Origin of the sequence: Mycobacterium sp., assembly GCF_052143115.1 — a bacterium.
GTDB lineage: Bacteria > Actinomycetota > Actinomycetes > Mycobacteriales > Mycobacteriaceae > Mycobacterium.
Window position 1 is genome coordinate 1 of sequence record NZ_JBKQTQ010000108.1, and the last position, 56,948, is coordinate 56,948.

The following is a 56,948-nucleotide window of genomic DNA, read 5'->3' on the forward strand; positions in this document are numbered from 1 at the left end:
CGACACGCGTCGATACGACACGCTCGACATCCCAACGGACTCATCTGGTCACGAAGCGGCGGCCACAGCGACGGTTGCGGCCGCCGCTTCACCCTGCCCACTTGACAGAATGCTCCCCATATCAGAACGACGCTGGATCGGGCAGTACGGCGCCGGGCGCGTACGGCACCGCAGGAGTCTGCCCGGGCAACACTGTGTTCGGGTAGCCGGGAGACAGGGGGTATGTACTGGAACCGCTGCCGGGAAACAAGGCATTCAACAGAGGACCGAGCTTGCCGAAGATCGTGTTGGCGATATTCACAGCCGTGGTCGGGTTAGGCCCGGCAGGGGCGGGAACGGGCACGGGATCGTCGACAAGCAAAGGTTGCTGCGGAGCCGCCTCAGCGATCCCGCTGCCAAACCCAATTGCGCCAATTGCGGCCAGCGCGAGCGCCATACCCAGCGTCGCTCGGGTCAGTGGCCCGCGAGCATTCGAAATCGCAAACATGTTCCGGAACAAGGGGATAGCTCCTCAAACTCCGCTGAAGCACCAAGTGCTTCAGACACTCAAGTCACTCCGGTAACAATGCTGGTCAAGAATCACAATTGAAACACGACACGATCACAGATCGAACTCTATAGATTTGCTTACTAACCTTGGAATTTGCTTACTCTATGGGATGCCCGCTCCGCTGAGCTGCTGAACGAAGCCGGGATCGGCGGGATCGGCGTAACTGGTGGGTGCAGCAGCGACGGCCAGGATTGCGAGCATCAGTGCAGTGAGTTTGCCCCTCATGGGAACGGGAGCTTGCTGACAAGGGAGCGCGCATCACCCCGTTTTCACGAGGCTATGAAGCTGGCCGGCGGCGAGCGCCGGGCCGAGGGGCGCCGACCCTGCCGCCGCGCCTAGCTAAATGTATTTCATCGCGTTACGTAATGGCCCCAGGAGCGACGAACGCGGGCGGGCCGATGTGATGGGATGGGCCCGCGTTGCTGGGCGTTCTCAGGCGGCCAGCGGGCCGAGGGGCGGGGAGCACACGTCAAGGCCCGCTGATTCGGGGAGCACACGTAGAGCACACGCCCGCCCGCAGCGCCGCCTAGAAAATGGCCCCTGACGTGCGCGGGCCGTTGGTGCGCAGTACTGGGATTGAATCAGTCACGGCTTGCCAAACGGCGAGGACGCTTTCGCCTAATCTGCTATCTCCGAACCTTTGTGGTCGCCTGGACGCAGGCAGACGTCGCCGCCGGGCATCAGCCTGGATCGTGGTTGGAGCGATACCGGTTAAGCGGCCCGCGCCCAGCGGCCAGGCCATCATTCGGTCGTCGCTCTTTTGGAGAGTTCAACAAGGGTGTAGGACTCGAACGTTCTTCGGTACTGGCGTTGCACCGCGATAGAGAACAGTCACTGCAAGATATTTGGCATCCGTCATTTCGTTACATCGCCGCTGGCGGGTAGTCGCCGTAGGTGCCGCGGTCATCGCCGGCGAGCACCCGTGCGTGCTGCTGGTCGGCCCGGGCGGCGACGGCTGCCAGCGCGGCCGCGCGGGCGGCTCGCGTCGCATCGCGCGTTGTCAGCCGGCGATCCAGCCATCCCGCGAACCACAGCAGCCACAGCAGCGCGACGGCGGCCACGACAGCCAGAATCAGCCACGCATAGCGGATGACACCGCCGACGATGGCTACGCTGCCCGACGCGACCGCGACGAGCGCCAAGACGCGGATCAGAGAAACCATCATTTACCTCCCCTGTCTCATTGAGGGTGTCACGACGTTGTCACAACTCGTGCGAAACTCACCGCGCGGACATCCTCGGATTGCAAAATACTCGCATGGACTGACACGCACGAATCTGCTTGCAGCACCTTCGATTTCAAACTCTCGGAGCCGACCCCCGCATACGCCGACAGGCGCCAGCAATCGGGTCGAATCTGCCTCTTAATCAGCGGGTCCGGGGTTCGAAACCCTGACGGCGCACTTCAAAGTCTATTTCCGGGGACGTACCGGCATCGAGGAGTACAGGACGACGGCCGTCATGGCATTGCCTCGGCCCAGGCGATATGCCCCTCGAAGCCAAGCGTTCTCGCCATGTCGCGGTAGCGATCCCGGAAGTGCGCGTAAGCCGCGGCATCGCCGTGAGCCCGCGCCAGGAGAGCCCGCAGCCGCAACAGCCAGATCTCGCGCACAGGTGAACCGTCGTCGGTCGGCGCCGCTAACCGCTCGATCGCGGCCTCCGCTAGCCGCTCGATCGCGGCCTCGGCTTCGACCAAGTCACTCTCGGCCCCCCGATCGAGCAGTGTCTCTACCAGAACACCCGTCGCAGGAATGCCCCACCCCAGCAGCAGCCCCTCGCGGAACAGATGCTCGACAGCGGCGCGCATGAGCGGTATGGCGCCATCGCGATCTCCGCACTGAGCCTTCTCACGAGCCAAGCAGACCTCGACGATAGGTAAATCGGCCAGGAAGAACCCCCGGCGCAGGAACACTTCACTGACCTCCGCCAGGACCTGCTGTCCCCGGTCGCGCTCCGTGTTCGTCCGGCGGTGCACCAGCGCAATGCCCAGCGTCATCCGGGCGAGGGCGAACGCGACATCATCACCGGATTGTTCGGCAATTCGCAGGGCATCCTCGATCTCGCGCATCGCGCGATCGTCGGGCGTCAGCACGCCAGGCGGTATTCCCCCGGTGTAAGCGTAGGCGACAACGGTGGCGTAGGACATGGGGTCGGTGCTGCGGGCCATGGCCAGGCCGTGCCGCAGGTCGTCGCGCCATCCGGGACGTCCCAGGTAATAACGGGCCGTAGCCCGCGTCGTAAAGGCGAGCGCTAACGGAGACCCGATGATGAAGTTGCCTTTTGAGGGATCACCGTCGGCGAGGTCGATAACCATCTCTGACCACCGCAGCGGGTCAGACCACTCGGCGCACTCACCTCTGGCGTAGATCGGTGCGAGGGACAGGCCCACCGTCAAGGTCGGATCGCCGAGCGACTCGATGAGGGCCATCGCTTCCGATGCCAGCTGCGACGCCTCGCGCAGCCGGGCCTTATGCAAGTGATCCATCACCAGCCCCACCATTGCGATGGCCAGTGACGCTTTGTCCCCTGCGACGGCGCACAACTCCCGCAATTCCTCGAAGCGGGTGCCTGCCGCATGTTCATGGACTCGCCAGGCGATCCCGCACAACATGGTGCGCGGAGCAATGCGCATGGATGCTCGGTCGGGGTCATCGGCGGGTAGGGCGTCGGCGATCGTCCGGGCACGCTCCCAACTCCGCCATGCCGCGGCGATGTCGCGGTTGGTCGCCCAGGCTGCGGCCCGCATTTGCCAGCCGTAAGCGGCGTGCCCATCGCCGGCCGCGTCCAGATGCTCGGCGATCAAGGCGGCATTTTCATCGCCCGCTAGCGGGTCACGTGATTCGATGGCGGCCGCGACGCGCCGATGCAGCTCGGCACGATCCGATTCGTGCTGGAGTTCGTAGGCGACCGTGCGGATCGACGGATGGTGAAACACGTACTCCGGTTGCCGGGTGAAGCGGACCTGGTCGATGAGCTGAGCGGCCACCAGATCATCAACGACCGCTTCAACTCCCAGCGCGGCCAGCAGGTCCATGTCAAACCGCGCGCCGAGCACTGCCGCTGCGCTCAGCGTGCGCTTTGCCATTGGGTCGAGTCGGTCGATGCGAGCGGCGATGGTTGCCTGCAGCGTGAGCGGCACGCTCACGTCGCCAACCCCTTCCGCCGAGAGGTACGCGCCCGGCTCGCCGCGCAGCACGCGGCGCTCGGCCAGTTCGCGCACGACCTCCTCGGCGAAGAACGGATTGCCGGCGGCCCTCTTGGCGATCCTGCGGCCCAGCGCGTCATTCGAGGGATCCGGCCCGAGCAACTCCGAGACCAGTCCCGTGGTTTCTGAATCACTCAGCGGCGCAAGGGCAAGAGTTTGGGCACCTGCCACTCGGGTCAACGCGCCCCGATATTCGGGTCGGTAGGTGACCAGCACCAGCGAGGGCGTCTGCGTCATGACCGTGAAGAAATCGGCCAACAGCGATTCGCTGACCTCGTCGATCCAATGGGCGTCCTCGATGACAAAGACCGCCGGGGCCTGGCGGGCCAGCGAGGCCGCATTGACCAGCATGGTCAACCGCCGCCGACGAGCATCCGGATCGATCTTCGGCAGCTCCACATCGGGATCGGCGATGCCCAGCAGGTCGTCAAAGAGCAACAAGTCCTCAGGCGCCGCGTCGGGAGCCTGAGCCCGGATCTGCGCCCGCGCGGCAGGTGGGTCAAGACTCTCGACGCCGGTGGCTGCGCGCAACAGGCGCGCCACGGCATGGAAAGGGACCTGGCTGGTGTGCGATTCGCAGAAGGCAGTGAACACGTCGACATCACGGGCATCTGCCATCGCCGAAACTTCACGCACAAGACGGCTTTTTCCTAGGCCAGGCGAGCCGACCACGCCGACCACCGTGCCGTGGCCATTAATTGCACGCTTCAGCAAGCCCGCAACGGCGGACATTTCCCACTGTCGACCGACCAGATCCGGCTGCGGCGATGGCGGCCGAACTGCTATCGGGTCATCTTCATCGGTAATGTCGTCGAGGTCGAGCAGCGACAGCAGGGCGGGCATGTTGGAAAGCTCGGCTACCGCATCCCGACACGCCCGGCACTCTCCCAGGTGCGCATCGAATTCGCGCCTGTCCATCTCGGACAATGACCCCAGCACGTAGGCCGCGTCCCACTGTGCATACTTGTGGCCGTCTTGTCCGCGCGGTCCAGGGACGGGTGCACCGTGCCCCGGAAAGGCGGTCATTGTGCCACTCCCATCTCCTGCAGCGTCTGTTGCAGGGCTCGCAGCGCGTAATGCAGCCGCGATTTCACGGTGCCTTCGGCGATTCCCAGGTCGGCGCCGATTTGTGCGGTTGTCCAGCCGTGATAGTACGCGCGTCGAACAAGCGCGCGATGTTCGGCAGACAGCCGCGCAAACGCGTCAGCGACCAGTGTCCGGTTGGTTTCCGGAATGTCCATCACCAACCTTCCAGTAGTAGCACGAGTGCGGCGCCGTTTTGGTTCAAGACCGGCGCTAGCCGATGGTCATCATGCGGGGCCGGTAGCCGTGCAATCAGGGAACCGCAGAATCGCAAAACCGTGCGCCCTCGCGCGGCTCAGTGCCACATGTGCGGCACGCAGTCGCTACGGTCATCCGACCCTCCGCCGCTTCCGGTCCCCCGAGTTTCCAGGGTTCTCCCAAGAATAGGGCGCGCCAGACGCCAGATTAGGCCGTTTCTCCGGTCGAGTCAGGGCACGCGCCGCTAGGCATCGAGTCTCCAGCTCGCTCGGACCAACATGTTCGGTCGGACTGGACTGCAGCAAATTCGCCAGCGCGGATAATGGCAGGTGTCGCTTATGCGGCGCAAATGACACGCAATCCACCGGAATCGGCCGCCTGCCAACAGGAAGCAATCAGGTATGCGAAGCACTGCCGCCCAACGGAACACGGCCCACATCCGGACACAGCGGGAAGCAACCAAAACCGCCTGCGCTTAATCAGCGGGTCCGGGGTTCGAAACCCTGACGGCGCACTTCAAAGCTTATTTTCGGGGGCCGCTACCTCATTTCTGATAACCATCATCGGAGGGGCCGTCGCGGGCTTACATTCGACACGTCGGTGAGCGGCGCCGAGGAGGCCCGATGGCGAACGCACTGAGCGGATTCCGGCAGAAGGTGAGTCGCGTCGCCGAGTTGGCGAACGCGGTGAAGCGATTACATGACACCGGCATCATCGACCTCGCGAACCTCAGCGTGACGCTGCAGACCGTGAAGAATTCGCGCGTCTACGGTCCGCAGGCGACGATGGCGATCCAGGGCGGTCGCAAATACCCGTCACTCCCTGCCGTCGTCGACGAGCGCGGGACCTTGACCTACCGGCAGGTAGACGACATGTCCACCGCTTTAGCGCGCGGGCTCAAGAGGCTCGGCGTCGACGAAGGCTCGGTCGTGGGCCTTCTCTGCCGTGATCATCGCGGCCTCATCATCGCGATGGCGTCGTGCGGCAAGCTCGGTGCCCGGCTGGTGCTGATGAACACGGGCTTCGCTAAACCACAGTTCGCGCAGGTCTGCGAGCGGGAGTGCGTGAAGGTGGTGCTTCACGACAGCGAGTTCTCGGGCCTGCTTGATGCGCTGCCCGCCGACCTGCCGCGCGTGCTTACCTGGGTGGACGACGACATGGACGTGCCCGCCGGTGTGCAGACGATCGACGACATCATCGCGGCGAACCCTTCTGAGCCGCTACCCCCGCCGACCAAGCCCGGCGGGGTCGTCATCCTCACCAGCGGCACGACCGGGTTACCGAAGGGCGCGCCGCGGGACAAGGTGTCGCCGTATGCGACAGCGCAGGCGATCGACCGAGTCCCGTACCCTCGCAAGGGGACCATGGTCATCGTCTCGCCGATCTTCCACACCACCGGCCTGGGCACCTACCTCGTCGGAGCGGCCTTAGGCAATAAGGTGATCACCACCCGGCGGTTCAAGCCAGAGCGCACCCTCCAGCTGATCGCAGAAAACAAGGCCGACATGCTCGTCGCGGTCCCGACGATGCTGCACCGCTTGGTCGAACTCGCCCCCGACGTCATCGCCAAGTACGACACGTCGTCGCTGAAGGTGATCGCGATCTCCGGGTCGGCGCTGACCCCCGAGCTATCCACCCGCGTGCAGGACACTTTCGGCGATGTCCTCTACAACATGTATGGCTCCACCGAGTGCGCCGTAGCGACCATCGCCACCCCGGACGAGCTGCGAAGCGCTCCCGGAACGGCGGGCCGCTCGCCGGTGACTTGCGAAGTGGTGTTGTTCGACGAGCACGACCAGCGCATCGACGGCGCCAACAAGCGGGGCCGGATCTTCATCCGCAGCGGAGCCCCGTTCCAGGGATACAGCGACGGCCGACACAAGCAGATCATTGACGGCTATATGTCCAGCGGCGACATGGGCCATTTCGACGAGAACGGACTTCTGTTCGTCGACGGCCGCGACGACGACATGATCGTCTCGGGCGGTGAGAACGTTTTCCCGCAGGAGGTCGAGAACCTGCTTATCGAGCGTGAGGATGTCTCCGACGCGGCGGTGGTCGGTGTCGACGACTCTGAGTTCGGAAAGCGGTTGCGTGCCTTCATTGTTTCTCAGCCCGGCGCACCGCAGGACACTGAGGAGATCAAGCTTTACGTCAAGAACAACTTGGCGCGCCACAAGGTCCCTCGAGATGTGGTGTTCATCGACGAGCTGCCACGCAATGCCACGGGCAAGCTGCTGCGGCGGGTCTTGACCGAGATGGACGTAGACAGGTGAGGTGGGCCCCTACGAGCGTCATTTCAGCCGTGTCTAAGCCGATGTCATGCGGTCCCCCGAGCGGCGGACGCCGAGTCCGTCGCAACGTCGTCGATGCTGTCGAAGTTGTTGCTGGAATTGATATTCAGCTCGAGGTTGGTCAAGGTAGTGACGATCGACAGCTATGAGGTCGTCCAAAAGTATTGTGTATGAGTGCGATTGGATTGGTCGCTGATCAGGAGGGATGAGAGTTAAGCAGCCCACCGGCGCCTCAACGGGATCTCAAGTCTGACAGCGCGTCTGATTATCGCTGGCAATTTTCCGGCAGAAATACACTGACGACACCGCAGTGAGGTGCCGCAGCTCTACCATCCGGGCGAGTGCCGCTTACTATCCGACCGCACAGCGTTCAGCAGCACACAATTTGTGACAAGTGCGCACTCGGCGGACAATTGGGAATCACTCATCTAGAGAACAAGGCGTTTAGGTCGAGTTCGTCGAGGTCCTCAGCCAGTCCGCCAGTGACCAGGGCGGCGAACCCGCCTGCCATCGCTCCCATGTCTGAGGCCATCACCGTCACCGCGTACATGCGCTGCGTCGCCGAGCTGTTTTCGACCTGGTGCACTGATCCTGCGGGCAGCACTAGCACGTCGCCGGGTACTAAGTCGGTGGTGGTGTCGTCGCAGTGTGCTCGCCCCTGTCCGCTGAGGACGACGAACGTCTCGGCCGAGCACGGGTGGCTGTTGGGGGGCTGAGATGCGCCGGGCTCCCACACTTCAAAGAAGACGCTTGCGCTGCACCCGTAGTCGGGGCCCGCGAGGTAGATCTGCTTGACGTTGTCTTGGGCAGTGATCGCGTATTTCTTGAGATCGCCGAGGTGGCGCAATACCGGCGAGGTGCTCATTGAGTTTTCCTGTCTGTCGGGGGCAGTGGGCTCACAGAGGCAAGGGATGTCAGGATCGCTGAGATATCGCAGGTGAAGCCGAAGCACTGGCGCACGTTGTAGACGGTGGCCTCGGCGCAGTAGTCGGGGGAGGTCGTTGCGCTGGCATCGGTGATCAGCAAGCAGTCGTAGCCCGCGCAAGCCGCGTCGATCAACGTCGCATAGACGCACTGATCGACGTTGACCCCGCACAAGAAGAGGTGCCGCACACCGAGGTTGCGCAGCACCGAATCAAGCGCGGTGTCCCAGAAACCACTCATTCGGTGCTTGTCGAGATGGATGTCACGATCGGCCACATCCAACCCATCGATGATGGCTGCGCCCCGGCTGCCGGCGGTCAGCACCGCGTCGCTGAGGTCCGATACCGGCTCACCGATACCACCGCCAGCGCCATCGCTGTCGTAGACGTGAAGGACGTTGGGCGGCAGGTTCATTCGGTCGCGACGAGTGCCCCAGTTCAGCCAAATGACGGGGACGCCTGCTTGCCGCAGCCCCTCGAGCAACGGATTGATCCGGGTGACCAAGGCTGCGCCACCGCTGACGTCGACGTCCTTGCCGGCCAACCAACCTTGCTCATGACAGAAGTCGTTTTGCATGTCGACAACCACAATTGCCGCTGCGGCTAGATCCAGCGTGACGTGCTGTGGCTGCGCGGCGAGTCGGACGCGGCGCGGCGCGATGCGCGCTGACGCATCGAGATCGACGTGCTCGGCGGTACACGCCCAGCGGTTCGGCGCTGAGGACGGTTTACTCATCGCACGGTCACCGCATCACCGCCGCCGTGTTATGCCCGCTACCGGAGCGAATATCCTCGTCGGGTTCCACCAGCATGACTTCAGTCTGCACCCCGAACACCGCGACTTAGCTTAAGGTTCAAGCCGCTATGGGAGGCGTTCGATTGCCCTTAGTCTGATCCGGTGCTTAGCGAGGACGTCCGTCGCGGCCTGAACACCGCGTTGAATGAAAGTCGACTTCTGTCCGTCCAGGTCGATCGCGTCGCTCACACCGCCACGGTGTGGTCGATGCGTTGACTTTGCCCAAGGAGGGCCCCGCGAGCGCCAACACCGTCATCGCCCTTGCCCTTGGTAGCGTGACACGGCTCGCGGTGTCCTTGCGTGAGGGGCGTTGGGACGATCAACATGCCGCGGTCACGCCGGTCACGCTCGACCGCCTCGACGCGGTCGTTCGGGCGTTCGGCGGACAACCGATCTACGGCGGGGAATTCATCGATCCGACCGAAGAATTGTGGGAACACTGGCGCGAGCGGTTGAGCCTTGACGATGTGTTGTCCCCAGAGCCATCCCACCACGTGGTGCAGCTGTTCAGGAGGGCTCTGACGCTGACCGAATCCTGGATTTGCGATTGTGGTTCACCGAGTCGGGCGTCGTGGATCGCGATGGCCGGCACATTGAGCTCGAGCAGTTCGTGGCCGGCGGGAGGCGGTGGTGGGACGCGCTTTCCGCAGGCGATCCGCGCACCGCTGGCCACGGCATCTTGACTCGCTCATTGACCACTGACAGAGGATTCGCCGCAGCGACTTTCGATAATCCGCCCCTAGGCGGGTTGGCGGCGAGGTGGCAGGCGAGCTGTCATGGGCGGCATTGCAGAATTCGTCTGATCTGTTTTCGTGGTTCCGCCTCAACCCAGCACCTCTGCGGAAAGACGATGCAGAGCTGAGATGGGTGAGCGTTCAACCCGCCAGGTTTCGTGAATTCGTCGATCTGAGATTCGGCGTCGATGCGCGGGAGAACGCCGCCTGGGTCAACGCCATGATGGGCGCCTCGCACATGGCGGCCGGTGACGTGCTACAGAAGATGGTCGACGACTCCGCATCAGTGTCGCGCCCAGACGAAATGATCGCCAACGCGACACACTAAGCAGTTATCACTGCCGCCGAGCGGCGGCTGATCACCTATTCCGGATTTTGCGGACCGCCAGGGCAGCGGCCAGCGCCGCGATACCTGCCAGGGAAATCGCAACCGCGGGCTTCTTTACAAACCCGATGGCTCGGGCTTTGGCGTCGTCGGCGAGTCGGCGGGGATTAGCCCGCTCCGCCAGTGAATCGACGGTCGACGCGAGCTGGTCGCGAGCCTGGTCGATCTCCTGCTTGATGGTGTCAGGATCCCGCTCAGCCACTCTCGTCCTCCCTGTCGTCGGCGCACCAAGGCCGGACTCGGTCCAGGTTGGTGCCTGCCGACCTACCCTAGATCAGCCGGCGGCGATCCCAACGTGCCGGTGAACAGAAAGGGACCTTCCTTGACCGACACCGCACGCCTGGCGCCCGGCGACAAAGCGCCCACCTTCACCCTGCCCGACGCCGACGGGAAGAAGGTGTCGCTGGCCGACTACAAGGGCCGGCGCGTCATCGTGTACTTCTACCCGGCGGCATCGACCCCCGGCTGCACCAAGCAGGCCTGCGACTTCCGCGACAGTCTGGCCGAACTCAACGGCGCCGGTCTTGACGTCGTCGGCATCTCCCCCGACAAGCCGGAAAAGCTGGCCAAATTCCGTGACGCCGAAGGCCTGACGTTTCCGCTGCTGTCCGACCCCGACCGCAAAGTGTTGACCGCCTGGGGCGCCTACGGCGAAAAACAGATGTACGGCAAGACCGTCATAGGCGTCATCCGCTCGACGTTCGTCGTCGACGAGAAGGGCAAGATCGCCGTGGCGCAGTACAACGTCAAGGCCGCACATACGACAACAAATATCCAGAAGATCATCAAGCAGGTTGGATAGGTAGTAGCAACGTGCACGGAGCACCCCCGGTCGTCGCCGGGGCGGTGTTTCGGTCTTTACGCCCGTCAGTGGTGCGTCAACCCAAGAGGGCGGGTCGTGCCAGCGCGTCGTAACCGATCGCCCCGAGAGCGAGAGCGACCAGCCGCCATCTCTTTCCCCACCTCCACGCCGAGGGTTAATCCCTATACAACCCGTCCCATGAGTGGCCCTTTATGCTCGACGCCGCGGGCCGGCCAAGGGCACAGCATGGGCACCCGTCCTTGGTACTCGCGGTACTGATCGCCCAACGCTGCCGTCAGATCGCGTTCCTCCAACCGCAGGGTGATGAGGATGTAGCCCGTGGTCGCTGTTGCGAATAGCAGGTGGCCTGCGGTCATCCTTGGGCTGGCCCAGAACGCGACAATGAATCCCAGCATGAGGGGATGACGCACAAGCCGATACAACAGTGGCGAACAAAATGGGAGTTCGGTGTAGGGCTGGCCACGCCAGGCCAGGTACACCTGCCTTAGGCCGAAGAGATCGAAGTGATTGATCATGAACGTCGACGCCAAGGCGATTGCCCAGCCCAGCCAGAACAGCAGTTGCAGAACCAGCCGGCCCGGCCGCCAATCCATATCCCAGACGATCGCTGGCATTGTCCGCCATTGCCAGAACAGCAGAAACAGCACCAAACCCGTCACCCCGACATAGGTGCTGCGCTCGATGGGCTGGGGCACAACTCGCGTCCACAAACGTTTGAACGCTGGTCGCGCCATTACGCTGTGCTGCGCACCAAATATGCCAAGCAGCAGCACATTGACCGCGACTGCTTCCCCAATGGGTGCCGCGACACCGCGGTCGATGCTGCGCGGAACCGCGATGTTGCCTACAAAACAGATCGCATAAACAAAAGCGGCAAAGCCGACGAGATAACTGGCTGCGCCGTAGGTGATGGCGAGAAGGCGTTTCATCGTGACCTCCGAAATTCTTATCGGGCTGGAAGCGAGGCGGCGCAGCTCTGAGCTAGGCGAGGTTACTTCCGCGCGTTCTGAGTGCCGTTCTTGCGCTGCGTGATTCGGCCCGGTGCTATCCGGCCGGCTGGATGTTCTGGTTGATGCGGAACACGTTGCTCGGATCGTATTGCGCCTTGATCTCGCTGAGGCGCTGGTAATTCGGACCGTAAGTCGCCCGGACTCGGTCTTGGCCCTCGTCCATCATGAAGTTGACGTAAGCGCCGCCGGCCGAGTAGGGGTGAATGGCTTCCCAGTACTCCTTCGTCCAGCGCTTCAACACTTCCGCGTTCGCCGGGTCGGGATCGACCCCGGCGATGACTTGTGAGAAGTTGACGTCCCGATACGCCCAAGCGGTTTCGGTTTGCCCAACACCATGGACCGCGCCGTCGATCGGGTACAGGTGCATTGTGGAGTGCATGGTCGGCAGCTCCTCGGTGAAATGGGCATGGGCTTCAACCGCGCCGTCGGGCACCGTCCGGATGAAGTCGCCACGCCAATACCACTGCAGCCCTTTGGGATACAGGCCATCAAAGGTGGACTGCAGCGCGGGGAAGGGGGCCGCACCGATACCATCGAAGGCCGGCTCCATCTGTCGGATCGGCGCGAAAACCTCATCGGCCCGTGCGGGATCGCCCGTGTAGCACCAGACCACCGCACACGCCTTATGCAGGTGGAAGGCTTCAGGGAACGGTGCCACCGGTGGGACGGTCATGCTTGCGAAGAACCCGTAGAGGTCCTCGTCTTGAGCGGGGAGGAAGTCCCGGTACCACCTAAGGATGTCGGCGGTGGCCGATGCGGGCCACGCCGTGGGACCGCAGATCACCGTATGCACCGGATGCAGGCGGAACGTAAACGAGGTGACCACGCCGAAGTTTCCGCCGCCGCCGCGCAGCGCCCAGAACAGTTCCGGGTGCTCGGATTCGGACGCCGTCACCACACGACCGTCGGCCAGCACGACCTCGGCCTCCAACAAGTTGTCGATGGTCAGACCGTGCTTGCGGGACAGGTACCCGTGGCCGCCGCCCAGGGTGAGGCCGCCGACCCCGGTGGTGGAGATGATGCCGGACGACGTCGCCAGGCCGTGCGCGTGCGTCGCGGCGTCCACTTGACCCCATGTCGCACCGCCTTGGACACGTACGATGCGCCGGTCGGCGTCCACGTCGATGCGGTTCATCGGTGACAGATCGATGACAAGGCCGCCCTCGACGCTGCCGAAACCCGGGCCGTTGTGGCCGCCCCCGCGGACGGCGACCGGCAGGTTCGAGGTCCGCGCGAACTCGAGAGCGCCAGCGATATCGGTGGCCGATCCGCAGCGTACGATCACCGCCGGCCGCTTGTCGATCATGGCGTTGTGGAGCGCCCGAGCCTCGTCGTATCCGGGGTCGTCGGGCAGGATTATCTCCGCGCCCAGCCTGGTGCGTAATGCGTCGGTTGCGGTTGTGAGGCTCATGGCCCTACCTCCTTGCTTCGCAGGTCTTGATGCCGCGACGCTACGAGGCGAGGAGGTCGTGCGTCATGACCATGACGAGGCATTTCCGAGGTATCCAACGATAGTCAGATCTGACTATCGACCAGCGAACACCCACGCGGTTACGTTGATTCCATGGCGCAGTGGGTGCCGCCACCGCTTCCCGCCGAGCTGATCGCGCGTCGCCGCGGCCCGCTCGTGGGCCGCGCCGGGGAACTCGCGACGTTCGAGCAGGCCTGGGAGCGGGTCGAGCGCGGCAATCGCCAGGCGGTGTTCATCGGCGGTGAGCCCGGGGCCGGTAAGACGCGCCTGGCCGCGGAGGTTGCCGGAACGCTGGCCGACCACGGCGTTGCGGTGCTCGTGGGCAGCTCGACGGCCGACGCGGACGTCCCGTACGCACCGTTCGCCGAGGCACTGGACCGGCTGCTGATCGCCGCTCCACCAGGTTCGATGGCGGACGCGCTGGCAGACGCGGGACCACAGCTGCGGCGGCTGACTATCCAGGTGGATCGGCATCTGCCCGATAGTGGACGGGCGGCGGACGTCGGCGCGGCCCGGCGTGCTCTTTTCGACGCGTTGACCGGCTTCCTGCGGCGCTTGGCGATCGATCGGCCGATCGCGTTGATACTGGACGACCTGCATTGGGCGCAGCTGCCCACCCTTGCGATGCTCGAACAGGTGCTGATCGGCTGTGCCGATATCCGCATGCTGCTGGTGGCCACATTCCGCACCACCGAACCGGACCGCTCCGACGAGCTCGTCACCCGGCTAGCCGAACTGCACAGATTCGACGGTGTCCGGCGCCTGGACCTCGCGGGTCTGGACACCGAGGCGATCGCCGAGTTTGTCTGCCAAACAGAGCAATTGACCCCTGCGTCGGCGCGCACGGCAGCGGCCCTGCTGCGCGACAAAACCGGCGGCAATCCGTTCTTCTTGACCGAACTCTGCAACGACCTGGAAATCCGGGGCGGGATAGCCACGTTGAGTTCGCAACAGAGGGTTCCGGCGTCGATCGGTGACGCCATCGGTCGCCGCCTTGGCGGACTAGGTGCCGGCGTTCGTGCGGTGATCGAGCAGGCAGCGGTCCTGGGTCAAACGTTCGATCTGCCCGCGCTCATCGCGAGCTGCGAGACCGATCTCCCCGCGACATTGGCAGCGATCGATTCGGCCGAAGGCATCGGACTGATCCGACCGGTTCGCGACTCCGATGGCGAATTCTCTTTCGTGCACGCGCTGACCCGGGAGGCTGTGGTCGATGGGATGGCGGCATCCCAGCTGCGGATCATGCACGCGCGGGCCGCCGAAGCCCTTGAGGGGCGTGCAGACCCATCGGTTGTTCCCCGCCTGGCCAACCACTACCTGCGGGCGCATGTGCTGGGCTACCACGAGCAGGCGTTGCGATACGCGCGTGAGGCGGCCCGGATGGCCGAACAGAGCCTGGCCTATGAGGACGCCGCGAAATGGTTCGAGCGTGCGGCATCGCTTCCCGAGCTGAGCCTCGCGGATCGGGCAAGGATGAACCTCGGTGCGGCCGCGAACCACGTGCGCGCAGGTGATTTCTCCCGCGCGCGGGCCATCTACGAACGCATTAGCGCGATGGACGACCCGCTCATCCGGCTGGAGGCAGCCGTCGGCTACGAGGACGCGAATTGGCGCCGCTGGGGCGCTGACTCGAAGGCGGCCGACCTGCTGGCATCGGCGCTGGAATCGTGCGGGTTGAACACCGACGACCCACGCTATGTGCAGGCTCTCGGCAGTTTTGGACGCGCGCTGGCGTTTGCCGGCGAGTCGGCACATGCTCGCGAAATCGGTAGCCGCGCCATCGAACGCGCGCGGGTCGCCGAGGATCCAGCGGTGACGTTGCACACTCTCACGACGAGCCTCTGGCACGGTCTCACCCCGGAGCTATGCGAGATCCAATTGCAGCGTTCGGCCGAGGCCTCGCGGATGGCGCTAGCGCGCCGCGACCACGAGACGCTCGGGTCGGCCTCACACTTCGGCGCGATGGTCAGCTATGTGGCCGGTCGGCCCGACGGGCTAGCCGCGTCGGCCGCCCACATGCAGCGAGCGGCCCAAGCCTGCGGGCAACCCTTCTTCGGCTTTGTCGGCGCATGCGTCGAGCAGGCGCTGGCCTATCTACGCGGCGACTTCGCCGGTGCCGAACGCTGGGCTGATATCGCATTGCGCGCGGGTCATTCGTTCGGCGGAGACGACACCGAGGGCTCACACGGGGTCCAGATGTTTCTGATCCACCGCGAAACCGGAGGCTTAAACAGGTTCAGCGGGTTTGTCGACGGCAGCGAAACGTTCGCCGGCCGCTGGCTGCCCGGCTTGCTTGCGCTGTATACCGCGCTCGACTGTGAGCGTGGCATGACCCGCGCGCTGAATCAGCTGCTCAACCGCAATCTCGGCGATCACACCGACGAGGCGCAGTGGCCGATGGAGCTGGTCTTCATGGTGGAGGCGGCCCTAGAGCTGGGCAACCGCGAAGCGGTTCACGCGCTACGCCCGTTCGTTGCCCGCTATACGGGCAAGAACCTGCTGGCCGGTCAGTTCGTGGCGCTGTTCGGCAGCGCCGACCGATACCTCGCTCGGATCGCGGCGCTCGGCGGTGACAACAGTGCGGCCGAGCATCATTTCGACGCGGCGCTTGAGATGGACCGTCGGATGGGCTCGGTGGTTCACATTGCGGAAACGCTGACCCGGCAAGCCTTGTTTGCGGCGTCATGTGGTCGTACCGAAGAAGCCCGGCGCCTGGCAGACGAGGCCCGCGCCGTCGCCGCGCCGATCGGCCAGACCCGGGTCGTCGACCTGGTGGATTCGTTGCTGGCAACGGGCCCGGACGGTCTGACGGGCCGGGAGGTCGAAGTGCTGAGGCTGCTTGCCGAGGGGCTGAGCAATCGGGCGATCGGCGAACGCCTCTACATCAGCACCAACACCGCGGCCAACCACGTTCGCAGCATCCTGATCAAGACCGGTGCCGCGAATCGTACGCAGGCAGCGATGTACGCCGCCGATCACCAGCTGCTCGCGTAAGGATCAGATGTCGGACAATGCGCCGTCCGGCAGGACGCGCTCGCTTACCTCGACGACGACGTCGGCGGGAAGACCGGCACGCGCGGCCGCGGTTCTGATGGCCTCCGGCGACGGTGCCTCATATAGGCAGTACGTCTTTCGTTTGTCCGCTGACAGAAACGAGTACAACCAGCGAACGCCCTCCTGGTCATTGATCCGATTGATTCCATCGGCGGCGTCCAGGCTGGGTTCTAGTTCCTCGGCGAAGTTGCGCTCGACCATGAATATGGGCACGGCGGACTCCTGTTCATTGTCTTGGAGTCGAACCTACGCCGTGAAGAATCGTCAAGACCTGGGATCAGGCGTGTTCGAGGTGGCTGGGTTCTGCCAACGGCACTGGGCATTCAGGAAGAGGTCACACGCCTCGTGGCCGAGGTTGAGTGTGGCGACGGCGTCGACCTGCAGCTGCGCCAACGGCTCAAAGCGTTGCCGTTCGTCTCAACGTCGGCGGCGCCGCTGTTGGTGCGGCAAACGCCAATACTGAAACACCGCCAACCGTGACATGCAGGTCAAAGCCCAATCTGCCTCCGGACTACCTTGAGGGTGTTTTGTTTGTCGTCGTCCAGGTGCGACACACGCGCTCCGATGACGGCTCGAAGTGCCTGCTTCGCCATGTTGTCAAGATCTCTGTCGCGCAATACAACGTCAAGGCCACCGGGCACGTGGCCAAGCTGCGCCGCGACCTGTCGGTCTAGGCCAGGTTAGCCAGCAGCAGCGCCTCAGCCGTCGCGGCCCGTTCCAGCACACCCAGGTCCAGGCTCTCGTTGATGCTGTGCGCCTGCGTCGCCGGGTCCTCCACGCCGGTGACCAGGATCGCCGCCTTCGGGAAAGCGGCGGCGAATTCGGCGATGAACGGGATCGAGCCGCCCATCCCCATGTCGATCGGCTCGGTGCCCCAGGCTTGCCGGAACGCCGTCCGGGCGGCGTCATAGACCGGGCCACTGGCATCGATGGCGTAGGGCTGACCGATGTCCCCGGGAGTAACCGTCACGTGTGCACCCCACGGAGCGTGCTGTTCCAGGTGGGCGCGCAACGCGTCCAAGTGCGCAGCCGCGTCGCCGCCCGGGGCTACCCGCATGCTGACCTTCGCGCGAGCGCGCGGGATCAGCGTGTTCGACGACGCCGCAATGGACGTGGTGTCGATGCCGATCACGGTGATCGCCGGCTTGGCCCACAGCCGCTGCGGCACCGAGCCGGAACCGATTTCGCTGACTCCATCCAGTAAGCCCGATTCCGCACGCACCCGTTCGGGCGGGTAATCGACTGCGGCGGCTGTGCTTTCGTGCAGACCGGCCACCGCGACGTTGCCGTCGTCGTCGTGCAAGCTGGCCAGCAGCCGCACCAGCACCATCAGCGCGTCCGGAACAACGCCTCCCCACAGGCCGGAGTGCAAGCCGTGATCGAGGGTGGCGACCTCCACCACACAGTCGGCCAGCCCGCGCAGCGACACCGTCAACGCGGGCACGTCGGTACTCCAGTTGTCCGAATCGGCGATGACGATCACGTCGGCGGCCAACACGTCACGGTGCGCAGCCAGCAGACGTCCCAGCGACGGCGAACCCGACTCCTCCTCACCTTCGACGAACACCGTCACCCCCACCGGAGGTTGGCCGCCGTGAGCCCGAAACGCCGCCAAATGCGTTGCGATACCGGCCTTGTCGTCGGCGCTGCCGCGCCCGTATAGCCGGCCATCGCGTTCGGTCGGCTGGAAAGGCGGTGAAGTCCACTGCCCGGGATCGCCTTCGGGCTGCACGTCGTGGTGGGCGTACAGCAGCACGGTCGGCGCTCCCGGCGGGGCCGGATGGCGGGCGATGACGGCGGGTGCACCGCCCTCGCTGACGATCTGCAGATCGTCAAAACCAGCCTGCGCCAGCAGATCCGCCGTGGCGTGGGCGCTGCGCTGCACCTCACCGCGGCGGGCCGGGTCGGCCCACACCGATTCGATGCATACCAGCGCCTCCAGGTCACGGCGAACCGATGGCAGTACCTCGCGGACGCGTTCGACGAGATCGCTCACGATCTCGAGGCTAGCGGTATTTCCGCAACGCCGAGATCGACGCCAGCGCGAAAAATGAGCAACAAAAGCGCACTAACGTCGATCTCGGTGGCCTTGCAGCGCCGCAACGCTACTCGGTTTCGAGGATGGCGACCGCGGCAGCGGTGTCGCCTTCATGGGTCAGCGACACATGGATCGTCACGTCGGCCAAATGCTTGGCGATGGCCCCGGTCAACCGCACCCGCGGCCGTCCCCACATGTCGGTGACCACCTCGATATCGCGATGGATGTCCTCGCGAAGCACCGGCCGCTGGGAGAAACGCGACCCGGACCAGGCCTTGATCACCGCCTCCTTGGCCGCCCAGCGCGCCGCCAGGTGGCGTGCCGCCGACGAACTCTTGTCGGAGGCATCGCGGCGCTCACCAGGAGTGAAGGTTTCGGCGAACACCGTTCCGGGCTGGTCGACCTGCTCGGCGAAATCCGTGATGGAAACAACGTCGATCCCCACTCCAACAATGCTCATTGGCGCCGCTCCTCCTCATCGCGTGCGCTCTGCATCATCGCCGGCGCAGCTCATGGGTTGCGAACCTATCGGATGCTCACCGGGGGTAGACGTCGCCGTCGCCCAACCGCGCCTCCGCGTCGAGCAACATCGCCGCTTCCTGTCGCTTTTCGGACACCTCGTGATCGAAACGACGGTCCGCGGGCCGCTCGTACATCGGGCGGCCGCCGGCGATCGCCGAGGCCAGCCGGCGCTGACCGGCCAGCAGACGCGCGTCGGCCCGTCGCTGGTAGTCGGCGCGCTGCTCGTCGTCCAGCGTGGCCAAGAAGGCCTGCGGGTGCACCAGCGCCACCAGGCCGGACACGTGGCCGAACCCGAGGCTGGTCACCAGCCCGGCCTTCAGCGGGAACTTGCCGTTCAGCTGCAGGGTGTCGCGTACCCACACGAAGTGGGCGGAGCCGGCCAATTCGTCGTCGACGCAATCCAGGCTGCGGTTGGGCGGGATTACCCCGTCTCGCAAGATCTGGCACAGCCCCATCATCTGGAAGACCGCCGCGCCGCCCTTGGCGTGCCCGGTGAGGCTCTTCTGCGACACGATGAACAACGGCGCGCCGGCGGAACGTCCGAGCGAGTCCGCCAGCCGCTCATGCAGCTCGGTCTCGTTGGGGTCGTTAGCCAACGTCGAAGTGTCGTGTTTGGAGATCACCGCGACGTCGTCGGCGGCGACACCCAGCTTGGCCAGCGAGCGGGCCAACGGGGAATCCTTGCCGCCGCGGCCGGCTCCCAGCGCGCCCAGTCCCGGGGCCGGGATCGAGGTATGCACGCCGTCGCCGAACGACTGCGCGAAGGCCACCACGGCCAACACCGGCAAGCCCATCTTGAACGCGAGGTCGCCGCGGGCCAGTAGGATGGTGCCGCCGCCCTGCGCTTCCAGAAATCCGAGCCGGCGCCGGTCGTTGGGCCGGGAGAACTTCGAGTCCGCGATGCCCCGGTCGCGCATCATGGCGGTGTCCGCGGTAGCGGCCATGTCACCGAAGCCCATGATGGCCTCGAGCGTCAGGTCGTCGAAGCCGCCGGTAACCACCAACTCGGCCTTGCCGAGGCGGATCTTGTCGACGCCCTCCTCGACTGAGACCGCCGCGGTGGCGCACGCGCCGACCGGGTGGATCATCGCGCCATAGCTGCCGATGTAGGACTGAACCACGTGTGCGGCAACGACGTTCGGCAGGACTTCCTGCAAGATGTCGTTCGGCTTGCTCCGGCCGAGCAGGTTGCCGTGATACATCGTCTGCATTGACGTCATGCCGCCCATACCGGTGCCCTGCGTGCTGGCCACCAAACCCGGGTGCACCCATCGCATCAGCTCGGTCGGCGTGAAACCCGACGACAAGAAGGCGTCGACGGTCGCGACGATGTTCCACAGCGCCACCCGGTCGATCGAGTTGGCCATGTCCTGGCTGATGCCCCACACGGTCGGGTCGAACCCGGTGGGGATCTGCGCGCCGACGGTCCGCGACAGTTTGGTCTTGCGCGGCACGCGGATCTCGGTGCCCGCCTTGCGGGTAACCTGCCAGTCGCTGGAATCGGGGATGGGCCGGACCACCGTGTGCTCCGGGTCGAACTGGGCGAACCCACGGGCGTCGGCCTCCGATGAGACGACGAACGTGAAGTCCTTTTCCAAAAACACGCTCACCAGCAGCGGCGAGGCGTGGTCGGGGTCGATCGCGCCGTCGTCGACGAACTCACGGATGCCGACGCGTTCCACCACGGCGTCGTGGTAACGCTCGACCAGCTCGGCCTCGTCGACCAATTCGCCCGATTCGGTTTCGTACCAACCGGGTTGAGGGTCGTCTTCCCAACGGATCAGCCCGGTGGTCCAGGCCAGCTCGAGCACACCGGCGGCGGACAGTTCGTTGTCGACCTCCATCTCGAAGCGGGTGCGCGACGAGCCGTACGGGCCGAGTTCGGCGCCGCCGACGATGACCACCAGATCGGCAGGGTCGACGTCGAGGTCGTCCCATTCCGGCGGCAGAGCCTGCGTGAAGCCGCGCGGCGGGGACGGCAGCGCGGCGATGGTGCCCTCGGCGTCGGTCTCTTCGGCGCCATCTTCTGCGGCGCTCGCCGCGTGATCCTCGCGCGCCTTGGCGGCGAGTTCGGCCATGTCCAGGTCGACGTCGCCGAGCCCGCCGGTCAGGTCCACCTTGATCGGCGCGTTAGCGGCAGCGACCTTCGATTCGATGTCGCAGAGCGCGAGCAGCATGCCGGCCATCTCGTCGGTGGAATACGTTGTCACACCGGCTTCTTCGACGGCGCTGACGATCGCGTCGTTGTGGCCCATCAGCCCGGTGCCGCGGGTCCAACCGATCAACGCGTGCGCCAAGCTGACCCGCTGCGCCCACGACGACTCGGCTTGCCACCGGGTCACCACGGCGTCGAGCGCCGACTTGGCTTCGCCGTAGGCGCCGTCGCCGCCGAACATGCCGCGGTTGGGCGAGCCGGGCAACACCACGTGCAGCCGCGAGGCGATGTCACGCTCGGCGCCGATTTTGGACAGACCGCCGATCAGCCGCTGCACCGCCCACAGCAACACCTTCATTTCCATCTCCGAGCGCGAACCGGCCTCGGACAGGTCGCCGGCGACACGGGGTGCCGCAAATGGGAACAGCAGTGTGGGAGTCTGCGCGTCCTTGATGTGAATCGACTGCGGGCCAAGACTTTCGGCCTGCTCGCTGCCGACCCATTCGACCAGCGCGTCGATGTCGGAGTAGGACGCCATGTTGGCCGCCACCACCCAGAGGGCGGCGCCGTAGCGGGCGTGATCGCGATACAGCGCCCGGTAGAAAGCCAGCCGCTCGTCGTCGAGCTTGGACGTGGTCGCGATAACGGTGCCGCCGCCGTCGAGTAGCTGTCCGACCACCGACGCGGCGATCGAACCCTTGGACGCGCCGGTCACCACCGCGATCTCGTCGTTGTAACGACCCTTGTCCGGGTTCTCCGCGCCGGCGGCGATCCGGCCGTACAGCGAGGCGTGGATCTGACGCCCGGCCGCGAGTGACTTGCCCTGCCACCAAGTCGCCTGGGTCGCCACGACGTGGCCGGCGCCCTCGAACCGTTCGGACCACCGCGCCCAGTCGGCGTTGGCCTCGTCGTCGTCGATCAGCCAGAGCTTGACCAGGTCCTCGCGGGCGCTGGCCCAGCGGTCGTCGAACACCACAGCTTTCTTGCCGTCGAACACCGGCGCCACCAACCGCGGCCAGTCCGCGCCAAGTTCGGTGGTGACCAGGTCGATCAGCTCGGCATCGCTGGCGGCCGGCGGCACGGTGACCTGATTGTCGAGCCCCAACTGACCCAGCACGAGGCGGGCCGCCGATGCGAGCACCCCGTCGCGGCCGGTGATCTGCTCGGTGAACTCACCCAGCGCCGCGGCGTCGACGGTCGCACCCCCGCCACCACCGGACGACGGCAGCGCCACCGCAATCCCGCGGCGTGCGGCCACCGCCGCGACCGCGGCGTCGACGGCCTTGTCGACGGCGGCGGTATCGGCCAAGGCACCCTCGTGCAGGTTCCCCATCGAGCCGCCACGAACGCTGGTGCCTTCCCGGGTCCCCAGCGCGACCTCGACCGTGACGTGCTTGACCCAGCCGTCGCCGAGTTCCCAGGTCTTCTTCACCCGCTCGGCGATGGCCGCGGGTCGCTTGCCGGACGGTCCCAGCACGGTCCGCAGCTGGTCATTGATCGCGTCGGAAAGTACTGGCCCGTAAGGCTTATACGTGCGTGCCAGTTTGGTCACCTGTGACCGCAGCCCGGCCAGGTCGGCCTCGGCGGCGCCGTCGATGGCACCGAGGTTCAGCTCGGAACCCAGGTCGACCAGCAATTGGTTCCGACGCGACGACGCGCCGTCGGTGATGGACTCGATGGAGTCCAACTCCTCGATCTGGTCGATGCGCATCTTGGCCGACAGCGCGATCAGAGCCAGGGTGGCGTCGGCCGCGTCGAACGGAATGTCATCGGGTCTTGGAGCGCCGGACGGAGCTGCGGCGGGAGCCGTGGCGACGACTGGTGCGACATCGGGGCTGGGCGCACCCTCCGCCGCGGCTGCGGCGGAATCCGAAGCCTCGTCGAGCTCTTCCTCAGGCTCGGGGTCGGTGTCGGTGGCGAACAGCACCGCGGCGTCGCGCTCAGCGTTGAGCACTTCGACTGTGCTGTGCGCATATTCGGGCAGCTTGAGGGTGTTGGTGGCGAGTCCGCTGACGGTCGGCGCCGACTTCACGCCGATCTCGACGAACCGCTCCACACCCAGACCACCCGCAGCCACTTCGGTGAACAGCAGATCTTGAGTCTCGATCCAGCGCACCGGGCTGGCGAACTGCCAGGCCAACAGCTCAATGACGACTGTTCGCGCCATCTCACGCGGCCGTTGGGTGCGCCAGGTGTCGTAGTCGGCGAGGATCTCGTCGAGGGGCTCGGCCGGCACCAGATCGCGAATCTCCTGGATGAAATCGCGGTCGAGAGTAAAGGGCCGCGGCACCAGGTTGGGGATGTAGCGCCCGATGATCAGATCGGGATCCTTGTCGCGCGGCATCACCCGCTCCAGCGAACGGCGGAAATCGGCCACACCGACTCGCAGCACCCGCGAGTGGAACGGCACGTCGATGCCCGGCACCAGGATGAACGAGCGTCGACCACCGGAGAGCTCACGGCGCCGCTCCACCTCGGCTTCCAGCGCCTCCAGCCCTAGCACCGTGCCGGCGATCGCGTACTGCGAGCCGCGCAGGTTGAAGTTCACGATCTCCAGGAACTCTCCGGTACGCGCTGAAATGTCCTGGACAAACCCCGGCACGTCGGCGTCGTCGAGATCGATCTGCGACGGGCGGATCGCCGCCAGCCGGTAGTTCGAGCGCCCCAGCTCGTCGCGCGGCACGATGTCATGCATTTTGGAGCCGCGGTGAAACACCGTCTCCAGCAACGCTTCCAGCTCGTAAATGCCGGTCACGCAGGCCAGCGCGGTGTACTCGCCGACGGAATGGCCGCACGCGATCGCGCCTTCCGCGAACGCGCCCTGCTCGCGCATCTCGGCGACTTGAGCTGCCGCCACCGTCGCCATCGCGACCTGGGTGAACTGGGTCAGGTAGAGCACGCCCTCGGGGTGGTGGTAGTGCACGCCGCTGGCGATGATGCTGGTCGGGTTGTCGCGCACCACGTGCAGCACGGAGAAGCCCAGCGTGTCGCGGGTGAACTTATCCGCCTTGTCCCACACCTTGCGGGCAGCCTTCGAGCGGGCCCGAACTTCCATGCCCATGCCCTTGTGCTGGATGCCCTGACCGGGAAACGCGTAGACGGTCTTGGGCGCAGCCAGCCGCGCCGTCGCCGACATCACCAAGTCGGATCCGATGCGTGCCGCGATTTCCAAAACTTCTGCACCCTGGTCGATTCCGACGCGGTCAACCCGGAAGTCCACCTCGTCGCCGGGGCGCACCATACCCAGGAAGCGAGCTGTCCAGCCGACCAGTCGAGCAGGAGGACGGGCCTGGCCGTCGGTGGCGGTCACCACATGTTGTGCCGCCGCGGACAACCACATTCCGTGCACGATCGGCGATTCCAGACCGGCCAGCAGTGCGGCAGACCGATCGGTGTGAATCGGGTTGTGATCGCCCGAAACCACCGCGAACGGGCGCATGTCAACCGGGGCGGGGAGCGTGACGTCCCGCCGGCGGCGCCGAGGCGTGTCGGTGGCGTTCTCGGATACCGCGCCACCGGCCCGCAGCGGGTCCGTCAGTTCGGCAGCGCCGGTGCGGCCACGGATTGCGAACCGCTCCTCGAGGGTGGCAAGCACTGTGCGGTCTGCTCCGGCAACCGTCACCGAGATCGGGACCACTCGACCGACTTCGGTATCGGTGGCCACCGAAGCGGTTGCGGTAACGGTTAATTCAGCTGCCATCTTGGGCAGCGTGCCAACCAGGTGCGCGGAATGGTCCAGATGCACCAGGCTCAGCAGGCCCTCCACGACGGGGACACCGGAAGCGGTGACCGCGGAGCCGATGGCCGCGAAGACCGCGGGCCAGCATCGACCGACCAAAGCGTCGGGCACGGTGGTGAGGGTGGGTGCCAGCGGCTCCCCGAAGATGGCGGTGACCCCGGTGTGGTCGGCCACCTGCTCGGGGTCCCATGGCACGGTCACGGTGGTCGTCCCGTTGTGCACCCGGGGCAGCGCGTCCGGACCGTCGACTCCGGCGGCGATGGCGAGCACCGAGCGCATGGCTTCAATGGCGTCTTTGGTGCGGACAACCGGAATGCCGCCGTCAATCGTGTTGGCGGGCAAGCTGAATCGGATATCGATCCACGTTCCGGCGATCGGCACGCTCAGCACCACCTGGTCACCGTCGGTCAGTAGCCGAGCGCCGGTGGATGAATGAGTCGCTCGTGGCTCTTCCGGTCCGTCGTGCACCTGCCATTCGGCGGGATCGGCGATGCGGTGCACCGGGTTGGTGGCAACGCGGCCGGCCCACAGCACATCCGGGGCGTCGAGCACGATGGCCAGCGGCCCACGCAGGTCGACGCGACCCTGCCGACGCGCGGTCACGCGCGTCGGCTGCACGCCGGTCGACAGCACCTCGTCGATCGCGGCTTCCTCGAAGCGGTCCAACAATGCGCCGACCGGTTCGTCCATCCGGGTGATGCCGGCGACCGCGGCGGTGCCGGGGATGATGCACACCTGGTCGGCGTCGTAGCGGGCGTCGTGCGCCTGCCACAGCGAGTCGCTGCGCCACCAGCGCCGGACGTCTTTGTCGACGACCGGGACGAAGTTGACCGGCTTGCCCAGCGTCTTGCACAGCGTGACGAAGAACGACACATCGGCCGGGTGCAGTTGCACCGTCTCGGCGTCTGGATAGTGCGCAAGCAGTGCGGCGATGGCCTCGTCGGGGTTCTCCAGCAGCCGCACACCTGTTTCGTCCGAACTGGCGAACAGGGTATCGATCGGGCCGTGGTCCTGCGGGTGCAGCCGCGCCTCGGCTCGTTGCAGCATCTGTTCGAACCGGTCGCGCCAGGTGTCGGCCACCCACGGGCTGCCCGGTGCGGCAGTGTCAGCCGTGCTGTCGCCGTCGCCGATGGTCAGTTCGACATAACGCTGCAGCCACTGCAGGTAAGTCATCTCCCCGACGTCGCCGAAGTACGGCTTGGCGGTGTTGGCCATCGCAGCGATGATCTCGTTGCGGCGCTCCGCGACCGCTTCCACGTCTCCGGCGACCTCGTCGAGCAGCCGTCCACAACGCGAAGCGGAGTTGTCGATCTCGTGGATGTCGGCGCCGAGCTGGCTGCGGCTGGATGCCATGCCGCCCTGGGCTTTTCCGGCGCTGATCCAATGATCGGTGCCCTGCGTCTCGACTAGCATCCGCTTGACCGACGGCGACGTCGTGGACTCCTTGGTTGCCATCGCCGCGGTGCCGACCAGGATGCCGTCGACCGGCATCAACGGGAAGCCGTAGGACTCGGCCCAGCGCCCGGACAGGTATTCGGCCGCCCGCTCGGGGGTGCCGATGCCGCCGCCGACGCAGACGGTGATGTTGGGCCGCGACCGCAATTCCGAATAGGTGGCTAGCAGCAGATCGTCCAGGTCTTCCCAGGAGTGGTGGCCGCCCGCACGGCCGCCCTCGATGTGCACGATGACCGGCTTGGTCGGCACCTCGGTGGCGATGCGGATGACCGAGCGGATCTGCTCGATGGTGCCCGGTTTGAACACCACGTGGCTGATCCCGATCTCGTTGAGCTCGTCGATCAGCTCGACAGCCTCTTCCAGCTCGGGGATGCCCGCACTGACGATCAGGCCGTCGATCGGTGCGCCGGACTGGCGGGCCTTTTGTACCAACCGTTTTCCGCCGACCTGCAGCTTCCACAGATACGGGTCGAGGAACAGCGCGTTGAACTGGTAAGTCCGACCGGGGTCAAGCAGCCGGGACATTTCGTCGATGCGGTCGTTGAAGACCGGTTCGGTGACCTGCCCCCCGCCGGCGAGCTCGGCCCAGTGGCCGGCGTTGGCCGCGGCGGCGACGATCTTGGCGTCGACGGTGGTCGGGGTCATGCCGGCCAGCAGGATCGGCGACCGGCCGGTCAGCCGGGTGAACTTCGTCGAGAGTTTGACCCTGCCGTCGGGCAGGGTGACGACCGACGGGGCGTAGCTGGACCAGGGACGGGCCACCTCGGGGACGGCGCCGATCGTGAAGAGGTTGCGCTGACCGCCGCGGGTCGCGGCCGGCACGATGCCGATGCCGAGACCACGGATCACCGGCGCGGTCAGCCGGGTCAGGATGTCGCCGGGCCCCAGGTCAAGAATCCACCGAGCGCCTGCCTCGTGGACCCTGACGACCTCGTCGACCCAGTCGACCGGCTGCGTCAGGATGTACTCAGCCATCGCGCGGGCCAATCCGACATCGAGGCCGACCTTCTCCGCCCAGTCGCCGACGATGTCGATGCTGTCGGCCAGGCGTGGCGTGTGGAAGCCCACCTCGACCTGAACCGGATCGAAGACCGGCGCGAAGACGTCGCCGCCGCGGATCTTGTTCTTGCGGTCGGCTTCCTCCTTCTCCGAGATCTGCTTGCAGTAGAGCTCGAAGCGGGACAGCTGCTCGGGGGTGCCGGTGATGACGACCGAACGCCGGCCGTTGCGGATCGACAAAACCGGCGGCAGCACGGTCCGGACGTCTTGGGAGAACTCGTCGAGCAGCCGGTAGATGCGCTCGGGGTCAGCGTTGCTGACCGACACCATCGGTGAGCGATCACCGAGGACCGAGATTCCACGGCGGCGGGCCACCAGCGTGCCGGCGGCACCGATCAGCTGCGCCAGGGCCAGCAGCTCCGTGTCGCGTGCTCCGCCCGCTTTCAGGGCCTCCACGGCCAAAATGCCCTGCGAGTGTCCGACGACGGCCACCGGCGGGGTGGCTTGCAAGTCCATGCCCTGCCGCGCAAGGGTGCGGATAGCGGCGATCTGGGTCAGCAGCACGCCGGGCAACGACACCGCGGCCGACGTGAGTTGCCTGGCGGATGGCACCGGGTCCTCGGCAGCCAGCGCGCGTACCCAATTCATCGGCTCGAAGCCGATGGGACGGACCACGACGAGCTCCTTGGCGACCGGCTCGAGCAGCAGGTCCACCTCGCCGACCAGCGTCGCCAACTCCGATTCGATGCCCGCCGAAGACACCAGCTCTTCCAGCGTCTCCAGCCACGCGCCGCCCTGCCCGCCGAACGCAACGGCATAGGGCTCGCCGGCGGTCAGACGATCGACCAGAGCATGAGTGCCCTGCGTGGCCTCCGCGGTCATCCCGTCGTGGTCAGCGGACACTCGGTGGTGCTCGTAGATCGTCACGTGCGTATCTCCCTATAGAGCGCTTATCGCCTTGCGTTTCAGAGCCGCGCTGCCCTGCGGATGTCGTCCAAATCCGACCGAGCCCCCGTCCAGCCAACCGCGTGTCGACTGACCCGGCTTCGGCGGGCCGACCGAGGGGGCGTCATCGGCTGCCATAAGAGTGTCATAAGAACCAGTGGGAGTTTCCTGCGCGAATCGGTTACTGGTGAGTTCTACGCGCGGGTAACAGTGCCCTAGGTAACAGTCCGCTCAACCACGGCTGAGGGCCTGCAGAACAAACCTGCTGCATGCAGGTGGTTACGGTCGAGTAGCAATAACAGCGCAGATCAAGGCAGTATTGTTATGCAATCGTTATCTTATAAATCTGTGCTCCGCCGGGCGTGCCGGTCAACGCCTGACGACGTGCCGCGCAGTGATCGACGAGAATCGGGCCGCCATACCGGGCGGCGGAAGTTTGCTGGAAACTTACCCGCGGGTCAGCTCAGCTCAGGCCCACTGACCGAACTGGGGCTTGCAGATGTTGTTGATGTCGACCCCGACGCCGCCGACGTTGCGCTTGTCGATCTCGACTTGGTGCAAATTGGCGGCCGGATGGGTGTATCCCCCCGGCGAGCCCCAGTTGTGCTGCCAGAAGTAGGAGCCCAAGCCGTCCTGCAGCGCCCAGTCGATCGTCTTGGAGTTGCCGTAGACGCCGGTCCGTTGGTGGCCGACGACCGACTCCCAGCCTCGCAGGTAAGGCGCGACCTGCTGCTTGTACTGCTCGTAGGACGGGTCATCGTCGATGGAGGCGTAGATGGGGGCGCCGGCCGGACCACCGGCGGCGGTGTGCAGCTCCCACCCCCGCCGGGCATGGGCGACGCCCGCGCTTTGACCACCCAGCCAGTCGGCAGAACTCTGCTTACCGTACTGATAGCAGGAGACGATCTTGAGACCGTTCTGGTTGAGGTCGCGGGCCTCGGAGATTTGCATCGGCTTGCCCAGCATCCAGGATCCGCCAGGCCGACGATCGGATACGTAGCGGATCGAGCCCGCGGCGCCGGCCGCCCTGATCTGGCTGGCGGGTATCACTCCGGCCGCGTAATCCAGCAAGACGCCCAGTCCATCCGCCGAGGCCGACGGGGCGCCCAGCGACCCCGCCGCAACACCGAGACCGATCAAGGCAGGTGTCGCTGCGGCGAATTTCAGCACGTCGCGCCGCGACATAAGCGTCACCTGTCACAGAGTACGACAAATGCATCAATTACCACATCAACGCCACTGGTTACATCTGCATCAGGATCGACCGGCGTGTCTGGCCATCATGTCCCCCAGCTGGCGATGCCCGAACAACTCGAAACTCGCCACGATCGCCGCCGGCGCCGCCATCACCACCAGCAGACACACCGTCGTCGAAATTCCGGCGGCCGCCAGCCCTACCGCCAGGCTCAACACCAACAGGCCTATCAGCACATCAAGCGCATAGAAGGCATCCCAGGTTCGCACCAGCAGCAGGTAGGTCCCGAACACCACAGCGATGTAGACGCCGACGGGCACCGCTACCGCCACGACCGTGGCGACCGAATCCAACTCCGAGCGATGCTGGATGTGGTACGCGGCCGAATGCAGCCCGGCTCCGGTGGCGACGATCGAACCGAACAGCACGATATGGGAGTAGCCATAGCCGAACGAGCGATCCCGATGAGCGTGCAGCAGATCGGCAGCAGGCACCACGAAATAGACCCACCACATGCCGAAGGTCAAACCTGTACCGGCTACCGCCACCAACACGGCATCGGTCGTCCAACCCTGCTCAGCGACCACCGCCGACAGTGAGGCAACCGTGCCCACCACCCCTTCGCCGAGCGCGATGATCGTCAGCAGCCCGTTTCGCTCGACAATGTGGTGTGCATGCCACGGCGTCCCGCCCATCCGCTTTTCGGCGAGCAGCGGACCCGTCAGCTCGATGGCAATCATCACGGCGATCAGGATGAAAGTGACTCTCTCGGAGTTGTCGGCGATGGCAACGGCTATCCACCCGACCTGCGCGACGGTGATGGCGGTCGCGTATGCGAGGCAGGCGGACCGCCGATCGGGGTCCTGCTTCGCGGCGCGTAGCCACTGGATCACCATGGCGATGCGCATCACCACATAACCGGCGACCAGGACCCGGTTGTCGACGTGCTGGCCGCCGGCGATCGAGGAGAACACCTGCGGGATCCCCAGGGCGAGCACCAGGACGCCCACCATCTGCAGCATCGTCGTCAGCCGGTACACCCAGTCATCGGTGTCATACGCGGAGGCGAACCAACTGAAGTTGATCCACGCCCAGCTGACGGAGAAGGTGGCAAATGAGAAACTGGCCAGCCCGGCACCGATGTGGCCAGTGACCAGCGTGTGCGCGAATTCCGATGCGGCTACCCCGAAGGCGATGACGAACGTCAGGTCGAACAGCAGCTCCAGCGGCGTCGCCACCCGATGCGGCTGGTGAGGGTCGCGGCCCGACATCCGGCGGAGCCGGTGCGCGAACGCCGCGCCGGTCTGGTGGCTTCCGGGTTCGCTCACCCGGACATTCTCATCACACTCGCGGGTCCGCACGCAGGTGGCCGCGCGTGTGCGCAGGTCCAAGCGCCAGCACTGAACCCTCGGCTTCACGCGTTAGCTTGTACGATCCTCCCCATGCCGCTGGTCAGTGGTGCGACGGCCGCCGACTTCCATGTTGTTCGGCTGCTTGGGCGCGGACAGATCGGTGAGCTCTATCTGGTTGAACACCCGAGGTTGCCGCGCCAGTACGCGCTCAAGATTCTGTCGGCCGACGTGTCAACCGACCCGGAGTACCGCTTCCGGTTCAGCCAGGAGTCCGCCCGGGCAGCTGCTCTGTGGCATCCGCACCTCGTCAGCCTCTACGACCGGGGTGAGTTCGAGGATCGGTTATGGCTTTCGATGGACTACGTCGACGGCACCGACGCGGCACAGCTGCTAACTGACACCTATCCCGACGGCATGCCGGCTGACATGGTGATCGAGATCGTCTCCGCGATCGCGGACGCGCTCGATTACGCGCACGAGCAAGGTCTGGTCCACGGTTATGTGAATCCGAGCAACATTCTGCTCACCAATTCGGAGTCCGCCAGACGACGAATTCTCCTGACGGGGTTCGGTATCTCCCGACGCGCCGACGAGATCAACAGTTTGACCCGGGCGAACCTGGGCATTGGCACCGTGAGCTATGCAGCGCCCGAGCAGCTGATCGACGACTCGATCGACGGCCGAGCTGACCAATATGGCTTGGCGGGCACCGCGTTTCATCTGTTGACCGGATCGCCACCGTTTCAGCACATGAACCCCACCGTGGTGATCAGCAAGAGCCTCAACGAACCACCACCACGGCCAAGTAATGTCAAACCCGAGTTGATCTACTTCGACGCGCCCTTTGCCCGCGCACTGATGAAAGCACCCAACGAGAGATTCGAGCAGTGTCGAGACTTCGCCAAAGCGCTCGAGGCGAGGTGCAGCCTGAAGTTGTCCACCCGGAACGCTGGCGCCGCCGCGCTCGTCACGGTGCCGAAGACCGATAATGGAGCGCCGACCGAGCCGCCCTTATCCCCGCTACCAGCTCGGGCTGCGGCTGTACCCGCTCCGCCGGCTGCGGCCGTAGCCCCTCCGCCGGCAGCGGCTGTAGCCCCTCGGCCGGCTGCGACTGCACCCGCTCCCGCGGCTGCCGAAGTCGGCGAGGCCGTCGCCCCACCAGATGTCCTACCTGACACTGATGTCGACGATGCCATCACGTTCGCGGAAAATGACGCGTGGAGCGCTGCGACCGACGACAGTTCGATGGCGTCGCGCCGTCGCCGGCGACTGCACATGGCAGGGCTCGTCGTCACCATCATGGCGGTGGCGGTGGGTGGGTTAGTGGGCGTCATGGCATTGCGTTCGGCCTCTGAGTCCGATGACACGTCACCTAGTGTCGAAACCTCGTCCTCGGTGACCAAAGTCCCGCCGCCACGAACCGCACCAGCGACGGCCATCCCGCCGCCCATGGTCACCGCTCCGGCTCCCGTGATCACCACGCCCCCAAAACCCACACCTTCGTTAGCAGCGACGACCGCTCCGCCGGCGACCTCGTCTGCGCCGCCGGCGACGACCGTGGCGACGACAACCAAACCGCATTCGCCGCCAGCGACGACCGTGGCGACCACAACCAAACCGCATTCGCCGCCACCGACGACTTCGACCACCCCAGCCGACCTGGATACCCGGCCTGCCGTCGGCATGCCCTGCGGCCCCGAGGGCACGACAGCCACGTCGAACTCGGGCGCACCTGTCGTCTGCCTGAACACACCCGGCGGATCCGCCTGGGGACCCCTCGGAGGGTGACCCAAACGCATCGCGATACTTCAGCACGCTGATTACTTCTTTTACTTGGCCATCATTTTCGTCTGAGTCGCGTTGCGGGTCGGAGCGTTATAGTTCCAAGGTCGTTGCGGACGCTGAGGAGAAAACGATGGTCCCGGACCGTCTGAGCAGTTTCGTCGGTTTGTGCGCCGCGTCGCTCGCAATCGCCCTGTCGCTTCCCCCAACTGCCTCCGCCGACCCTCCGTCCTGGAACGGCGAATACGCGATCACGTTCATCGTTGGTCCCAAGGATGGGACTAGCGTGGCGGCCAGTCAGGCTGAGGTGCAGTACACCGATACCTACGGATTCCGGTCGAGCTGTACGAGCGGAAAGTGCATCGCCACGATCATTAGCGGCCCTCCGCCAAGGAACCCGACGGTTCCGCAACCGGTTCAATTCACCTGGGATGGGTCGTCCTGGACGCAAGCCAGCGAATTCCAATGGGACTGCATGATGCCCGACACTACGATCGAATGGGATCCGGCCCGAGCCCACGTGCGCTACACACCTCAACCCGACGGGACGCTTTCCGGGACCATGCACACCGACATCTTGAGCGGCGCGTGCCAGGGGACACTTGAAATGAACATGACGGCCGAGCGCGCATAACGCTGTAGTTGCTAAGTATTCCGCAGATAAACCATACGCTACCAGCGGAAACAGCAGGTAGCGCATGGGTTATGACGTTACCTATACGCTTCAATATGTGTAAGTTAGCGGTACAGGTACCGCTTCCTGGTATCTAGCAGCGCGCTGGTAGAAAAACACCCTCTGACCAGCGAAAACGGGGGTTGTGATACCCCGAGACCCCCCGTACCCTGGTATGTAGCCGGGGTTACTGCAACCCCGTCCGGGTGGCTAGCACAGACCCCGTCAAAGAGATGGCAGGGCGCAACGACGCGCCCAACACGGTGGGCAACCGCCCGCCGTGCGCCGTTTCGTTTGACGGAGGCAGCGTGGCGAGAACCCCCGAACAGCACAGCGAAGACAGCCGTTACGCCGCCTACATCGGGTGGAGCGGCGTAGCCGACCGCAATGAACGGCTGCGCAACGCGCACCTCAACAACTTCACCAGCGACCTCTGGCACCTTCGCCGGCTCTACGGCGCTGACGTGGACCCGGACACGGCGACGCCCCAGCAGTGGGAACGGGCGCACGCCGCGCGGATTGCATACAGCAAGGCCAACTCGATCAAGGGCGTCAGGGCACGCAAGCGCGCGGTGGATGAGCGGCGCGCGGCGCGCGATGCGGAACTCGACGCGGCCGAGGCCGAGGTGAACGCCGAGCTGGCACGCATCGAGGCCGAGGTGCAGGCCGGTGATGGCCCATGAAAGCCGAATGGCCCCGGCGGGAACCAGGGGCCACATCATCCGGCACAGGATGCAGACATCGTAACGCCCCCCGCCGACAAGGGGGCCGGCGATGAGTGGCCGGAATCCGATCCACCGCATCGGCAGCGCACCAGGCCGGGACTACACCAAGGTCGCCAATGGGCTGATCCGCCACGGCGCAGCTCAACTGGGACCCGACGCCTTCACCGTCCTGCTGCTGCTGCTGTCACACACAGACGGGTGGGAGACGTCGGCGGTCGAGATCAGCAGGCAACTGCTCTGGGGCAAGAACCAGCGGCGCGCCCGCGCGGCGCTCGCCAGCCTGGTGATCCACTCCCGGCTGGTGATCCGCGAGTACCAGCGCGACGGCGGTGGGGTTGTGAAACGCGAGTACGTCTTCTTTGCCGACGGGCGGCAGTTCACCGCCGAGGAGGTCGAGAAGTACTCGCAGCCGATCATCGTGGCGGGCCGGGGGGTCAACCAAAATGGTTGAGGTTCGGGCATGGGAGCCTCAACCAAAACGGTTGAGGGGGGTCAACCACAAGGGGTTGAGGGTAAGGCCGTTTGACCCTCAACCAAATTGGTTGGGGCACCCTCAACCACCGTGGGTTGAGCAAAGAAGACTAAGTAAGAACACCGTAGGTAGTTACCTACCGGGGCACCCCACGGTTACAGAAGCGCCGTACGAAACTCGCTGGCGCGAGTTCCGCACGGTCGTACTGATGCTGGTTGCGAAATCGGACTGTTTACCCACTCACTGCCATCTGCTCAGCCGGTGCTGTTGGCCGGGGACGTTACTAGGGCGGTGGTCCGCGTGAGCCGCTGCGAGCTGTGCGACTGCATCCTGGCTCCGGCGACCACGAGCAACTGCTGCCGCGAATGCACCCTGCTCATCCGCAACGGCGCAATCGACGCGGTGCTGTGGGTTCCGGTCGTCGGCTTCGAGGGCCGCTTCGAAGTCAGCTCCGAGGCGCAGGTGCGTGACGCCAGGACCCTGCGCCTGGTGCCCATCGACCACAGCGGTCGCTACGACCGCGTGACCCTCGGCGGTCGCCGGCGGTATCTGCACGACGTGGTGATGGGTTCCTTCGTCGGTGCCAAGCCGATCGGCCAACTTGTCCTGCACCGCGATGACGACGGACACAATCCGCGGCTGCCCAATTTGAGCTTCGGCACCTACGCCGAGAACCACGCCGACTGGCGTCGGAACCAACGAAAGGAAACCGGATGAACGCATACGACACCGCAGCCGAGGCATATGAGGCTGCGCTCGAAGTAGCGAAGGAGATCGCCGACGAGGCCGCGAAGGAGGCAGCGAAGGAGGTCTATGACGAGACGTACGCCGAGACCTACGACCGCGTGTACGCCGAGGAGCTAGAGAAGCTCGACGAGGAGGTCCGGCGATGAGCAAGCGCCGCCACAAGACCCCGCCCGCCGTTCAGGTCCGCATCGTCCCGCACCCCCGCAAGATCACGCCGGCCCTGCCCGCGGCGGTGCCTCGCGTCCGCGCCAAGAAGGGTAAGCGTTGACGAAAGTCGTTGGGGCGCAAGAACTTTCACAGGATTAACTGGTAAAATGGCTGGTAGTGGCGGCAAACTGTCGCCGCACTTTGTAGGAAAGGAACAAAAATGACAACGAGTAGCGGCGACCTACGCCGCGCCAGGGGCTGGGTGAGAACAGCGCAGACCAAGTACCGCCGCGCCGCCAGCGAGCTGGAAGTCGTCGACACCCTGGCCGCTGCGCGATACGTGCGCAGCCGTCTGCGCGGTGCGCGGACCTTCGCGCAGAAGGCGGCGCTGGCGCTGGGCTCCGCTGAGAACCCCGGCACGGCGGTGCGCGATCTACACCAGGCCGTTGGTGCCCTGGTGCTGCACATCGAGGACGTGCTGGCCGCACTCGACGACGACATCCGCGAATGGCAGGAGGACGCATGACCGACGTTCACGACCTGGAAGATGACCGCGCTCGCTACCTTGCCGAGGCGCTGAAGATCGCCGGTCATGACTGGGTCGAACTCGACACCCTGGCTGATAACTACACGCTGCCGAAACCCAACAACCTGGCCGAGCTGCGCGAGGACATCAAGGATGAACTCGGCCAGACTAGCGGGAAGCTCGATGAGCATGACGCCAAGAGGTGGCTGATCCGGCGGGCGGTCGTGGACATCAACGCCGACAACCCCGGTGCCATCGAGATCGGGACCACGGGCGATTTCTTCTATGACGGAACCAGACCGTTCCGGCTGGCCGAGGGTGTCGATGTGGACACCCTGAAGGTCCGTGGTGAGCTTCTGATCCAGCCGCCGAAGCTGCCCGACCTGTTCAACCCGGAGACCGGGAAGTGGCGTGAGAACGTCCGCAGCTACACCGCCGAGGGCTTCAAGGAGCTGCGCGAGTCGATGCGTCAGCTCGGCTGGCTGCGTCAACTCCCCGCCATCCAGGACGAGAACGGGGTGATCATCGTCGGGCACCGCCGCCTCGACGTCGCCGAGGAACTGGGCATCGAGCCGGTTATCGAAACCGTCCGCTTCGGTGAGGGCGTCGCGGGGGATGCCGCCCGTGCCGCGCTGGCGATCGCTTCCAACGTCGGCGCTGAGAAGATCAGCCCGGCCGACCGCAGGAAGATCGCCGCCGACCTGTACGGCTCCGGCTGGTCGATGGCCAAGATCGGAGACTTGCTAAAGGTGGCGACGATGACCGTCTCCCGCGACCTCAGAGGTTTAACACATGTTAAACCTGTTGTCCCGCAACGGAATCGGGGAGGACGGCCCCGCAAGGAGCCCGCGCCCGAAAAGCAGTCCGAAAAGGTGACGGAGGGGCCGAGCGGCTGGGCGGTCGGCATTAGGACGGTCTGCGCCGGCGAGCGTGATGGTCAGCCCGTTTACGACGTGATGAAGGATGACCAGCTCATCAAGGCTGCTCTCACCTCCGATGAGATTCGCACCCTGACCGCGGGCCCGGAGCCACAGCCCGAGCCGGTCGAACTGGACGGGCCGGTCGAACTGGACGAGCCGGAAACCGCAGGTGACGAGCCGACGCCGGAGCCGCCTCCGAAGCCAGACGTACCGAAGCCGCCGCCGGTCGAGGCCGAACCGGCACCCCCGCGCCCCATCGACACCCTGATCGCCGAACTGGTCGATGTCGTGGCCGAGCTGGAGCGCCACTGCGAGGCCATGACGTTCTTGCACGGACCCGACCGCTGGGGGGATCAGACCGGAGAGATCGATCCGCGCGAGGTGCGGCACCACCCGTTCACGGATGGGGCGTACAAGATCCTCAGCGAGCTGCATGATGACCTCCACCCGGACGAGGGCGTGGTGCGCGACCTGAGCGACGCGGAGGAGCTGCGCGCCATCTGGCCCACCATGACCGCCAGCCAGAAGCGCCACTACGTCCGGGAGATGGAGGACGACCTGGACCACATCGAGTCCGGCTACGTCAGGCTGGCGCAGTTGCGCATCGACAAGCAGACCCGCCGCGAACTCCGGGCGAAGGTCAACGCGCGGGTGGACGGAAGGAACTACAACACGGGCTACGGCGGCAGGGACTTCGACCTGGAGCAGCTGCAGAAGCTGGACGAGCAGGCCGAACGCGAAGGCTGGGACGAATCATGACCACCTACCTGATTTCCCTGTCCACCGGCCGCACCGTTCAGGCCGAAGGCGACGACGTCGCCACGCGCGCCGATGGTTCGCTGTGGGTGCTGCGCGCCCCGCCCAAACCGCTGCCCATGACGCCGGTGGCGATCTTCGCCGCTCGAACCTGGACGAGCTGCTTTACCGGCGACGCTTCGGTCACGTTCACCGGAGCGTCGCCGCAGCCGGCGACCAACGCCGACGCCGACACCGAGATTCGCGTGATGAGCGATGATGTCGGTTTATGGCCCGCGCAGCCATCGTCTGCCTTCGCGACGCGCTGTGCCGCGATCCCGTCGAGATGACGCTGTGGGCCGACAAGGCCGAGGCGGTGGAGGCGATCCGCGTGCTGTGCGATCCGCGCTGCGGCCCGCGCTGCGAGGGCGTTCACGTCCTGGCGTACACGAACGGCGATGGCGGCGTGCACGTGGCTACCGAGTCCGCGCCGCCGCCCTCACGCGACGAGCTCTCGGCGCTGTACCCGCGTCGGTGGGGTGACCTGAAGCCGGAGATGTGGCCGATGCCCGCGGAATTCAACCCGCCCCTTCACTTCCGACACGGCCCCGCCAACATCACCGGCCAGCGGATGCGGCGAGGGGAAGCGCTGGCGCTGGCGCAGAAGCTGTAAAAGGGCCGCCTAATTCAAACGCTAAGCGACTAGCGGAGGTTGGCTGGGGTGGGTTGTACCGGGGGTAATTACGCGAAGGAGATTCGGCGCATGTGCGATGACTGGCTTGCCGCTGAGCGGGAGCGCCACGGTCCGGTGACCGAAGAGGAGATCCACGCGGGCTATGACGCGGTGCTGGATGCCCGTGAGGCGTGGCGACGCGCGGAGGAAGACCGCTTGTTGGGCGACGCGCTGCAGTCGTAGCATTTACGGCACCACGACGTGTTTCGGCGTCCACGCCTGATCCGGCTTCGGCCCAGCGCAGGCTCGGCGCTCACCACGTCCCCACGTTCGATCCGGCTGCACGCCTAGCGCGAACTCGGCATTCGGTGGTTCCTTCGTCGCGTCATCGAATCGGAGCATTCGGCCATGCCCGGCACCGCCAATCGTCAATTCCTGTCCAAGCTCGAAGCGCGCCGCGAGCAGGTTCGCGCGGCCACCGAAGGCATGCTCCTGGAGGCCCGCGACCAGGGCCGCCAGACGCTCAGCGAGGGCGAGGACCGCCGCTACCGCCAGGCGCGGTCCGACCTGACCGCCCTCGATGCGCAGATCGCCGAATACCGCGAGGACCTTGCCCGATCCCAGATGCCGGCGCACCTGTCGCGGCTGAGCCCAACGAACCCACAGACCACTTCAAGGAACACCACCATGAACCATGCTGACGCCCGCGACCTCATCTACCGGCGCGGCGACCCCCACCAATCCTGGTGCCGCGATTTGATCCGGCTGTCGTTGAATTTGGACAGCGACGGTGAGTCCCGCGCCCGGCTGGGCTCCCACGCCCAGCAGGTCGTCGATCATCCCGCCTTCCAAGAGCACCGCGATCTGTCCCGTGTGGATGGCTCCGGTGGATACGCGGTGCCACCGGCCTGGTTGATGAACCAGTACGTCGAGCTGGCGCGTCCGGGGCGGGCGTTCGCCAATCTCGTTCAGCGCCAGCCGCTTCCGGGCGGCACGGACTCGATCAACATCCCCAAGGTGTTGACCGGGACCGCCACAGCGGTCCAGACCGCCGACAACACACCGGTGCAGGACGTGGACCTGACGGACACCTTCATCAACGCGCCGGTTCGGACGATCAGCGGCCAGCAAGGTGTTGCGATCCAACTTCTCGACCAAAGCCCAATTGCGTTCGACGACTTGGTGTTCAGGGATTTGATTGCCGACTACGCCAGCCAGCTCGACACGCAGTGCCTGTCCGGCAGCGGCACCAACGGCCAAGTCCTCGGCGTGAACAACACGCCGAACATCGGCAGCATCGCCGTATCCACCGTCGACATCCAGGGTGTCTACAGCGCCATCGCGAACGCGATCCAGACGATTCACACGACCCGCTTCCAGCCGCCCGAGGTTGTCGTCATGCACCCCCGGCGTTGGGGCTGGTTCCTGGCCCTGCTCGACACCCAGCAGCGGCCACTGTTTCTGCCCGACGCCAACCGGCCGTACAACGCCGCGGGGATCCTGGAGGAGGTCGCCAGCCAGCAGGTAGTCGGCAGTATCCAAGGCCTGCCGGTGGTGACCGACCCCAATATCGAGACCAACCTGGGCACGGGCGGCGATGAGGACCCGGTGTATGTGCTGCGCGCATCCGACGTTGTGTTGTGGGAGTCCGGGATCAGGGCAAGGGTATTACCGGAGACCAAGGCGCAGAACCTCACGGTGCTGTTGCAGCTTTACGGTTATTTGGCTTTTTCGGCAGCTCGCTACCCGGCAAGCATCGTCGAGATCTCGGGGTTGTCGGCGCCGACGTGGTGAGGAGATCCACGGCCTCTTCCTCCCGAACGAAGGCGGACAGGGAATATGGCTGACGTCTTGTCGTCGAAACAACTGCGGACTGACTGCGGATTAGCGGACTTGCTTGGCGGGACCGGCTCGATGGGTATCGCCGTTGGCCAGTCGGGACGGCGGGGCCGTTGCCATCTGGACATTGCCTAGTGACTGGCGAGGATGGTTGGCCTTAGTTATCTGGTCTGCTGTCGTGCTGCTGCTAACAAGCCGCTGGCCCGGCGCAGGGTGGGTCGAGGAGCTCAGGGCTGGCGACGATTGACGGAGTGAGCGCCCCACATGAACAGCAGCCGAACGGTCGTTGCCCACGAAGTTGGCGTCGGTGAAAGAGGGTTTATAGACCCAGATGGGGGGCGTAGCGTCGCGCGCATCGGAGCGAGCGGACGGAGAAAGAAGATGCCGACGACAGATCATGACTGGAGCAAACCTGCCGCGATGGCCATCCCGAAGGAAGGGTACTTCGAACTCGAGCAGGGCCGCTACGGCCCGGTCTTTCCAAGGACGCCCGCCTGTTACGGCTTTTCTTTCATCGCCAAAGTCAAAGAGGGGCGTGAAGAGGCCGTCCGCGCCCACGGCAAAAAGATCGAGGAGGCTGTTGCGGGCAGCCCCCATGTGCTTGCGCCGCTGCGGCTGCATTACCTGCGCTGGGTGCTCTTCGATATCGGCGATGGCTTGACCTTTCAGTACCAGGGCATCTTTGACACCGATTTCGACAAGTACACCGAGGATGCGATCCAGATCTTCACCGCGACCGGTATCGACACCGTCTTCACCAACCTGGAGGGCTTCCCAGAAGACTGGAAAGAGAACCCACCGGCGTTTATCAAATACGTGCGCGAACACCAGTACCCCAGCTTCCTGGAGTACGGCGAGTACCCGTACGTTACGGCGGACGAGGTCAAGAAGGCGCTTCGGCTTAAGGCGGCGTTCTCCGACATGCTGGACCAAATGCAGTGATGATCGCTGCGGGCAATCGCTGTGCTTGAACTCGACGACATTCAACACATCCTGCTGACTCGCACACCGGCGCTGACGGGCCGGTATGAGTTTTTGACCTTCGACAGTCCTGCTGGTGGCAGGGCGTGGCTCACCGAACTGCTGGACCGGGTGTCATCGGCTGCCGACGCGGTGGCCACCATGGACACTTCCCGGCGGTGGGTGACGCTGGCGTTCACCTGCAACGGTCTACGGGCGCTGGGTGTGTCCGAGGATGCGCTGGCCACCTTTCCCGACGAGTTCCGGAAAGGGATGGTGGCGAGGGCCGCTGTTCTCGGTGATACCGGACGCAACCATCCGGACAACTGGGTGGGCCGGCTGGCTGGTGATGACCTGCACGCCATCGCGATCCTGTTCGCCCGCGATGAGGAGCAGCGTCAGCGGTCGGTGCAGGATCATGCCAAGCTGGTGGCCCGCTGCGACGGCGTGCGGGTGTTGTCGTACCTGGACATCAACGCCACGCCCCCGTTCAACTACGCACACGACCATTTCGGGTTCCGTGATCGGTTATCGCAGCCGGTGATCGAGGGATCGGGCGAGGAGCCCACACCGGGTTCGGGTGCTCCCTTGAAGCCCGGCGAGTTCGTCTTGGGTTACCCCGATGAGACCGGCCTCACGCCTGCGTTGCCGCAGCCCGAGGTGTTATCGCGCAACGGCAGTTTCATGGCCTACCGGCGGATGCAACAACATGTGGGACTGTGGCGCGACTACCTACGTGAGCATGCCGACACTCCCGACGGGCAGGAGTTGTTGGCTGCGAAGTTCATGGGCCGCTGGAAAAGCGGTGCCCCGCTGGTCCTCGCCCCGGAACGAGACGATCCGGAGTTGGGGGCAGACCCCTTGCGGAACAACGACTTCAACTACGGGGAGATGGACCCGCACGGGTACGCCACCCCGCTGGGGTCGCACGTTCGTCGGCTCAACCCGCGCGATACGGCGGCCAGCATGAACCGCCATCGGATGATCCGTCGGGGTGCCACCTACGGGCCGGCGCTGCCCGTGGATGCGCCCGATGATGGTGTGGAGCGTGGTATCGCCGCATTCATCATTTGCGCGAGCCTTGTTCGTCAGTTCGAGTTCGCTCAGAACGTATGGATCAATGACAAGTCGTTCCACGAGCTTGGTAATGAACGCGACCCCATCGTTGGTAGCCAGGACGGCACACTCGACTACACGATTCCGGATCGGCCCATCCGGAAGGTTCTTAAAGGGCTGCCCGCTTTCACCACGACCACAGGCGGAGCCTACTTCTTCTTGCCCGGCCTCAATGCCTTGCGGTACCTCACAACACTGGCAAGCTGAGGAGCAACCATCATGAGCGTCCTAGAGTCACCCGTCACCTACAACCAGGTCCACACGCCGCGCAAAGCAACACCGGGGCAACGGCGGATCAGCATTTATTGGGCGTGGAGCTATCCGTGGGAAGCCGGGCGCGACCCGGCTGACATCGAGAACCGATTCTCCACGATGACCGAGGTGCGCATCGTCGCGTGGCCCGCCTATGAAACACCGGACTACGACCCCGCCCACTTCATGCAAGGCATCGCGGGCACGCTCGAACTTTTTCACCGCTCCACCATGCCTTTCCAGATCGTTGCCGGTGAAGCGACTGGGCACCCTGTGGCGGTGTTCCAGCGGATAGATCAAGCCGGTCGCCAGCTTCCCATCGACGAGCGGGTCCTCGCCGACACCGACACCCTGCTGATCTTCGGTCTTGACCATGTTCTCGGCCAGCAGGAAGTCGCGCCCGAGGAAATCGAGGCTATCCGGCAGTGGTTGCAACGCGAAGGCACCTGTTTACTGTTGGCTCCACACCACGACGTCGGCGCGACGGACGATTACCAACAACGCCAAGTCGAATTCGAACATCACGGCGACCCCCTGGTGCCACGCCAGCAGCGGTTCAGCCAATACACGCGCTCACTCATGAAAGCCCTCGACGTACCGGTGATCAACAAGTGGGGGCTTCGCCCAGCCATCGACCCCGCCACCAAAGACATCGCCCCCCTGACCGCCTTCCGCGATCTAGACACACTCCGGCTGCTCGACAACGTCAGCACCTTCAACCTGCACCCCCACCTGCCGCACTACGAACTCACCGACCCCGGTAACGCCTCCGTTCACGTGCTGGGACGCCAGCGCGTGGACACCACCCGACCCCATCCGTTCACCGAAGCGGGTAACACCGAGTTCAATGCCCTGCTGTGGATGCCGCCAACCGGCAAGCGGGCAGGTGACATCCTCTTGGTTGACTCCACGAACTTCATGACCCTCTTCGGCGGCACCGACAGCCTAAAAACTTTCTGGCACAACCTCGCCACCATGAAATAGCCGCATTAGTCCAGATGGCTCGAGTTCTGAGACACCGTTGATCCACTTACTGTTTCCTTGGAGACCGCCTGCCAATAGGAGGTGCGCTGTTGAACGGCAATTCTTGGCCATCCGGACGCGAGTATCGTCCCCTCCGCGGACGCATCAACCCGGATTTCGGTGCTGCGGAGCCGGCGGTTCCACCAGCCCGTGAAGGTGACTCGAGCAAGGAGCGGGATGTGCGCATCGTGGTTGATTTGAATCGGTGTCAGGGCTATGCGCAGTGCGTGCCGCTGGCTCCGGATGTCCTCAAACTGCTTGGTGAGGAGGCGCTGGCCTACGACCCCAATCCCGATGACTCGCAACGGCAGCGGGTGGTGCGGGCGGCGGCGTCCTGCCCGGTGCAGGCGATCCTGGTGGAGCTGGACCCGCCCGAGGAGGCGGCGGCGAAGTGACCCATGTATTTCTGGCCGACGACTTGGTGGCCACGTTCAGGGCAGAGGGCGAAATCGTGATCGTTGGGGCGTCGCTGGCCGGCCTGCGGGCGGCGGAAGCGCTGCGGGAGCAGGGTTTCCGCGGTTCCCTGACGTTGATTGGCGACGAGCCGCACGAGCCCTATGACCGTCCGCCGCTGTCCAAGCAGGTCCTGAAGGGCTGGGTGCCGGCTGATCACACCAAGCTGCCGCGGATGCGTGCCATCGACGCCCACTGGCGTCTGGGGGTGGCCGCGACGGGGCTGGACCGGGCCAACCGGCAGGTGTTGTTGGCGACCGGGGAGAAGGTTTTCTATAACCGGTTGTTGATCGCGACCGGGGTCCGCGCGCGGCCGTGGTTCAACCCCGAGGAGGCCGCTTTGAATGGGGTGTTCACGTTGCGCACGTGTGCTGACGCAGCGCGGTTGCAGGCGGCGCTGCAAGCCCATCCGCGGCGAGTGCTGATCGTCGGGGCGGGTTTTATCGGCTCGGAGATCGCCTCCGTCTGCTGCGACCTGGGCTTGCCGGTGACGGTCGCCGAGCGCGCCGACGCGCCGCTGGTCGGGGCCTTGGGCGGGGTGATCGGTGACATCGCCGCCAAGATGCAGCGTGACGCCGGGGTGGATCTGCGCACCGGGGTTTCGGTGCAGGCGTTGGAGGGTGACACCGACGGGCATGTTCGGCATGCCCGGCTCTCGGATGGGACGACGCTGGATGTCGATGTGGTGGTCGCCTCACTGGGGTCGATCCGCAATGTCGAGTGGCTGGAGGATGCCCAACTGGCCACCGGTTTTTGGGGGGTGGCCTGTGACGCCGGGTGTCGCGCCTTCGACATCAACGGGGTGGTGACCGATAACATTTTCGTCGCCGGCGACGTCGCGCGGGCTCCCCATGTGCTCTACGACTACCAGTTCTTGTCCCTGGAGCATTGGGACAACGCCGTGTTGGGCGCTGAGGTCGCGGCCACCAACATGATCAACCTGGAGACCGGACGCCGCCCGCACCTGCCGTTGCCGGCGTTTTGGTCCAGCCAGTTCGGCGTCAACATCAAGGGTGTAGGGGTGTGCTCGTTTGGCGATGAGATCGTCTTCACTCAGGGCTCGCCGGCGGATCACCGCTTCGCCGCCGCGTATGGCCGTCGGGGCCGCATCGTGGGTGCGGTCACCTTCAATCACGGTAAATGGTTGCAGTACTACGGGGCGATGATCGAGCGGTCAGCGCGGTTTCCGCCGCCGCCGCCCGGTTACGACGAGGCAGGGGATCTGACCCCGATGCCGGCCCGGTTCCCCGATCCGCGGGTGCCAACCGGGATTCCCGACGTGGTGTTGACCGGCCATGACCCCACGTCGCGGGGAGCCGAGTTCCGCCCGAAACCCTCGTGACACCGGCTCGAGACGCCGTGCTCCCGGAAAGGAGTGTTCATGACAGCAGCAGAAACTGCGTGGGCCGAGGCCATGAAATTCGCCAATCGCGCCGATCCGTACCCGTTTTTCAACGAGCTGCGCAAAACCCCGGTGGCCCGGGTGGCCGACGACACCTATGTCGTCACTGGCTATTGGGAACTGCTCGCGCTGGCCCACGATCCCCGGATCAGTTCCGACGTCAGTCGCAGCCCGCTGGGGGCCCACCGCGTAGGCGAGGCCGAGCCGGCTGTCGGCGCGGAGCATTTGCGGGCCTACGGCCCGGCGAAAACCATCCTCATGTCCGATCCCCCCGAACACGATCGGGCCCGCCGTCAGGTGATGCGCCATTTCGGGCCGCCGCATTCACCACATGTCATCCCCGACGTGGAGCCCTACATCGTGCGGCTGTGTAACGAACTGCTCGACAAGGCCAAAACCAGCGGCGCGACCCGGCTGGATGTTGTCGACAATTACGCCTACCCGGTGCCGGTGTCGGTGATTTGCAAGATCCTCGGCGTTCCGCTCGAGGCCGAACCTACCTTTCACGCCTGGATTTATGACTTTCTGGCGGGCCTGGATGTGGGGCCGGAGGCCGCCACCGAGGAGGGGCAGGCCCGCGCGCAGAAGGGCCGTGCCAGCCAGGCCGCGCTGGCGCACTACCTGGGCGAGCTGATCGAGCACTACCTCAGGCAGCCCGGCGACGGGCTGCTGTCGCAGCTGGTCAACGATGACGGACCAGACGGGCCGATGCCACCCGCCGAAGCCGTGGCCAATGCTCAGCTGCTCCTGGTCGCCGGCCATGACTCCACGGTCAACACCATCGCCAATTGCGTTATGACCATGCTGCGCAACCCCGGATCGCTGGATCTGGTGCGCCGCCGACCCGAACTGATCCCCCGCGCTATCGAGGAGGTGCAGCGGCTGCAATCGGCGGTGCAGCTCTTCCCCAGCCGCAGCGCCACCGCCGACATTGCGATCGGCGGGACCGTCATCCCGAAGGGTTCCGCGGTGCTCCTGGTCTATGCCGCCGCCAACCGCGACCCTAAACGGTTTGCCCACCCGAACCGATTCGACCCCCAGCGTCCCGACAATGAGCATTTCGGCTGGGGCAGCGGTATCCACACCTGCCTCGGTGGACCACTGGCCCGTCTGGAGGTCAACCTCGCGCTGGAAACATTCATCCGGCGTGTGCAAAACCCAACGCTGGTCGCCGACCCGCCGCCCTACCGGCACAGCCAGATCTTCCGCGGCCCCAGGCATCTATGGGTCAACATCGACCAGATCACCGCCTAGGGACACGCCATCAAGGCGTTCCAGATCGTCGAATGGCAGAAACCGGGCCACCTTCGACGAGGTGCCGGTGCCTGAGCCCGGGCCAAGTCAGGTTCTGGTTAAAGTCGGCGGCGTTGACAGCACGCCACAGTGTGGCGTTAGCCACAGTCATCCACAGCGTGGAATGGAAACTTGCCCGCTCCGCGTTGTCGAGGGCACAACCACAATTGAAAAAACGACCCGGCTGTCTCTTCCAGCCGGGTCGTTTCTGTTCGGCGCTTACCCGCGTAGCGCGCGGTGGATGCCCACCATCACGGCGCTCACCGCCAGCGTGACGCCGCCAAGTGCAAAGGCCATCGCGATCATCGCTTCGTCACCTCGTCCTCGACGGTCCCGTCCGGATGGCTCACGAAGGTTCCGTGACCGAACCGGCGACCCTGCGTGGCTGGCCGAGCTGGCGGTTGCCAGCGCGGCGCGGCCTCCTGCTGTGCGGCCATCTGCTCCGCGATCTGCCACGCCAGCCGGTCGGCTTCACGCTCGCCGTAGGCGCGGCCAACCCTGCGGCCGACGTAGCTGCCGACCAGAGCGCCCAGCAGTGGCGCGATCACGCGGCCACGCCCTTGTTGTGCGCCACGCACTTCTGCCACGCGGTCTTACCCGAAACGCCCTCGGCCTGCGCGGTGGTCTTGCCGCCTAACTTCACCGTCGCCTTGAAGGCGTCACCGTCGCGCATGATCCGGTACTCCCGGCCGTCAGCGGTGCCAACACCCTCGCACTCGCCCTTCTCGTTCTTCTCGCCCAGGTTCTTCCACGTGATCTTGGCGACGGCCGTCTTGTCACCCGCCTGCTTCTTCGGCGCTGGCTCGGCCGGTGCCTTGGCCGGTGCCGGCTTCGGCGATGCAGCCTTCTTGGCCGCCGCCTGCTCGCGCTTCGCCTCGCGCAGGTTCACCACCGTCGCGGGCGAGGTGTTTGTCGTGTTCATTGCTTCTTCTCCTTTGCTGGCTCCGGCTACCTGCCGTCGCTACCACCAGTTTAGTGTCGGCAAGCCTCGCTCGGTAGTTTGCTGAGCTGTGAATTCGACTGTGGCACAGTGGTTTTCGCCACATCAGGGTCAGTCGCACCCGCCTGCCAGCGCACCCGCCCGGCGATGGTAGGGGGTCTGGAACTGCGGGCGCGCGCCCGCCGCGCCCGCGCGGAGCAGGTAGTCACTACCCCCGTGATAAGCACCAAACGCTCATGTGACGGGCTACCCGGCCCTGTGACAAGCGTCAGAAAATCGCTGAAAAATCAGCAATCGCAACGAATTCGGCGCAATCGGGCCGCATCCGCAGGAATGCCGGCGACGCAAAGCACCCGCTGAGCGCGCTCAGCGCCGTCCTGGGGAAACGCCGTTTTGCGCTCGCCTGTTCGGACGTGGGCTGGCGTTCTGCGGCCTCCCGGTGTGGTTGTTTCCTTCCGCGGGGTGCTCTGGGCGGCCCGGGGTCTGCGTGGTACGAAGAACAGGTGAAAAACATCAAACGAATCGCAGCCGCGACTGCCATCACCACAGGTCTAGGACTTGCGGGTCTGGGCGCGGCGAGCGTCGCTGAGGCATTCCCCGGGCCGTTGCCCGACTATCACTGGTGTCCCGGCGAGGGGTGGGACGCGGGCTGGGGTATCAACTGGGACTGGGGCCGCTGCCACGACGACAACTATTACGACGGCGACCCCCGCGACGCGGGCCACTGGCACGGGCCCGGCGGCTGGGACCCGGGCCGCCCGGGTGCCCCCGGCCCGAACCCCGGCTGGGACCCCGGCCGCGGCTGGTAAGCCTGGCCCCAACCCCCGGCAGGGAGTCGACGCTGAGATGGCGAGGGGGATGAGCAGCTGATTGCGTGTGATTCACACACAATCTCGACACGCTCCCCGACCTGCGGTGATGAGCGAAATCCTTGACAGAATGTTGGCATGGCCAAGCCGACGCCGTTGACAGGACCAACGACCCTGGCCCAGCTGCAAGCCTGGCTCGACAGCCCCGAGTCGGCCATCACCGAGACCTGCCAGTCCCAGCGCCTGTGGTTCCTGGGCGGAATCATGGCGACGGATCATCGCCCCAGCCCGCGCAGCGGCGGGCCAGCTCCTGGACCAGCGTCACCCAATCGTCCTCGGTGAACCGTTCGCCGTGGTCTGCCGCTGTCTCCTGCCATGACTTGATCGTGTGGCCTGCGTCCAAGTTCCCCGCCTCCTCGATCGCAGCGCCGCGGTAGTCCGCAATGAGCTGGTCGGCGATCACCCGGACCGGCGGCACCCAGCCCCGGCGTGGCCCGAGGTCCATCACAGGTCTCCCAGCCCGAGCCGCCGCGACTCCTCCATCGCCCGCTCGCTGGCGGTGGCCCTGCTGTAGCGGTCGATCATGTCGCGGCTGCTCCACCCGGCCGTCGCCATCAACCCACCCTCGCTGCCGCCCGCGGCCAGCCACCGCGACGCGAAGGTGTGGCGCAGCTTGTGGATGTGGAAGCCCGGCACCCCGGCAGCCTGCGCGCGACCGCTGAGCGCGAACCGCAGCCCGCCATAACCCATCCGGTTCCTCCCGGTCTTGGTGAGCCACAGCGCGGCGGTGGACGCCAGCCGGTGACGGCGGCGGACCCGCAGGTAGCGGTCCAGCGCCGCCGCCGTGGTGGCCGAGAACCCGACCACGCGGCCCTTACCGCCCTTGCCGCGGCGGATGACGAGCTGGCCCGCGCCCAGGTCGACGTCGTAGGTGCACAGCGCCAGCAGCTCCCCCGCGCGCATCCCGGTGTCCACCAGCAGCCGCAGGCATGCCTCGTCGCGGCGGTCGGCCAGCTCCTTCCCGGCGCACGCCTTGAGCATGAGTCTCAGGTCGTGCTCGCTGAGGGACTCGACCACCTTGGCGTCCAGCTTCGGCGGCTTGATCCCCAGGAACGGGTCGGCGTCGATCTCGGCCACCTCCGGGTCTGCCAGCCACGTGGCGAAGCGGCGGACGGCCTGGGCTCGGATGCGCGCGGTGGCCGGTTCCAGCCCGCTGCCCAGCATGTGCGTCACCCACCGTTGCAGCGTCGTGCGTGAAAGGGGGGAAAAATCCCCCCTTTCTCCGCACCAGCCCAGGTAGTACCGGACGCCGCGCAGATAGTTGTCGACGGTCGCCGGCGACTTCCGCTCGGCCTGCATCGCCAGCTGCCAGCTCTCCAGCAGCGCCTCCAGGTCGGGTATTTCCATATGCCTGCCTCTCCTCGGCCAGTACGGTAAAGTTACCACCCTTATGCTACGGCAAAATCGGCATATCTGCAGGTAAACGGCGTTTTTTGGCTTGCCGCGACTTGAGGTAGTTGCTAAGTTTATAAAGTTACCGTGAAGGAGAACCTCAGCCTCCGGAGGACCGCTGATGGAACGTGATCAGCTCATCGACTTGACCCGACGTGCCGTGAAGCTGGCATGCGACAAGACGACCGACCTTGCGCCTGCCGAACAAGCGGTTCGCGCGGCCGAGTACACGTCGGTCGAGCGCCACCAGCGGGACATCGCGATGCTGATGGCCAGCCCGCAGCTGGTCGGCTATGTATCCGAGTTACCGGAGCCGGGGGCCTACTGCACCAAGTCCGTGATGGGGCGATCCGTTCTTCTGACGAGAACGTCCACCGGCTCGGTCAAGGCGTTCAACAACGTCTGCTTGCATCGGCAGTCGCAGGTGGTCACCGGTTGCGGTAAGGCCAAGCGGTTCAGCTGCCCCTATCACGCATGGACGTATGACGATACCGGTCGGTTGGTCGGTTTACCGGGGCGGGAAGGCTTTCCCGGCGTACAGGTGAAGTCAGACGGCCTGACCGAGCTGCCGGCTAGTGAATTCGCCGGATTCCTTTGGGTGGCACTTGATCCCGCCGCCGGTCTGGATGTCTCCGCTCACCTGGGTCCGCTGGCCGAGGAACTCGATTCGTGGGGCATCGGGCGATGGTCTCCGCTGGGCGAGAAGGTCCTCGACTCGCCGATCAACTGGAAACTGGCGGTCGAGACCTTCTCGGAGAATTACCATTTCGCCACTGTTCACCGGGACACCTTCGCCACGATTGCACGCAACAACTGCACGGTGTTCGATTCGTTCGGGCCGCATCACCGGTTGATCTTTCCGCTGAACTCCATTCTGGCGCTGGAGAATGTGCCCGAAGACCAGTGGGACCCGTTCCAGAACATGGTGGTGATCTACGCACTGTTTCCCAACATCGTGCTGTCGGTGACCATCGCCAACGGTGAGCTGTTCCGTATCTACCCGGGCGAGACGCCCGGAAGATGCATTACCGTCCACCAGAATTCGACGCCGCTGGACATCTCCGAAGAATCCGTGGCAGCCGGCGCCCAGGCCGTTTTCGACTATGCCCATGCCACCGTGCGCGACGAGGACTACCGGCTCGTCGCGGGCCTACAAGCCAACCTCGAGTCCGGCGCCCGCGATCACCTGTTGTTCGGCCGCAACGAACCTGGGCTGCAGCATCGGCACATGTCCTGGGCATCGTGGAGCCCAGTTGCCGCGGGGACGTCGTCAGCTGTCGGCCGATAGCACCTCGATCAGCGCATCGATGACATCGGGACAACCCGGCTGATTCGACGCTGGCATGGCTTGCAACAACTTTCGCGCTTCTGCACGACGGCCCGACACCACCAACGGCCGGACCTGGTCGACGAGGCTGACCAATGCCGGGTCGGCCGGGCTGAGATTCTCGACGGTGGCAGCCAGCACATCGATCAGCTCCCAATCCCGGTAGAGCGCCAGCGAGCGTTCGTAGAATGCGAAGCCGCTGACCGGTTCTCCACGCAGCGTCCCGCGATAGCGATACGGCCCTTCCATGTATTCGATCGGCAGGCCGTGCGCCGGCGCAGCCACCAGAGGCTCACCAGTGAGATCCAGTTGCAGTGTGGGGCAGCGGAGTCGGTGGCGGTCGGGCATGAACCGAGTTGGTGCCAGTGGCCGCACCAGCGGCCGGATCGCATCCGGCCATCGCACGTGGCTGCTCACCGTGACCTCGACGTCCTCCGCGCACTCCGGAGCCATCGCGGGGTCGGGGTAACTCACCGTTACACCCGAAAAAGGTTGCAGGGCATTGCTATCCGTCCGGTCGAACTGCCGCCAGATGCTCATGTCCACGCCGTTGTCCAGGTTGATCGTGCGCCATTCGTGCGAGCGGGCACGCGGGTCTCCCCCGGTTCCCCCGCCGCCGGCGTATTTCGGAAACCACTGCCGATCGACGTGTCCTGCGCTGCCGCTGACCCGTTCGTACAGCTCACCCCAGCGCAGCGTCCCGTGCATCGCCATGCCAGTCTGAAAATACGAATAGGTGTCGTGCTGGCCGAAGCAGACGATCTTCCCATTGTGGACGTCTGCGCCGACCGGCACCGGCGCGCGGGTGGGCGTGACGGTCAAGTCCAGTTCCATCGGCTGATCTGCCTGATCGACACCGAACAGGCTGACACGGTAGGTGTAGGGCAGCAGTTCTCCGTGGTCGTCGCGGCACGTCGTCCACGCCACCGGCCCGGCGCTGCTGTCGTAGCGGATGTCGAGGTGGCCTTCGGCCATCGACATCTTCGGTCGCGCATCGGGGCTCATGTTCTTCGGCGGCATGTCGTAATCGGTGTAGGTTCCGTATTCGCCTGTATCGCAGCCGAATAGCGACATCGTGTAAAAGTCGGCGACCACCGTCCCGCCCGGGCGGTTCTTGTTGAAGATGGTCAGGAACGCGAACGAGCGACCCGTCGCCCCGGTCAGCTCACCGGCGATGAACCAGGTGTCGGACTCCTGGTCGGCGTGTTCGCCTTCGGCGGCGGGGAAATCCAGCGCACTGTCGTTGTGCACCAGCCGGAACGGGTAACTGCGCCAATCGGTGTTCATCTCACGCCTCGGGGGTATCGATTGCGTCGTACTTGTCTGCCCCGAGGAACTCGCGCACCTTGTCGATGTACATTCGGCCGGTTGATCGTGACGATCCGAACGGCGCCGTCCGTTGTCACCCGAAGTTCGTCGCTCACGTCGGCCTTCACTATTGACCCGAGGCTCCTGCCCGGCTTTTTTACTATGTTAGCATCAATAGCGAAGTTGCCGTCGCCCTTTCCAGAGGTGGTGCCCCGATGACGGAAACCCGTGACCACCGTTGCTACGACCAGCTTTTCATCGGAGGACACTGGCGCGAGCCTTCCAGCCGAAACCGGATAGCGGTCATCTCTCCGCATTCCGAGGAGCCGATCGGCGAGGCCCCCGCCGCCGCCCCGGCCGACGTCGACGCGGCGGTTGCCGCCGCACGACAGGCGTTCGACCACGGTCCGTGGCCCCGACTGGATCCCAGCGAGCGGATGCGCAAGGTGGAAGAGCTCGCGACCATCTACTCCGGTCACCTCGACGAGATGGCCGACCTGATCACCGACGAGATGGGTTCTCCACGAAGTTTCAGCCGGCTCGGCCAAGCGACGGCGGCGGTGTCGCTGATGCACCTCGCGCTGGCGGTCGCCCGCGACTTTCCCTGGGCCGAACGCCGCCAAGGCGTGCTCGGCGAGGTGCACCTGCACCGAGCACCGGTCGGCGTGGTCGGGGCGATTGTGCCGTGGAACGTGCCGCAATTCCTGATCATGCCCAAGCTGATTCCCGCCCTGATCGCAGGTTGCACCGTCATCGTCAAACCCGCACCCGAAACACCTTTGGATGCTTTGTGGTTGGCCGAGATGATCGAGCAGCTGGATCTGCCTGACGGGGTGGTGTCAGTGCTCCCCGGGGGCACGGATGCCGGCGAGGCGCTGGTGCGCCATCCAGGTGTGGACAAGATCGCGTTCACCGGGTCGAGTGCCGTTGGACGCCGGATCGCTGGGCTGTGCGGCGAGCAGCTGAAGCGCGTCAGCCTGGAACTCGGCGGCAAGTCGGCGGCGATCATTCTCGACGATGCCGATATCGACAAGACCGTCAAGGGCCTGAAGAGCGCGAGTCTGATGAACAACGGTCAGGCCTGCGTGGCGCAGACTCGCATTCTGGTCAGCGAACGGCGTCACGACGAAGTCGTCGACGCGCTGGCCGACATGATGTCAGGTCTGCATGTGGGTGATCCGGCCGATGAGGCGACCGACGTCGGACCGCTGGTGGCCCAACGCCAGCAGCACCGGGTACAGGACTACATCAGGTCGGGGGTCAAAGAGGGCGCCCGCATTGTGCTTGGCGGCGAGGATGCTCCGAGCGAGCGGGGCTGGTACGTGCGGCCGACTCTGTTCGTCGACGCGACGAATGACATGCGCATTGCGCGGGAGGAGATATTCGGCCCGGTGTTGAGCGTGCTGACCTACCGCGACGAAGACGACGCAATCCGCATCGCCAACGACAGCGACTATGGTCTGGCCGGATCGGTGTGGACCGCCGATGTCGCGCACGGCCTCGAGGTCGCCGCGGGCGTGCGCGCCGGCACCTATGGCATCAACATGTACACGCTCGACATCGGCAGTCCGTTCGGCGGTTTCAAGCAATCGGGCATCGGCCGCGAGTTCGGCCCGGAGGGTCTGCACGAGTATGTCGAACTGCAGTCGGTGATAAGCAAAGGCGCGATGCCACCGTTGCCCGGTTAACGACCACTGGGCGCTTGTCAGCGCTATGGGCACACCGGCGGTTCGACCCAATCAGGATGGCCTGAATACGGACCGTGACCCGGTGGTGTCATCGCCGTTCGCGGTGAAGTCGACGCCACGGCCCCTTGGTTTTCCGGCCTTTGGGGCCGGCGCCGACACTGACAGGTGCTTCTCGGTCACGCAGCTGGATGTTCATCAAACCTTCGATGAGGTAATACAACTGGTCGCTGCGGTGGTAGTGCAAGCCCGGACCGCAACCACCCTCCCTGATGTGGCTGGACATCATCAACGCGCTCTCCAAGTGGGACAGGACTTGGGCACGGAAGCCGGGGAATCCTGCGTCGACGGCCTTGTCGGGATCGAAGGGGCGGACGTATTGCATGTCAGTTGACTCGCCTTTCACATTGGTGACGGGTGCCAGCTCCTCTCATTGGTCCACCACAGTCCGAGAGCTTTACACCCGCCATTCTTGCCCCGGTCAGCCCCGATCACGATGTGTCGTGCGACAACGTCGCGACCACGCCAATGTGGCGGCGCACAGCGCGGTGTGATCCGACACCAAAATCCCAAGTCACTGCTGGCAAATCAGGCCCTTGCACCTTTTAAGCTTCCAAGGGCATACGCCACACTGAGCAATGTTCGAAGACGCACCGACCCGGTGCCGACGTTGTCGCCCGGGCCATCGACGGAGGCCCATCATCGCGAAACCCGGGCAAGCGAAACACCGCACCTCCGAAACCATTTTCCCAACTTAGGACGGACATGCTATGAGCTCAGCCGATTACGGCGCAGTTGGAGTACAGAATCGGACCCGTACCCTTTTCGGTCAGGTCATGTGGGCGGTGGCCGCAACCGCCGGCCTATTCGCGCTCGGCGCCTACCTGGGCCGTAACCTCGGCAATGGTTTGGCTTTCGTGTTCTTCATCCTGGCGTTCGTCTGCCTGATCGGAATGCGTTTCGCCATCCGCAGCTCCGCTGGTCTGGGCATGGCACTGTTGTTCGGGGTCGGGCTACTGATGGGGCTGGGGACATCACCCATACTGGTCTATTACGCCAACGCGGACCCCCAGGCGCTGTGGGAGGCCGGCGGTGCGACCGCCCTGTTCATCGCCGGCTGCGGCGCCTTCGGTTACGCCACCCGCACCGACCTGTCCGGCCTCGCGCGTGTCGGCTTCTGGGCGCTACTTGCGCTCATCGGATTCGGCGTGGTGTTGATCTTCGTCCACATTCCCGGCGGCGCGGTCATCTACTCGATTCTGGGGCTGGTCGTTTTCGCAGGTCTCACTATGGTCGACTTCCAGCGGCTCCGCCGATCGACAGGTATGGACTCAGCACCGCTTATCGCCGCTTCGATCTTCCTGGATGCTCTCAACGTGTTCCAGTTCTTCCTGCAGCTGTTCGGGGGCAGGGGCCAAGACTGAGAAGCGCCGACCCATCACATCGGCGACGCGACACGACACGACACGACACCACACGACGAAACAACAGCAGCCAATCGTCGTTGCTTAGTACATCGACCTCGTCGGATGTCTCCCGATTATTCGGCGACAGGGCCTGTTTGCGGCTCGGCTACGCAGGGGAATCGCGGTACGTGCGGTTGCCAACCGGGGTTACGGCCCAGCCGGGCAAGAAGCTTCGATTGCACGTCGGCGTGGTCACTCACCGCGACGGGAGCGTCGAACATCCCGGAAACGCTCAGCGCCTGAGGATCGCTCGGCAACGCCGAGTAGAACTGCTCGCACCACTCGGCGTCCAACCGGTCGTCGGCGCCCACCGCACGGGCGAGGTCCCAGGTATGCACCAACACGTCACGGGTCAGGTTCGGCATCATCGCGCGGGCATCCAAACTCGTCGCCGGGTTGGCATGTAACTGCGGTACCTCAACGACACGTTCGAACAGACGCCTACCAGGTTCGAACGCCGTCTCCAGCGCCCGGTAAGTCAGCTCCCATCGGATCTGTGGATCCTCGCGTGGGCGATCGGGCTTGAGCCCCAGCGGTCGCAGCAGCAGCAAGTCGTGAAAACCGATGACGTGCTCCAGCACTCCGCTGGCATCCCACGCATCGCACGGCGACCGACGATGCCATTTTCCATCGGCCGCGCGCACCGCATCGCCGAACCGCCGGCACACCGCCAGATGTCGTTGGCCCAACTCGTCAGCCACCGCGATCACCCCGGTAGCTGCAGGGTGAGCTCGACCGGACAGCACAGCTCACCGCGCTGGTTGGTCACGTCGATCTGCAAATCGAGCAGGTAGCGCGGCGGGTCGACGGTGCTGTCGCAGCGCTTGGCGACGACGCGTCCTCGTCCCACCATCGTGTCGCCGGCATAGATCGAACCGACCAGCCTCAACTTCCGGCGCACCACCCGGCTGTCCGGCCCGGCCCAATCGGTCGCGATGCGGTCGGCGAAACCGGCGAGGTGCATGGTGTTGACGAAAATCGTTGGGTGCCGTTGGCTTTCGGCGTAGGCGGGGTCGAAGTGGCCCGGGAAGTAATCCCACGTCGCTCCGGAGTTCATCACCACGCGCTGGTAACTGATCTCATCTGCTACCTCGGGCAATTCCACCGGAACACTGATCCGGTCCCAGTCCACCTGCCCGGTCATGACGGCGTATTCGGAGTGAAGCGAAACAAGGTGTTCCGGTTTGTGGCCACCACCGCACCGTCTTGGCGCGTGAAGGTGTCTAACGTCTCGACGAAATGGCCGACACCGAGCCGGGTGCGCTTCTCCGGTGAGACCGACACGACTTCCTCGACG

53 protein-coding genes, 1 tRNA gene and 2 pseudogenes (1 of these 56 running past the window's edge) are annotated in these 56,948 nt (G+C 65.2%); 31 read left to right on the forward strand and 25 right to left on the reverse strand.

Going from position 1 to position 56,948, the window contains the following annotated elements; genetic code table 11:
- Positions 1–121: 121 nt before the first annotated feature.
- From ACLQI9_RS11015 to ACLQI9_RS11025, 3 genes are all read right to left on the reverse strand, one after another.
- A complete protein-coding gene (locus ACLQI9_RS11015; protein ID WP_442391680.1) occupies positions 122–436 on the reverse strand; it encodes a hypothetical protein in 315 nt (104 codons plus the stop codon).
- 216 nt (positions 437–652) lie between these two features.
- Entirely contained in the window at positions 653–775 is a 123-nt protein-coding gene (locus ACLQI9_RS11020) for a hypothetical protein (RefSeq protein WP_442379069.1), read from the reverse strand.
- A gap of 638 nt (positions 776–1,413) precedes the next feature.
- Positions 1,414–1,713, reverse strand: a complete 300-nt coding sequence (locus tag ACLQI9_RS11025; RefSeq protein WP_442379071.1) for a hypothetical protein — start codon at positions 1,711–1,713, stop codon at positions 1,414–1,416.
- Positions 1,714–1,886: 173 nt separating this feature from the next.
- On the opposite strand from ACLQI9_RS11025, the gene ACLQI9_RS11030 reads away from it, so the two are divergent.
- A tRNA-Ser gene (locus tag ACLQI9_RS11030) sits at positions 1,887–1,953 on the forward strand.
- Between the two features lie 56 nt (positions 1,954–2,009).
- Here the strand turns inward: ACLQI9_RS11030 and ACLQI9_RS11035 are convergent.
- Entirely contained in the window at positions 2,010–4,781 is a 2,772-nt protein-coding gene (locus ACLQI9_RS11035; RefSeq protein WP_442391681.1) for an AAA family ATPase, read from the reverse strand.
- Positions 4,778–4,978: pseudogene (locus tag ACLQI9_RS11040) on the reverse strand (sigma factor-like helix-turn-helix DNA-binding protein); the annotation flags it as partial. The gene ACLQI9_RS11035 and the pseudogene ACLQI9_RS11040, both read right to left, overlap by 4 nt.
- Before the next feature lie 681 nt (positions 4,979–5,659).
- On the opposite strand from ACLQI9_RS11040, the gene ACLQI9_RS11045 reads away from it, so the two are divergent.
- A complete protein-coding gene (locus tag ACLQI9_RS11045) occupies positions 5,660–7,312 on the forward strand; it encodes an acyl-CoA synthetase (RefSeq protein WP_442379074.1) in 1,653 nt (550 codons plus the stop codon).
- Positions 7,313–7,754: 442 nt separating this feature from the next.
- On the opposite strand, the gene ACLQI9_RS11050 is transcribed toward ACLQI9_RS11045, so the two are convergent.
- Together ACLQI9_RS11050 and ACLQI9_RS11055 are read right to left on the reverse strand one after the other, a co-directional pair.
- Positions 7,755–8,195: a cupin domain-containing protein gene (locus tag ACLQI9_RS11050; protein ID WP_442379076.1), complete on the reverse strand. Its 441-nt coding sequence runs from the start codon at positions 8,193–8,195 to the stop codon at positions 7,755–7,757.
- On the reverse strand, positions 8,192–8,989 hold the full coding sequence (locus ACLQI9_RS11055) for a cysteine hydrolase family protein (protein ID WP_442391682.1): 798 nt from the start codon (positions 8,987–8,989) through the stop codon (positions 8,192–8,194). Before ACLQI9_RS11055 ends, ACLQI9_RS11050 begins: the two co-directional genes overlap by 4 nt.
- A 260-nt stretch (positions 8,990–9,249) precedes the next feature.
- Here ACLQI9_RS11055 and ACLQI9_RS11060 point away from each other — a divergent pair, with 260 nt between their 5' ends.
- Both ACLQI9_RS11060 and ACLQI9_RS11065 read left to right on the forward strand, forming a co-directional pair.
- Complete coding sequence (locus tag ACLQI9_RS11060; RefSeq protein ID WP_442379079.1) at positions 9,250–9,732, forward strand: hypothetical protein; 483 nt, start codon at positions 9,250–9,252, stop codon at positions 9,730–9,732.
- A 184-nt stretch (positions 9,733–9,916) separates the two neighbouring features.
- Complete coding sequence (locus ACLQI9_RS11065) at positions 9,917–10,111, forward strand: hypothetical protein (RefSeq protein ID WP_442379081.1); 195 nt, start codon at positions 9,917–9,919, stop codon at positions 10,109–10,111.
- A 31-nt stretch (positions 10,112–10,142) separates the two neighbouring features.
- Here ACLQI9_RS11065 and ACLQI9_RS11070 read toward each other — a convergent pair whose 3' ends face one another.
- Positions 10,143–10,370 (reverse strand): DUF3618 domain-containing protein, encoded by a 228-nt coding sequence (locus ACLQI9_RS11070; protein WP_442379083.1) that lies wholly within the window; start codon positions 10,368–10,370, stop codon positions 10,143–10,145.
- Between the two features lie 120 nt (positions 10,371–10,490).
- On the opposite strand from ACLQI9_RS11070, the gene bcp reads away from it, so the two are divergent.
- Positions 10,491–10,970: a thioredoxin-dependent thiol peroxidase gene (gene bcp, locus ACLQI9_RS11075; protein ID WP_442379085.1), complete on the forward strand. Its 480-nt coding sequence runs from the start codon at positions 10,491–10,493 to the stop codon at positions 10,968–10,970.
- A 182-nt stretch (positions 10,971–11,152) separates the two neighbouring features.
- Here bcp and mddA read toward each other — a convergent pair whose 3' ends face one another.
- Positions 11,153–11,920, reverse strand: a complete 768-nt coding sequence (gene mddA, locus ACLQI9_RS11080) for a methanethiol S-methyltransferase (RefSeq protein ID WP_442391683.1) — start codon at positions 11,918–11,920, stop codon at positions 11,153–11,155.
- 115 nt (positions 11,921–12,035) lie between these two features.
- A complete protein-coding gene (locus ACLQI9_RS11085) occupies positions 12,036–13,412 on the reverse strand; it encodes an FAD-binding oxidoreductase (RefSeq protein WP_442379088.1) in 1,377 nt (458 codons plus the stop codon).
- Positions 13,413–13,565: 153 nt separating this feature from the next.
- Between ACLQI9_RS11085 and ACLQI9_RS11090 the strand changes: the two genes are divergently transcribed.
- Positions 13,566–16,466 (forward strand): ATP-binding protein, encoded by a 2,901-nt coding sequence (locus ACLQI9_RS11090; RefSeq protein WP_442379090.1) that lies wholly within the window; start codon positions 13,566–13,568, stop codon positions 16,464–16,466.
- 3 nt (positions 16,467–16,469) lie between these two features.
- Here ACLQI9_RS11090 and ACLQI9_RS11095 read toward each other — a convergent pair whose 3' ends face one another.
- Positions 16,470–16,739, reverse strand: a complete 270-nt coding sequence (locus ACLQI9_RS11095; protein WP_442379092.1) for a DUF4242 domain-containing protein — start codon at positions 16,737–16,739, stop codon at positions 16,470–16,472.
- A gap of 132 nt (positions 16,740–16,871) precedes the next feature.
- On the opposite strand from ACLQI9_RS11095, the gene ACLQI9_RS11100 reads away from it, so the two are divergent.
- Complete coding sequence (locus ACLQI9_RS11100) at positions 16,872–17,006, forward strand: hypothetical protein (protein ID WP_442379094.1); 135 nt, start codon at positions 16,872–16,874, stop codon at positions 17,004–17,006.
- Between the two features lie 119 nt (positions 17,007–17,125).
- Positions 17,126–17,200: pseudogene (locus tag ACLQI9_RS11105) on the forward strand (peroxiredoxin); the annotation flags it as partial.
- Here the strand turns inward: ACLQI9_RS11105 and ACLQI9_RS11110 are convergent.
- The 5 genes from ACLQI9_RS11110 to ACLQI9_RS11130 all read right to left on the reverse strand — a co-directional run bounded on the left by ACLQI9_RS11110 (position 17,197) and on the right by ACLQI9_RS11130 (position 30,845).
- Positions 17,197–18,522 carry a dipeptidase gene (locus tag ACLQI9_RS11110; RefSeq protein ID WP_442379096.1) on the reverse strand — a complete coding sequence of 442 codons (1,326 nt, stop codon included), beginning with the start codon at positions 18,520–18,522 and terminating at the stop codon, positions 17,197–17,199. The pseudogene ACLQI9_RS11105 and the gene ACLQI9_RS11110 overlap by 4 nt on opposite strands.
- A 109-nt stretch (positions 18,523–18,631) precedes the next feature.
- Positions 18,632–19,024 (reverse strand): holo-ACP synthase AcpS, encoded by a 393-nt coding sequence (gene acpS, locus ACLQI9_RS11115; RefSeq protein WP_442379098.1) that lies wholly within the window; start codon positions 19,022–19,024, stop codon positions 18,632–18,634.
- 76 nt (positions 19,025–19,100) lie between these two features.
- On the reverse strand, positions 19,101–28,361 hold the full coding sequence (locus ACLQI9_RS11120; protein WP_442379100.1) for a fatty acid synthase subunit beta domain-containing protein: 9,261 nt from the start codon (positions 28,359–28,361) through the stop codon (positions 19,101–19,103).
- A 486-nt stretch (positions 28,362–28,847) separates the two neighbouring features.
- Complete coding sequence (locus ACLQI9_RS11125) at positions 28,848–29,564, reverse strand: DUF1906 domain-containing protein (RefSeq protein ID WP_442379102.1); 717 nt, start codon at positions 29,562–29,564, stop codon at positions 28,848–28,850.
- A 69-nt stretch (positions 29,565–29,633) separates the two neighbouring features.
- On the reverse strand, positions 29,634–30,845 hold the full coding sequence (locus ACLQI9_RS11130; RefSeq protein ID WP_442391690.1) for a low temperature requirement protein A: 1,212 nt from the start codon (positions 30,843–30,845) through the stop codon (positions 29,634–29,636).
- Positions 30,846–31,016: 171 nt separating this feature from the next.
- Here ACLQI9_RS11130 and ACLQI9_RS11135 point away from each other — a divergent pair, with 171 nt between their 5' ends.
- From ACLQI9_RS11135 to ACLQI9_RS11225, 19 genes are all read left to right on the forward strand, one after another.
- A complete protein-coding gene (locus tag ACLQI9_RS11135; protein ID WP_442379104.1) occupies positions 31,017–32,714 on the forward strand; it encodes a protein kinase domain-containing protein in 1,698 nt (565 codons plus the stop codon).
- Between the two features lie 127 nt (positions 32,715–32,841).
- Positions 32,842–33,342, forward strand: coding sequence for a hypothetical protein (locus ACLQI9_RS11140; RefSeq protein WP_442379105.1), 501 nt, complete (start codon positions 32,842–32,844; stop codon positions 33,340–33,342).
- A gap of 245 nt (positions 33,343–33,587) precedes the next feature.
- Positions 33,588–34,064, forward strand: a complete 477-nt coding sequence (locus tag ACLQI9_RS11145) for a hypothetical protein (RefSeq protein WP_442391684.1) — start codon at positions 33,588–33,590, stop codon at positions 34,062–34,064.
- 91 nt (positions 34,065–34,155) lie between these two features.
- The gene (locus tag ACLQI9_RS11150) at positions 34,156–34,557 is read left to right on the forward strand and encodes a hypothetical protein (protein WP_442379109.1); all 402 of its coding nucleotides are present in this window, start codon (positions 34,156–34,158) and stop codon (positions 34,555–34,557) included.
- 321 nt (positions 34,558–34,878) lie between these two features.
- Positions 34,879–35,295 carry a hypothetical protein gene (locus ACLQI9_RS11155; protein ID WP_442379111.1) on the forward strand — a complete coding sequence of 139 codons (417 nt, stop codon included), beginning with the start codon at positions 34,879–34,881 and terminating at the stop codon, positions 35,293–35,295.
- Positions 35,292–35,471, forward strand: coding sequence for a hypothetical protein (locus ACLQI9_RS11160; protein ID WP_442379113.1), 180 nt, complete (start codon positions 35,292–35,294; stop codon positions 35,469–35,471). The genes ACLQI9_RS11155 and ACLQI9_RS11160 overlap by 4 nt, the downstream gene beginning before the upstream one ends.
- Positions 35,468–35,593, forward strand: a complete 126-nt coding sequence (locus tag ACLQI9_RS11165) for a hypothetical protein (protein ID WP_442379114.1) — start codon at positions 35,468–35,470, stop codon at positions 35,591–35,593. The genes ACLQI9_RS11160 and ACLQI9_RS11165 overlap by 4 nt, the downstream gene beginning before the upstream one ends.
- Before the next feature lie 99 nt (positions 35,594–35,692).
- Positions 35,693–35,998 carry a hypothetical protein gene (locus tag ACLQI9_RS11170; RefSeq protein WP_442379116.1) on the forward strand — a complete coding sequence of 102 codons (306 nt, stop codon included), beginning with the start codon at positions 35,693–35,695 and terminating at the stop codon, positions 35,996–35,998.
- Complete coding sequence (locus ACLQI9_RS11175; RefSeq protein ID WP_442379118.1) at positions 35,995–37,677, forward strand: hypothetical protein; 1,683 nt, start codon at positions 35,995–35,997, stop codon at positions 37,675–37,677. Before ACLQI9_RS11170 ends, ACLQI9_RS11175 begins: the two co-directional genes overlap by 4 nt.
- Positions 37,674–38,003 (forward strand): hypothetical protein, encoded by a 330-nt coding sequence (locus ACLQI9_RS11180; RefSeq protein WP_442379120.1) that lies wholly within the window; start codon positions 37,674–37,676, stop codon positions 38,001–38,003. The genes ACLQI9_RS11175 and ACLQI9_RS11180 overlap by 4 nt, the downstream gene beginning before the upstream one ends.
- Positions 37,943–38,326: a hypothetical protein gene (locus ACLQI9_RS11185; RefSeq protein WP_442379121.1), complete on the forward strand. Its 384-nt coding sequence runs from the start codon at positions 37,943–37,945 to the stop codon at positions 38,324–38,326. Before ACLQI9_RS11180 ends, ACLQI9_RS11185 begins: the two co-directional genes overlap by 61 nt.
- Before the next feature lie 90 nt (positions 38,327–38,416).
- The gene (locus tag ACLQI9_RS11190) at positions 38,417–38,569 is read left to right on the forward strand and encodes a hypothetical protein (RefSeq protein ID WP_442379123.1); all 153 of its coding nucleotides are present in this window, start codon (positions 38,417–38,419) and stop codon (positions 38,567–38,569) included.
- Positions 38,570–38,734: 165 nt separating this feature from the next.
- Positions 38,735–40,120, forward strand: coding sequence for a phage major capsid protein (locus tag ACLQI9_RS11195; protein ID WP_442379125.1), 1,386 nt, complete (start codon positions 38,735–38,737; stop codon positions 40,118–40,120).
- Positions 40,121–40,546: 426 nt separating this feature from the next.
- A complete protein-coding gene (locus ACLQI9_RS11200; protein WP_442379126.1) occupies positions 40,547–41,107 on the forward strand; it encodes a hypothetical protein in 561 nt (186 codons plus the stop codon).
- Between the two features lie 21 nt (positions 41,108–41,128).
- A complete protein-coding gene (locus ACLQI9_RS11205) occupies positions 41,129–42,448 on the forward strand; it encodes a Dyp-type peroxidase (protein ID WP_442391685.1) in 1,320 nt (439 codons plus the stop codon).
- 12 nt (positions 42,449–42,460) lie between these two features.
- The gene (locus ACLQI9_RS11210) at positions 42,461–43,477 is read left to right on the forward strand and encodes a hypothetical protein (protein WP_442379130.1); all 1,017 of its coding nucleotides are present in this window, start codon (positions 42,461–42,463) and stop codon (positions 43,475–43,477) included.
- Between the two features lie 218 nt (positions 43,478–43,695).
- Positions 43,696–43,911 carry a ferredoxin gene (locus tag ACLQI9_RS11215; protein ID WP_442379173.1) on the forward strand — a complete coding sequence of 72 codons (216 nt, stop codon included), beginning with the start codon at positions 43,696–43,698 and terminating at the stop codon, positions 43,909–43,911.
- The gene (locus ACLQI9_RS11220) at positions 43,908–45,311 is read left to right on the forward strand and encodes an NAD(P)/FAD-dependent oxidoreductase (RefSeq protein ID WP_442379132.1); all 1,404 of its coding nucleotides are present in this window, start codon (positions 43,908–43,910) and stop codon (positions 45,309–45,311) included. Before ACLQI9_RS11215 ends, ACLQI9_RS11220 begins: the two co-directional genes overlap by 4 nt.
- Before the next feature lie 39 nt (positions 45,312–45,350).
- Positions 45,351–46,625, forward strand: coding sequence for a cytochrome P450 (locus ACLQI9_RS11225; RefSeq protein ID WP_442379134.1), 1,275 nt, complete (start codon positions 45,351–45,353; stop codon positions 46,623–46,625).
- A 341-nt stretch (positions 46,626–46,966) separates the two neighbouring features.
- On the opposite strand, the gene ACLQI9_RS11230 is transcribed toward ACLQI9_RS11225, so the two are convergent.
- A complete protein-coding gene (locus tag ACLQI9_RS11230; protein WP_442379136.1) occupies positions 46,967–47,212 on the reverse strand; it encodes a hypothetical protein in 246 nt (81 codons plus the stop codon).
- Positions 47,209–47,586 carry a hypothetical protein gene (locus ACLQI9_RS11235; protein ID WP_442379138.1) on the reverse strand — a complete coding sequence of 126 codons (378 nt, stop codon included), beginning with the start codon at positions 47,584–47,586 and terminating at the stop codon, positions 47,209–47,211. The genes ACLQI9_RS11230 and ACLQI9_RS11235 overlap by 4 nt, the downstream gene beginning before the upstream one ends.
- Before the next feature lie 521 nt (positions 47,587–48,107).
- On the opposite strand from ACLQI9_RS11235, the gene ACLQI9_RS11240 reads away from it, so the two are divergent.
- Complete coding sequence (locus ACLQI9_RS11240; RefSeq protein ID WP_442379141.1) at positions 48,108–48,413, forward strand: hypothetical protein; 306 nt, start codon at positions 48,108–48,110, stop codon at positions 48,411–48,413.
- 262 nt (positions 48,414–48,675) lie between these two features.
- On the opposite strand, the gene ACLQI9_RS11245 is transcribed toward ACLQI9_RS11240, so the two are convergent.
- Both ACLQI9_RS11245 and ACLQI9_RS11250 read right to left on the reverse strand, forming a co-directional pair.
- Positions 48,676–48,918: a hypothetical protein gene (locus ACLQI9_RS11245; RefSeq protein WP_442379143.1), complete on the reverse strand. Its 243-nt coding sequence runs from the start codon at positions 48,916–48,918 to the stop codon at positions 48,676–48,678.
- Entirely contained in the window at positions 48,918–49,820 is a 903-nt protein-coding gene (locus ACLQI9_RS11250; protein ID WP_442379144.1) for a tyrosine-type recombinase/integrase, read from the reverse strand. Before ACLQI9_RS11250 ends, ACLQI9_RS11245 begins: the two co-directional genes overlap by 1 nt.
- Positions 49,821–49,986: 166 nt before the next feature.
- Between ACLQI9_RS11250 and ACLQI9_RS11255 the strand changes: the two genes are divergently transcribed.
- On the forward strand, positions 49,987–51,153 hold the full coding sequence (locus tag ACLQI9_RS11255) for an aromatic ring-hydroxylating oxygenase subunit alpha (RefSeq protein ID WP_442379146.1): 1,167 nt from the start codon (positions 49,987–49,989) through the stop codon (positions 51,151–51,153).
- Here ACLQI9_RS11255 and ACLQI9_RS11260 read toward each other — a convergent pair.
- On the reverse strand, positions 51,136–52,479 hold the full coding sequence (locus tag ACLQI9_RS11260) for a lipocalin-like domain-containing protein (protein WP_442379148.1): 1,344 nt from the start codon (positions 52,477–52,479) through the stop codon (positions 51,136–51,138). The genes ACLQI9_RS11255 and ACLQI9_RS11260 overlap by 18 nt on opposite strands.
- A 236-nt stretch (positions 52,480–52,715) precedes the next feature.
- On the opposite strand from ACLQI9_RS11260, the gene ACLQI9_RS11265 reads away from it, so the two are divergent.
- The gene (locus ACLQI9_RS11265) at positions 52,716–54,188 is read left to right on the forward strand and encodes an aldehyde dehydrogenase (RefSeq protein ID WP_442379150.1); all 1,473 of its coding nucleotides are present in this window, start codon (positions 52,716–52,718) and stop codon (positions 54,186–54,188) included.
- An 88-nt stretch (positions 54,189–54,276) separates the two neighbouring features.
- Here ACLQI9_RS11265 and ACLQI9_RS11270 read toward each other — a convergent pair whose 3' ends face one another.
- On the reverse strand, positions 54,277–54,570 hold the full coding sequence (locus ACLQI9_RS11270) for a hypothetical protein (RefSeq protein WP_442379152.1): 294 nt from the start codon (positions 54,568–54,570) through the stop codon (positions 54,277–54,279).
- A 385-nt stretch (positions 54,571–54,955) separates the two neighbouring features.
- On the opposite strand from ACLQI9_RS11270, the gene ACLQI9_RS11275 reads away from it, so the two are divergent.
- On the forward strand, positions 54,956–55,609 hold the full coding sequence (locus tag ACLQI9_RS11275; protein ID WP_442379154.1) for a Bax inhibitor-1/YccA family protein: 654 nt from the start codon (positions 54,956–54,958) through the stop codon (positions 55,607–55,609).
- A gap of 116 nt (positions 55,610–55,725) precedes the next feature.
- On the opposite strand, the gene ACLQI9_RS11280 is transcribed toward ACLQI9_RS11275, so the two are convergent.
- The 3 genes in view from ACLQI9_RS11280 to ACLQI9_RS11290 are tightly spaced (at most 5 nt apart) and all read right to left on the reverse strand, a layout consistent with a single transcriptional unit that may run on beyond the window.
- Positions 55,726–56,352: a maleylpyruvate isomerase family mycothiol-dependent enzyme gene (locus ACLQI9_RS11280; protein WP_442379156.1), complete on the reverse strand. Its 627-nt coding sequence runs from the start codon at positions 56,350–56,352 to the stop codon at positions 55,726–55,728.
- Positions 56,353–56,357: 5 nt separating this feature from the next.
- Complete coding sequence (locus ACLQI9_RS11285; RefSeq protein ID WP_442379157.1) at positions 56,358–56,795, reverse strand: MaoC family dehydratase; 438 nt, start codon at positions 56,793–56,795, stop codon at positions 56,358–56,360.
- On the reverse strand, positions 56,792–56,948 hold the 3' portion of the coding sequence (locus tag ACLQI9_RS11290; RefSeq protein WP_442379175.1) for an FAS1-like dehydratase domain-containing protein. 317 nt of this gene lie beyond the right edge of the window; 157 of the gene's 474 nt are visible here — the last part of the coding sequence; its start codon lies beyond the right edge, outside the window; the stop codon is at positions 56,792–56,794. The genes ACLQI9_RS11285 and ACLQI9_RS11290 overlap by 4 nt, the downstream gene beginning before the upstream one ends.

Excerpts from the sequence above, each read along its gene's own strand:
- ACLQI9_RS11015 (WP_442391680.1), bottom strand. The coding sequence starts at position 436 with ATGGCGCTCGCGCTGGCCGCAATTGGCGCAATTGGGTTTGGCAGCGGG.
- ACLQI9_RS11020 (WP_442379069.1), bottom strand. The coding sequence starts at position 775 with ATGAGGGGCAAACTCACTGCACTGATGCTCGCAATCCTGGCCGTCGCT.
- ACLQI9_RS11025 (WP_442379071.1), bottom strand. The coding sequence starts at position 1,713 with ATGGTTTCTCTGATCCGCGTCTTGGCGCTCGTCGCGGTCGCGTCGGGC.
- ACLQI9_RS11035 (WP_442391681.1), bottom strand. The coding sequence starts at position 4,781 with ATGACCGCCTTTCCGGGGCACGGTGCACCCGTCCCTGGACCGCGCGGA.
- ACLQI9_RS11045 (WP_442379074.1), top strand. The coding sequence starts at position 5,660 with ATGGCGAACGCACTGAGCGGATTCCGGCAGAAGGTGAGTCGCGTCGCC.
- ACLQI9_RS11050 (WP_442379076.1), bottom strand. The coding sequence starts at position 8,195 with ATGAGCACCTCGCCGGTATTGCGCCACCTCGGCGATCTCAAGAAATAC.
- ACLQI9_RS11055 (WP_442391682.1), bottom strand. The coding sequence starts at position 8,989 with ATGAGTAAACCGTCCTCAGCGCCGAACCGCTGGGCGTGTACCGCCGAG.
- mddA (WP_442391683.1), bottom strand. The coding sequence starts at position 11,920 with ATGAAACGCCTTCTCGCCATCACCTACGGCGCAGCCAGTTATCTCGTC.
- ACLQI9_RS11085 (WP_442379088.1), bottom strand. The coding sequence starts at position 13,412 with ATGAGCCTCACAACCGCAACCGACGCATTACGCACCAGGCTGGGCGCG.
- ACLQI9_RS11090 (WP_442379090.1), top strand. The coding sequence starts at position 13,566 with ATGGCGCAGTGGGTGCCGCCACCGCTTCCCGCCGAGCTGATCGCGCGT.
- acpS (WP_442379098.1), bottom strand. The coding sequence starts at position 19,024 with ATGAGCATTGTTGGAGTGGGGATCGACGTTGTTTCCATCACGGATTTC.
- ACLQI9_RS11125 (WP_442379102.1), bottom strand. The coding sequence starts at position 29,564 with ATGTCGCGGCGCGACGTGCTGAAATTCGCCGCAGCGACACCTGCCTTG.
- ACLQI9_RS11130 (WP_442391690.1), bottom strand. The coding sequence starts at position 30,845 with ATGTCGGGCCGCGACCCTCACCAGCCGCATCGGGTGGCGACGCCGCTG.
- ACLQI9_RS11135 (WP_442379104.1), top strand. The coding sequence starts at position 31,017 with ATGCCGCTGGTCAGTGGTGCGACGGCCGCCGACTTCCATGTTGTTCGG.
- ACLQI9_RS11140 (WP_442379105.1), top strand. The coding sequence starts at position 32,842 with ATGGTCCCGGACCGTCTGAGCAGTTTCGTCGGTTTGTGCGCCGCGTCG.
- ACLQI9_RS11150 (WP_442379109.1), top strand. The coding sequence starts at position 34,156 with ATGAGTGGCCGGAATCCGATCCACCGCATCGGCAGCGCACCAGGCCGG.
- ACLQI9_RS11160 (WP_442379113.1), top strand. The coding sequence starts at position 35,292 with ATGAACGCATACGACACCGCAGCCGAGGCATATGAGGCTGCGCTCGAA.
- ACLQI9_RS11165 (WP_442379114.1), top strand. The coding sequence starts at position 35,468 with ATGAGCAAGCGCCGCCACAAGACCCCGCCCGCCGTTCAGGTCCGCATC.
- ACLQI9_RS11170 (WP_442379116.1), top strand. The coding sequence starts at position 35,693 with ATGACAACGAGTAGCGGCGACCTACGCCGCGCCAGGGGCTGGGTGAGA.
- ACLQI9_RS11175 (WP_442379118.1), top strand. The coding sequence starts at position 35,995 with ATGACCGACGTTCACGACCTGGAAGATGACCGCGCTCGCTACCTTGCC.
- ACLQI9_RS11180 (WP_442379120.1), top strand. The coding sequence starts at position 37,674 with ATGACCACCTACCTGATTTCCCTGTCCACCGGCCGCACCGTTCAGGCC.
- ACLQI9_RS11185 (WP_442379121.1), top strand. The coding sequence starts at position 37,943 with ATGGCCCGCGCAGCCATCGTCTGCCTTCGCGACGCGCTGTGCCGCGAT.
- ACLQI9_RS11190 (WP_442379123.1), top strand. The coding sequence starts at position 38,417 with ATGTGCGATGACTGGCTTGCCGCTGAGCGGGAGCGCCACGGTCCGGTG.
- ACLQI9_RS11195 (WP_442379125.1), top strand. The coding sequence starts at position 38,735 with ATGCCCGGCACCGCCAATCGTCAATTCCTGTCCAAGCTCGAAGCGCGC.
- ACLQI9_RS11200 (WP_442379126.1), top strand. The coding sequence starts at position 40,547 with ATGCCGACGACAGATCATGACTGGAGCAAACCTGCCGCGATGGCCATC.
- ACLQI9_RS11210 (WP_442379130.1), top strand. The coding sequence starts at position 42,461 with ATGAGCGTCCTAGAGTCACCCGTCACCTACAACCAGGTCCACACGCCG.
- ACLQI9_RS11225 (WP_442379134.1), top strand. The coding sequence starts at position 45,351 with ATGACAGCAGCAGAAACTGCGTGGGCCGAGGCCATGAAATTCGCCAAT.
- ACLQI9_RS11235 (WP_442379138.1), bottom strand. The coding sequence starts at position 47,586 with ATGAACACGACAAACACCTCGCCCGCGACGGTGGTGAACCTGCGCGAG.
- ACLQI9_RS11245 (WP_442379143.1), bottom strand. The coding sequence starts at position 48,918 with ATGGACCTCGGGCCACGCCGGGGCTGGGTGCCGCCGGTCCGGGTGATC.
- ACLQI9_RS11250 (WP_442379144.1), bottom strand. The coding sequence starts at position 49,820 with ATGGAAATACCCGACCTGGAGGCGCTGCTGGAGAGCTGGCAGCTGGCG.
- ACLQI9_RS11255 (WP_442379146.1), top strand. The coding sequence starts at position 49,987 with ATGGAACGTGATCAGCTCATCGACTTGACCCGACGTGCCGTGAAGCTG.
- ACLQI9_RS11260 (WP_442379148.1), bottom strand. The coding sequence starts at position 52,479 with ATGAACACCGATTGGCGCAGTTACCCGTTCCGGCTGGTGCACAACGAC.
- ACLQI9_RS11265 (WP_442379150.1), top strand. The coding sequence starts at position 52,716 with ATGACGGAAACCCGTGACCACCGTTGCTACGACCAGCTTTTCATCGGA.
- ACLQI9_RS11270 (WP_442379152.1), bottom strand. The coding sequence starts at position 54,570 with ATGCAATACGTCCGCCCCTTCGATCCCGACAAGGCCGTCGACGCAGGA.
- ACLQI9_RS11275 (WP_442379154.1), top strand. The coding sequence starts at position 54,956 with ATGAGCTCAGCCGATTACGGCGCAGTTGGAGTACAGAATCGGACCCGT.
- ACLQI9_RS11285 (WP_442379157.1), bottom strand. The coding sequence starts at position 56,795 with ATGACCGGGCAGGTGGACTGGGACCGGATCAGTGTTCCGGTGGAATTG.